Origin of the sequence: Burkholderia sp. AU32262, from assembly GCF_020419985.1 — a bacterium.
Taxonomy (GTDB): Bacteria; Pseudomonadota; Gammaproteobacteria; order Burkholderiales; family Burkholderiaceae; genus Burkholderia; species Burkholderia semiarida.
The window spans coordinates 57,672-113,203 of record NZ_JAIZRS010000024.1 but is presented as its reverse complement, the minus strand read 5'-3'; the positions used below and the strand labels follow the sequence as shown (position 1 = coordinate 113,203).

The 55,532-nt window shown below is 65.4% G+C and carries 41 protein-coding genes, 2 tRNA genes and 6 pseudogenes (1 of these 49 only partly in view); 23 read left to right on the top strand and 26 right to left on the bottom strand.

The window, feature by feature from the left end; all coding sequences use genetic code 11:
* A partial coding sequence (locus LGN10_RS25805) for a transposase (RefSeq protein WP_226225460.1) occupies positions 1–449 on the top strand: 449 nt, incomplete at its 5' end.
* Between the two features lie 224 nt (positions 450–673).
* On the opposite strand, the pseudogene LGN10_RS25800 reads toward LGN10_RS25805, so the two are convergent.
* From LGN10_RS25800 to LGN10_RS25750, 11 genes and pseudogenes are all read right to left on the bottom strand, one after another.
* A pseudogene (locus LGN10_RS25800) lies at positions 674–982 on the bottom strand (DDE-type integrase/transposase/recombinase); the annotation flags it as partial.
* Between the two features lie 244 nt (positions 983–1,226).
* On the bottom strand, positions 1,227–2,240 hold the full coding sequence (locus tag LGN10_RS25795) for an IS110 family transposase (protein WP_226225456.1): 1,014 nt from the start codon (positions 2,238–2,240) through the stop codon (positions 1,227–1,229).
* 39 nt (positions 2,241–2,279) lie between these two features.
* Positions 2,280–2,779, bottom strand: a pseudogene (locus tag LGN10_RS25790) (transposase); the annotation flags it as partial.
* Positions 2,780–3,019: 240 nt separating this feature from the next.
* On the bottom strand, positions 3,020–3,271 hold the full coding sequence (locus LGN10_RS25785; protein WP_124659564.1) for a PAAR domain-containing protein: 252 nt from the start codon (positions 3,269–3,271) through the stop codon (positions 3,020–3,022).
* A gap of 9 nt (positions 3,272–3,280) precedes the next feature.
* Complete coding sequence (locus tag LGN10_RS25780) at positions 3,281–3,637, bottom strand: lysozyme inhibitor LprI family protein (RefSeq protein WP_226225454.1); 357 nt, start codon at positions 3,635–3,637, stop codon at positions 3,281–3,283.
* 14 nt (positions 3,638–3,651) lie between these two features.
* Positions 3,652–6,519: a cell wall hydrolase gene (locus tag LGN10_RS25775; protein ID WP_226225452.1), complete on the bottom strand. Its 2,868-nt coding sequence runs from the start codon at positions 6,517–6,519 to the stop codon at positions 3,652–3,654.
* A gap of 58 nt (positions 6,520–6,577) precedes the next feature.
* Positions 6,578–9,085 (bottom strand): annotated as a pseudogene (locus LGN10_RS25770) (type VI secretion system Vgr family protein).
* A 499-nt stretch (positions 9,086–9,584) separates the two neighbouring features.
* Positions 9,585–9,950 carry a hypothetical protein gene (locus tag LGN10_RS25765; RefSeq protein ID WP_226225450.1) on the bottom strand — a complete coding sequence of 122 codons (366 nt, stop codon included), beginning with the start codon at positions 9,948–9,950 and terminating at the stop codon, positions 9,585–9,587.
* 47 nt (positions 9,951–9,997) lie between these two features.
* Positions 9,998–10,123 (bottom strand): annotated as a pseudogene (locus tag LGN10_RS33840) (integrase core domain-containing protein); the annotation flags it as partial.
* Between the two features lie 46 nt (positions 10,124–10,169).
* Positions 10,170–11,093 (bottom strand): annotated as a pseudogene (locus LGN10_RS25755) (IS256 family transposase); the annotation flags it as partial.
* 743 nt (positions 11,094–11,836) lie between these two features.
* A tRNA-Pro gene (locus tag LGN10_RS25750) sits at positions 11,837–11,913 on the bottom strand.
* Between the two features lie 161 nt (positions 11,914–12,074).
* Here LGN10_RS25750 and sixA point away from each other — a divergent pair.
* Both sixA and LGN10_RS25740 read left to right on the top strand, forming a co-directional pair.
* The gene (gene sixA / locus LGN10_RS25745; RefSeq protein WP_059644263.1) at positions 12,075–12,536 is read left to right on the top strand and encodes a phosphohistidine phosphatase SixA; all 462 of its coding nucleotides are present in this window, start codon (positions 12,075–12,077) and stop codon (positions 12,534–12,536) included.
* Between the two features lie 170 nt (positions 12,537–12,706).
* Positions 12,707–13,513 (top strand): GNAT family N-acetyltransferase, encoded by an 807-nt coding sequence (locus tag LGN10_RS25740; protein WP_059644266.1) that lies wholly within the window; start codon positions 12,707–12,709, stop codon positions 13,511–13,513.
* Positions 13,514–13,714: 201 nt separating this feature from the next.
* Here the strand turns inward: LGN10_RS25740 and LGN10_RS25735 are convergent, their stop codons facing one another.
* Entirely contained in the window at positions 13,715–13,885 is a 171-nt protein-coding gene (locus LGN10_RS25735) for a hypothetical protein (protein ID WP_167351607.1), read from the bottom strand.
* A gap of 136 nt (positions 13,886–14,021) precedes the next feature.
* Here LGN10_RS25735 and LGN10_RS25730 point away from each other — a divergent pair, with 136 nt between their 5' ends.
* Positions 14,022–14,198, top strand: a complete 177-nt coding sequence (locus LGN10_RS25730) for a hypothetical protein (RefSeq protein WP_181035414.1) — start codon at positions 14,022–14,024, stop codon at positions 14,196–14,198.
* 19 nt (positions 14,199–14,217) lie between these two features.
* Here LGN10_RS25730 and LGN10_RS25725 read toward each other — a convergent pair whose 3' ends face one another.
* From LGN10_RS25725 to LGN10_RS25705, 5 genes are all read right to left on the bottom strand, one after another.
* Positions 14,218–15,597 carry an MATE family efflux transporter gene (locus LGN10_RS25725; RefSeq protein ID WP_226225448.1) on the bottom strand — a complete coding sequence of 460 codons (1,380 nt, stop codon included), beginning with the start codon at positions 15,595–15,597 and terminating at the stop codon, positions 14,218–14,220.
* 10 nt (positions 15,598–15,607) lie between these two features.
* Complete coding sequence (locus LGN10_RS25720) at positions 15,608–15,931, bottom strand: DUF2288 domain-containing protein (protein ID WP_226225446.1); 324 nt, start codon at positions 15,929–15,931, stop codon at positions 15,608–15,610.
* 72 nt (positions 15,932–16,003) lie between these two features.
* Positions 16,004–17,623, bottom strand: a complete 1,620-nt coding sequence (locus tag LGN10_RS25715) for an acyl-CoA synthetase (RefSeq protein WP_124658928.1) — start codon at positions 17,621–17,623, stop codon at positions 16,004–16,006.
* A 368-nt stretch (positions 17,624–17,991) separates the two neighbouring features.
* A complete protein-coding gene (locus LGN10_RS25710) occupies positions 17,992–18,693 on the bottom strand; it encodes a peptidoglycan DD-metalloendopeptidase family protein (RefSeq protein ID WP_059573851.1) in 702 nt (233 codons plus the stop codon).
* A 133-nt stretch (positions 18,694–18,826) separates the two neighbouring features.
* Positions 18,827–19,738: an aldose epimerase gene (locus tag LGN10_RS25705; RefSeq protein WP_226225444.1), complete on the bottom strand. Its 912-nt coding sequence runs from the start codon at positions 19,736–19,738 to the stop codon at positions 18,827–18,829.
* Positions 19,739–20,217: 479 nt separating this feature from the next.
* Here LGN10_RS25705 and LGN10_RS25700 point away from each other — a divergent pair, with 479 nt between their 5' ends.
* The 18 genes from LGN10_RS25700 (at position 20,218) to LGN10_RS25615 (ending at position 41,851) form a co-directional block, all read left to right on the top strand.
* On the top strand, positions 20,218–21,048 hold the full coding sequence (locus LGN10_RS25700) for an undecaprenyl-diphosphate phosphatase (protein WP_059644280.1): 831 nt from the start codon (positions 20,218–20,220) through the stop codon (positions 21,046–21,048).
* Between the two features lie 191 nt (positions 21,049–21,239).
* Positions 21,240–21,316, top strand: a tRNA-Arg gene (locus LGN10_RS25695).
* A 629-nt stretch (positions 21,317–21,945) separates the two neighbouring features.
* On the top strand, positions 21,946–22,308 hold the full coding sequence (locus LGN10_RS25690; RefSeq protein ID WP_059574313.1) for an aegerolysin family protein: 363 nt from the start codon (positions 21,946–21,948) through the stop codon (positions 22,306–22,308).
* Positions 22,309–23,097: 789 nt separating this feature from the next.
* Positions 23,098–24,333, top strand: coding sequence for an ABC transporter substrate-binding protein (locus LGN10_RS25685; protein WP_226225442.1), 1,236 nt, complete (start codon positions 23,098–23,100; stop codon positions 24,331–24,333).
* Between the two features lie 43 nt (positions 24,334–24,376).
* A complete protein-coding gene (locus LGN10_RS25680) occupies positions 24,377–28,066 on the top strand; it encodes a response regulator (RefSeq protein WP_226225440.1) in 3,690 nt (1,229 codons plus the stop codon).
* Positions 28,067–28,122: 56 nt separating this feature from the next.
* A complete protein-coding gene (locus LGN10_RS25675) occupies positions 28,123–30,702 on the top strand; it encodes an EAL domain-containing protein (RefSeq protein ID WP_226225438.1) in 2,580 nt (859 codons plus the stop codon).
* Between the two features lie 617 nt (positions 30,703–31,319).
* Entirely contained in the window at positions 31,320–31,502 is a 183-nt protein-coding gene (locus LGN10_RS25670) for a Flp family type IVb pilin (RefSeq protein WP_050013708.1), read from the top strand.
* An 89-nt stretch (positions 31,503–31,591) separates the two neighbouring features.
* On the top strand, positions 31,592–32,074 hold the full coding sequence (locus LGN10_RS25665) for a prepilin peptidase (RefSeq protein ID WP_226225436.1): 483 nt from the start codon (positions 31,592–31,594) through the stop codon (positions 32,072–32,074).
* A gap of 17 nt (positions 32,075–32,091) precedes the next feature.
* The gene (cpaB, locus tag LGN10_RS25660; protein WP_226225434.1) at positions 32,092–33,120 is read left to right on the top strand and encodes a Flp pilus assembly protein CpaB; all 1,029 of its coding nucleotides are present in this window, start codon (positions 32,092–32,094) and stop codon (positions 33,118–33,120) included.
* Between the two features lie 63 nt (positions 33,121–33,183).
* Positions 33,184–34,566 (top strand): type II and III secretion system protein family protein, encoded by a 1,383-nt coding sequence (locus LGN10_RS25655; protein ID WP_059573842.1) that lies wholly within the window; start codon positions 33,184–33,186, stop codon positions 34,564–34,566.
* A 14-nt stretch (positions 34,567–34,580) separates the two neighbouring features.
* Positions 34,581–34,964, top strand: a complete 384-nt coding sequence (locus LGN10_RS25650; protein ID WP_124861099.1) for a CpaD family pilus assembly lipoprotein — start codon at positions 34,581–34,583, stop codon at positions 34,962–34,964.
* A gap of 21 nt (positions 34,965–34,985) precedes the next feature.
* Positions 34,986–36,209 carry an AAA family ATPase gene (locus LGN10_RS25645; protein WP_226225432.1) on the top strand — a complete coding sequence of 408 codons (1,224 nt, stop codon included), beginning with the start codon at positions 34,986–34,988 and terminating at the stop codon, positions 36,207–36,209.
* On the top strand, positions 36,206–37,624 hold the full coding sequence (locus LGN10_RS25640; protein WP_089464968.1) for a CpaF family protein: 1,419 nt from the start codon (positions 36,206–36,208) through the stop codon (positions 37,622–37,624). The genes LGN10_RS25645 and LGN10_RS25640 overlap by 4 nt, the downstream gene beginning before the upstream one ends.
* Positions 37,621–38,598 (top strand): type II secretion system F family protein, encoded by a 978-nt coding sequence (locus tag LGN10_RS25635; protein ID WP_099316280.1) that lies wholly within the window; start codon positions 37,621–37,623, stop codon positions 38,596–38,598. Before LGN10_RS25640 ends, LGN10_RS25635 begins: the two co-directional genes overlap by 4 nt.
* Entirely contained in the window at positions 38,595–39,539 is a 945-nt protein-coding gene (locus tag LGN10_RS25630) for a type II secretion system F family protein (RefSeq protein ID WP_226225430.1), read from the top strand. The genes LGN10_RS25635 and LGN10_RS25630 overlap by 4 nt, the downstream gene beginning before the upstream one ends.
* A complete protein-coding gene (locus LGN10_RS25625) occupies positions 39,536–40,393 on the top strand; it encodes a tetratricopeptide repeat protein (protein ID WP_060011650.1) in 858 nt (285 codons plus the stop codon). The genes LGN10_RS25630 and LGN10_RS25625 overlap by 4 nt, the downstream gene beginning before the upstream one ends.
* Complete coding sequence (locus LGN10_RS25620; RefSeq protein ID WP_059573836.1) at positions 40,390–40,818, top strand: TadE/TadG family type IV pilus assembly protein; 429 nt, start codon at positions 40,390–40,392, stop codon at positions 40,816–40,818. The genes LGN10_RS25625 and LGN10_RS25620 overlap by 4 nt, the downstream gene beginning before the upstream one ends.
* Positions 40,811–41,851, top strand: coding sequence for a TadG family pilus assembly protein (locus LGN10_RS25615; RefSeq protein ID WP_226225429.1), 1,041 nt, complete (start codon positions 40,811–40,813; stop codon positions 41,849–41,851). The genes LGN10_RS25620 and LGN10_RS25615 overlap by 8 nt, the downstream gene beginning before the upstream one ends.
* Here the strand turns inward: LGN10_RS25615 and LGN10_RS25610 are convergent.
* The 9 genes from LGN10_RS25610 to LGN10_RS25570 all read right to left on the bottom strand — a co-directional run bounded on the left by LGN10_RS25610 (position 41,815) and on the right by LGN10_RS25570 (position 54,336).
* Complete coding sequence (locus LGN10_RS25610) at positions 41,815–43,092, bottom strand: glycosyltransferase family 87 protein (protein WP_413227163.1); 1,278 nt, start codon at positions 43,090–43,092, stop codon at positions 41,815–41,817. The two genes, LGN10_RS25615 and LGN10_RS25610, sit on opposite strands and share 37 nt — an antisense overlap.
* A 16-nt stretch (positions 43,093–43,108) precedes the next feature.
* Positions 43,109–44,185, bottom strand: coding sequence for a glycosyltransferase family 2 protein (locus LGN10_RS25605; protein WP_226225427.1), 1,077 nt, complete (start codon positions 44,183–44,185; stop codon positions 43,109–43,111).
* A 256-nt stretch (positions 44,186–44,441) separates the two neighbouring features.
* Positions 44,442–46,259 carry a glutamine--fructose-6-phosphate transaminase (isomerizing) gene (gene glmS, locus LGN10_RS25600; protein WP_226225425.1) on the bottom strand — a complete coding sequence of 606 codons (1,818 nt, stop codon included), beginning with the start codon at positions 46,257–46,259 and terminating at the stop codon, positions 44,442–44,444.
* Positions 46,260–46,308: 49 nt separating this feature from the next.
* Positions 46,309–47,397, bottom strand: coding sequence for a hypothetical protein (locus tag LGN10_RS25595; protein ID WP_226225423.1), 1,089 nt, complete (start codon positions 47,395–47,397; stop codon positions 46,309–46,311).
* Between the two features lie 92 nt (positions 47,398–47,489).
* Entirely contained in the window at positions 47,490–49,637 is a 2,148-nt protein-coding gene (locus LGN10_RS25590) for a polysaccharide deacetylase family protein (protein WP_226225421.1), read from the bottom strand.
* 332 nt (positions 49,638–49,969) lie between these two features.
* Positions 49,970–50,740 (bottom strand): hypothetical protein, encoded by a 771-nt coding sequence (locus LGN10_RS25585; protein WP_060318106.1) that lies wholly within the window; start codon positions 50,738–50,740, stop codon positions 49,970–49,972.
* Positions 50,741–50,753: 13 nt separating this feature from the next.
* Complete coding sequence (locus LGN10_RS25580; RefSeq protein ID WP_226225419.1) at positions 50,754–51,758, bottom strand: YaiO family outer membrane beta-barrel protein; 1,005 nt, start codon at positions 51,756–51,758, stop codon at positions 50,754–50,756.
* On the bottom strand, positions 51,751–52,764 hold the full coding sequence (locus LGN10_RS25575) for a polymer-forming cytoskeletal protein (protein ID WP_226225417.1): 1,014 nt from the start codon (positions 52,762–52,764) through the stop codon (positions 51,751–51,753). The genes LGN10_RS25580 and LGN10_RS25575 overlap by 8 nt, the downstream gene beginning before the upstream one ends.
* 3 nt (positions 52,765–52,767) lie before the next feature.
* Entirely contained in the window at positions 52,768–54,336 is a 1,569-nt protein-coding gene (locus LGN10_RS25570; RefSeq protein ID WP_226225415.1) for a glycosyltransferase family 2 protein, read from the bottom strand.
* Between the two features lie 1,172 nt (positions 54,337–55,508).
* Between LGN10_RS25570 and wecB the strand changes: the two are divergent.
* Positions 55,509–55,532 (top strand): annotated as a pseudogene (gene wecB, locus LGN10_RS25565) (non-hydrolyzing UDP-N-acetylglucosamine 2-epimerase) (it continues 1,192 nt past the right edge of the window).

Genomic DNA, 55,532 nt, shown 5'->3' with positions numbered 1-55,532 from the left:
ATCTGAAGACGCTGCCTGGCATTGGCTCGGTGATCGCCATGACTATCCTCGCCGAGGCCGGCGACCTGCGCCGCTTCGGTCACCACCGTCAGTTCCTGAAGTACTGTGGATTCGACCTGGCGAAGATGCAGTCGGGTACCCAGCGGGGGCGCGAGCAACTCTCCAAGCGCGGCAATGCACGATTGCGGCTGGCCTTCTGGATGGCAGGCATGGCTGCCGTGCGCATGAAGGAGAACTCATTCCGCTCGAAATATGAACGTTACGTCCATGCAGATCCGGACGACGCTGACCTCAAGCGCAAGGCGCTTACCGCCGTGGCAGCGAAGATGGCTCGCGTGGCTTACAGCATGATCAAGAAGAACCAGCCTTACAGGCAGTTCTTCGAACTCGGTTTACCCAGTGGATCGATCCCTCTCTCGGCTGCCGTTGGGGCGCAGGCGACCCCGTAGATAATGCTCGGACCTTCCGCTGGGGCTTCTATGCTGTTTTAGGTACGGTGAAGATCACGCCGTGTGCGATGAATCTTGTGTCCACTATGGTCAGCAAGTCTCCCCGATGCCGCGGAAGACCACTGGTTGGTTGTCGTTCGCTCTTTGACAGCTCGCGCACTGCATCTCGCCGTGTGCGCGGCACCGTTTTACCTTGCGTTGCACATTCCGCTTGCATTTAGAACGTTGTCGACCGTGATGGATGCGGGTAAGCCTCGCATCTCCTTGAGCCGCTCGAGCACTTGCTGCACTCGTAAGCCCGGCAGCGATGTATCGACCTCGATGACCAAGCACTCGCGCGTGTAGTCGTCAACCACGTTCAGGCATCGAAACCGCCGACCATAGGCCAGCCCGTCAGAAACGAAGTCCATCGACCAGCTCTGATTCGGGCCTGTTGGTAACGGCAGCGGCGTGCGCTCGACAGCCGCAATACGCTTGCGTCGCCGCTTGCGCACGCTCAGTCCCGCCTTGCTGTACAGGCGCCAGATGCGCTTGTCGTCTAATTGCTGTCAATAGATCATCCTCCTGGAAAGGGTTCAGACCAGCCGTTTCCTTGTCGTCTTCGTGGTCGTGTTCACGCCACAACATGCCGTCAGAGAGTCGCTACAACGTTCCGATGTGATTGCCGCGGTTTTCCCGCAAAGCGCGTCAAGGAATCGTTGAGGCGACGTAATCAGCCTGGATGAACCGGTACCGCAGTTGTTGCAGGTAAAGCGACTTGCGACGGCGAGCGTGTGGCTATCCCGGGATGAACTCCTTGCCGCTTCTCCACATTGAGAGCAGCAGCGTCGAGAGTTTGCGAGCGGTTGCAACCAGTGCTTTGCGCAGGCCAATCCGGGGAATCAGTGCCTGCGCCCAGCGTCGGATTGCGCAGTCGCGCTTATGACGCAGGAGCAAAGCCGACGCCGCCTCGAACAGCATGTGTCTGGTCAGCCGGCAGCCGGTCTTGGATATTCCACCGTTATGGTCGACGTCCCCTGATTGGTACTTCCTTGGCGTTAGACCAAGATACGGACCAATATCGCCGACACGGCGAAATCGATCCGGATTGTCGACTGCAGCAGCGAATGCCACTGCTGTCTTCACGCCGACACCGGGGACCGTCATCAGACGACGACACACATCGCTGGCGCGCGCAATCCGTTCAAGCGCCTTATCGGTCTCACGGACTTGCCTGTCTATATGCCTCCAACTGTCGAGCAGGATGTCAACTACGCCACGGATTAGCGATGTCGATGGCGTATGTTGCTCGACGAGTTTCTCGAATGCGCTGCGCGTACCAGGAGGCAGCACAACACCAAAGGTTTTGAGCACCCCGCGGATCTGGTTGTACAGGCCGGTACGCATACTGACCAATTGACTGCGCGCTCCAAGAAGCAGCCGGACTTCGTGGCTCGCGATACTTTTGACTTCGACGGCACGATACCAGCCACTGCGCGTGAGTTGAGCGATGCCGCGCGCGTCATTGCTGTCAGTCTTGTTCAGTTGCGTCGCGAGCGCTGCGTGCACGTGGCGGGCATGAATGCAATCAACAGGAACACCTCGATTTCGCAGTGCGTGATAGAACCATACTGCGAGAGGGCCAGTTTCCATTCCGACGCGCCGGACCTCGGGGGCTTGCTGTCGGATGATGCTATCAATAGCCTGCGGATCCGATGCTACTATTCCGCGCCAGACGGGATTACCGTCCCCATCGATTACGCAAACCGCCGTTGACATCTGCGATACATCGAGACCCACATACGTTTCCATGGCAGCCTCCGTCGTTAGCCGGAGACGCAATTACAGCATGTGGTTGGCGAAGCAGCCATCACGCCGCAACAGCACGTGAATCCGGCGATAGCCGTAGCGGCGCTTCTGCGCGGCGATGGCCATCATCCGGCCAGTCAGCGCTTCGTCATCAACTCGGCGGCGTGATTCGTAGTGGAACAGCGAGCGCGAAATCCCTACCAGCCCGCAGGCCCGGGTAACACCCATGGCACGTTCGGTCATCAATATCCGGACCGCTTCGCGCTTGGCCTGCGGGCTTGCTACTTTCGAGCCAGCAGGTCCTTCAGCGCGGCGTTGTCGAGCATCGATTCGGCCAACAGACGCTTGAGCTTGCTGTTCTCCTGCTCCAGCTCCTTCAAACGCTGCGCTTCGGAGACCGTCATCCCGCCGAACTTCGCTTTCCAGTTGTAGTAGGTCGCTTCCGAGATGCCGTACTTGCGACACAGCTCCGCCGGCTTCAGGCCAGCCTCGGCTTCCTTCAAGATGCTGATGATTTGCTCTTCGGTGAATCGCTTCTTCATTGCCGTTCCTCTCTGGAACGGACTCTACACCGTCACCGTACTAAACGCGGGGAGCAGGTCAGACGATCATCACCGGTTGCCATAAAGACTGCACCCGTTACCAATAACAAACCACGTGCCAATCCACAATCCGGCCCGGCATAGGTGTCAGGCGCGGGGCGCTAAACATCTGCGAGCGCTGATTTCGATACACAACCAACGACATTTGTCGACACGTTGGCACCTTGTTTGATCTCAGGATCAAACGAGACTCGAGATTAGGTGACAGCCGCACGTGGCGCGATGGCCGTGCCGTGCGATCGGAATACCGTCGTCCGTCATTGACGGATCGCCTTCGACGATGATGTTGGACGACACTTCGGGATGCTGCGGGCACGACACGCGATCGCCCTTGCGAGCGACGTAGCGGCCGTCAAAGCGCATCGTCGTGGAACCCGTTTCGACCTTACCGCCGTGATCGGTGTCGTCTCCGATGCGAATTAAATTCATCATGTCAGCCTACTATTTCCCGAGAAGTGTTTTTAAATAATCAACTCGCTGTTTTGTTATAGTGACAAGGCAATCCTTCGTGATTAGACCGGAGCCGGCGCCTTGGGATTGCGACGCTTCGGCTGCGATATAGCCGTTGCACTGCTTGTCCCGGTAATTGAGCCAAGCCTTCTGAGATTGCTCAAACTCATTCTTGTACTGTGTGGCAGAGTACAGTTTTTGATAAATTGAATTGAGTTCTTTTTTTGATTTATCCAGGGATTGATTGGTGCAGGATAAGTCGTCGTATACGTTCCCGCTATTGATGCATGCATCGGCAAAAGAGGTTAGAGGTAAAATAAAAAATACAAGTGAGATGATTTTTTTCATGGCTTCATAAAAAATTATTGATTGTATGATTCTGGAATTACTATAGTAAAAGGCTCCGGTCTAAAAGGCATTAGGCCTTCCGTTGTTCCATGTACATGAACTGCGCGTCCCGCTCCGTACCTATATCCGGTAATGCTTGCTTGATGGACAACATCTTCAACCCATGCTTTTGTTGCATCCGTAGCCTCGTCTAAGGCATATGGATTTGCATAGCTGAGATTGTTGCCGACGAGAGAAGGGCCACCATTTGCTCTATCTTGCAAATGAGCAATAACCATGGCTCTTACCCTTGCAGGGACTCTACTCTCGGGAACGTTTTGCACTGATCCATATGCGCCCGCTCTCGGGGCGTTAATGTCTGAAAACTGCCACCTATCATTAATTACGCCTCTAAAAGTGCTCCAGTTTTTGACGCCGGACATCACTCTGTTTATGATGGTGTCAACGACTGCGCCGGCCTGATTGGCTAAATTTTCATCATTTAGACTGATGGCAACCTCTGTTGCTGTAACTTTAATCAGGTCTTCTACGTCTTGTTCGGACAGTCGGAGAATTCTTGTTGGATCGCCAATTCCGGAATTAATGAAATTGCCGATCAATCCAATCGGATGAAAATGCCATGGGTTCGGCTCACTTGGGAACCCGTCCACTTTTTTTTCGACGACCTGTTCCCACCACTGCAGTTTTCCGATTCGCTCAATCTCGGCCTTCCATAGCCACAGCAGTTTCTTCATTAGCGGCGACAGCGCTTCCCACTTTCCCAAGCCGCCGCCCCATTCGCTTTCGCAGCGTACTACAAGATGGGAGAGGGCTTCGGCCGTCCACTGTGTTTCCTGCGCGTGCTTCAGCTCTTGTGCTGTCACCTTCCCGTCGTGGTTCGCATCAATTGCCTTCTCAAGCTTCGAGATGAGAGGGCTCGCGTTCACGGTTGCCGCGCTCGTTTCGAATTCGGTTTTGTCTTCGTCGGCCAGAAACTGCTCGGCGACGTGGATGTAGCGTTTGAACATGTCGACAGGTTTGATGCTGCTGTTGTCGACCAGTTCAAAGCCGGGCCAGTCCCACGGCCCGCACATCCGAACCAGTGGGGGATTTTGCTCGCAGACCCATCCGGCTCGAGTGCTACCGTCCTTCGTGCCGATAGTCACGTAGTACCAGCGCCGCCCCTTGTCGTCCTTCGCGACGTTCGCGTCACCGTTCTTTTCGAGGTCGACTCGTCGAAATACATTGCGGAAATCTGCGCCCGGCCCCTTCGCGTTTGAGAGGCTTAGCGGGAAATCCTTCCAGCCTGGCACGATTGCCGTCGCGGTCGTATTGGCGAAGTCACTTTCGACCCATACAGGTGGGCCGACGTCGTTGAACACGGGTTTCGCATGACGACCGCCATGTACAGGCGCTGCCGTTTTCGGTTGCACCTTGACCCACTTTCCTTTCCCGGCGGGGGTAACAGCGACAAGTTTGGTCCCGGGTTGCAGTTTCTGGTCAGGCTCGGGCAGGTTGGTCACCAGTAGCGCGCCCGGCGAGATTTCCAGGAACGTTTTTTCCGGGGGCCGTTCTTTCGCACGGGCCTGACTCTTCTTGACGAATGCTTCGAATTCGGGCCCGGCGAAAACTTCGAGATGCAGCAATGGCCGCGTCGGCTTCGGAGGAAGTAGCTTTGCGTCGGGGTAGCGCAGATAGTGGCCGAGCTGACCAATCACGTTGCCGGCCTTGACCGGATATGGCTCTTTTAGGACGACGACCGTATCCAGAGGCTTAGGGTCAACAATTATGTCTAGTTCCTTTTCGTACACATATCCATACGGAGCGTGTTGCGATACCGGTTGACCTACGGCCGCGCTGGCCGGTGTGCCAGACTTGATTGTATTGATCTTCATCCAACCCGGATTTGCTTTTGTCTTGTCATCGGCCACGACCGTCAACTCAGACCCGCGCGGCAGGATGCCGATGATCTTTCCGTTAGGAAGATCACGGATGCGGAGGCCGGTAATAGGAGGCTGAGGTGGGGGCGAGTCTTTCGTATTTGCTACCGGCTCGGGCACCTTCTTGAAATCGCTTTCGATGAACTCCCCAAGTACATCGCGATTACTTGGCACGGGTACCTTCGGTCGCGGTACTTCTTGTGAGTCTTTGGCCTTGTCGCCGACCCGATAGTAGCGGTCGCCTTCCCAATACGGCATCGGATTCATGTTCAGCTTCGATGGATCAACCTGGGCGACTTTCGCCTGTTCCGCCGCTGATTGGTAGCTGTTGTGATCCATCGTGTGCATGTACAGGCTGAAGAACGTCAATACTTCGCCCGGTGCAGGCTTATTCGTGCCCGCTGCTGATGCTGGCGCTGGTGCCGATGTCGCTGTCGGTACTGATGCCGATGTAGCTGTCGACTTGGATGACGTTGCCGGTTGCGTGGCCGAATTCTTGGTTGTATCCGTTTTCGGGGGATCGGGCGGGGGCGGCGGGGGCAACTGCAGCCGATGGCGGACAAGTACGAAACCGGTCGAATACAGTGCGTGGCGGTCGTCTTGGTAGTCTTGTTCCGGATACTTACTATCGAGGCGGTACGCAACGACTTCGCCGTCGGCGATCACGCGGATACCATCACCTTGCTTTAATTGCGCCGCCGTATTTTGGTCGAAGTGGATGCCACCATGCCACATGCCGTTCGCGCCGAGCGGATAGAACCCGTCTTCAGCGGCCGCTAGCGCCTTCATGTAGGTCATCGGATTAGTTGGGTCATCCTGCCCTGCTGGCGTGAACGGAAATGCCCACCGCAACGGTCGATATGGAGGTGGCGCTGATGTAGCCGGCGTCGCAGCGGGGGTGCTCGGCGCGGAAGCCGTCTTGGCCGGAGCTGCATGCTTGGAGGAATGGTGGCTTTTGCTCATGTTTCTCGGAATCTCTCGTTTTTGCTTTCGTGTTGCGACGGCGTGTTACGTTTCCGTGTCAGCCGGAGAAGAGCGAACCGCGTCCGCCGTCAGTCGAAACTGGCGTCGCCTTCAGCGGATCAAGCTTCATTCCGCTGCCACCACTCGGTTTATCCCAGCTCCCGCATTTTTCCAGAATCTGTCCGGTTGTCACGTTCTCGATCAGACCGCCCTTGATGCTGATGTACGAGCCGCCCGCGCCGATCCACACTTCCTTCGCGGCCGTCAGAATCAGCCGTCCGTCCGCACTTTCGATCTTCACGTCCTGCAGCCCCACCAGCGAGGCCGAGCCGCTTTGCGCCTGAATGTCTACCGGTCCCTTTGCCGCGAAAATCTTGATGCCGAGGTTTTGCGCGAACAGGCTGATCTTGTCGAGCACACTGACCAGTAACGCTTTACCGGCGGCCAAGTTGACGTTCTTGCCTGCAACGACGTTCGCGTGCTGGTTCGCCGTGACGTGTACCGATTGCTGCGTCGACGCGGCGATGCCTTCAGGACTCGACAGCAACATCACCGGCTTCGCAAAACCGTTCGCATTGCCCGTGCCGCCACCGGCAGTACGGCCGCCGCTGGCAGAACCGGCGACCGTGCGCTGCGTTGCGTCGGTGTACGACTTCAGCGCGGCCTGACCGTCCTGGAGGCTTTCGGCGCGGTTCGTTTCACTAGCCTTCGACACGGTCTCGAGCACGGCCTCCGCGCCGGCAAGCGGATCGGTGGCGGCCGTTACGTTCAGCGGCTGGGCGGTGGCTGGCTGCGTCGATACATAGAGCCCCTGCTCGGCGCGTACCGCGCCGTACGCGCCGGACTTCAGGTCGAATCCGTTGCCGAGGAACGAGCCACGCGTGTTATCGGATTGTTCGATCAGGTAACCCAAATGCAGGTGAGAACTGTAGCTCGACGAGTAAAGGTGGACCCGGTTCTGCCCGGTAGCGTCGTCCATGACGAGCTGGTTGAAACCGTCACCGCCGTATTCGCGAGAACGGAAGCCGGACAGCAGGCCGTGCGTGTGCCACACCGGCATCGTTGCGCCACCGTGCAGTCGCGAGATGATTACCGGCCGGTCGCAGTCGCCATTGACGAACCCGAGGAGCACCTGATCATCTTTACGTAACGGGAAGTAGCCGCCGCGCTTCGAACCTGCGTCCGGCATCGCTGCGCGAATCCACGACGTGGACTTCGTATTGCGATCCTTTCGACTGTTCGACGTCCGGACCCGCACACGATTGCCGTCGTCTGTGACGATTTCCTCGTCACTGTCAGTTACGACAATCGCCGTCTGCAAATGCATTTCCGGCTTCTCATGCTCGAAGGGGCTGCGGAACGGTGTCTTGCGACGTTGTGCTTCGATCTCGACGTGAAAAAATCCGATACCGCCATCGCGGTGGCTCACGGTTGTACCGGCTCCGGCCGCCTTAACCTGTTCGATCTCGCCGCGCAGGCTGCGCGGGAATCGCGTAAGCGCGTCTATGCCGGGCAAGTTATTTTGGATCAACCAGTCGCTCGCGATGATCGACAACTCGCGCTCCTCCTCAGGCAATGTATCGAAGAGGGGATGTCCCGACACCTTGAACCAGTAGCCGGGCAATGCATAGCGGGGACTGCCGATCGCGAAATAGCGTTTTGCTCGCGAAGCCCATTCCTCGGTGCGGATGCGGGCCTGTTGTTGTCCAGCATCAGATTCGGCCCACGTCTGTGAACCGGTATAGAGATACTCTTCGCCCTGACCAGGTAACTCTTCCAAGTCGGCCGCTGGCGTGCTCGCCTGTTTATCGAGGTCAGGTCGCTTATAGTCGGCGGTGCCGAGCGTCAGCGTCGCACTTTGGGCGTCCTGCTGTTCGCTCAACTGGGTAAGCCCGTCGAAATCCTCGTCGGCACCCGCGTGACTGAACTTCATCTCCGAATTCGGCAGCGACGGCCCGAAATACAGATCGTCCATCATGACGACCTTGTGCGACTTGCCGTCCTTCGCGAAATCGAAGCGCGGAAACACGCCGACTTCCTCCAGACTCCGGTGCACGAAATTCCAGTCGGTTTCCCACTGCACGCGGTGCGAATACGAGCGCATTGCCGTACGCAGTTCCTGTCCATAGTTGCCGGAAGCCTGCGGATGCTTGTCGAATACGTCGGTGAGAATCTGTCAGCCGCTGGCTTCCTGCCAATCGCGCCGATCGCTGCTGAGCTTGAGGAAGCTTAGCCACGAAGAGAACTGGAGTTGAAAATACGAAACGGTTCCATCATTTCCAAGGCGGCGAGCCCGCTGCACATAGCCATGGATCGGCAGATAGCCGCCATCGGTCTGCTGAATCCACAGCGTGACGGGTTGCAGCATCAGGGCGTTGAGCTTGATCTTGTCGCCCATGACGGATGAGGCATCAACGGTTACCTCGAAATTGCGCCCAAGCCGCGCGTTGATCTTGACGTACAGCGGCGTGAGCCAATCGTCGCCGAGTGGAGTGTCAAGTTTAACGATGCGATCGAATTGCGCGTAGCCGCCGCGCAGCACCTTCAGCAAGCTTTCCCCGGCCATGCAGTCACCCCGTTTTGTGCAGAACGCGCCCGATCGTAGCTAGACATCTAAACGCCGGAACTCCGTATGCACCTCAATAAAAACTACAAATAAATAACGAAAATATTTAATTTTGCTTTCAGGCTAGTTCCGCACGGCGGTCGCGGAACGTAGTTCGACAGCGCAAAAGATCATACCAAAGTAGATTGAGCACAATAAAGGAGCGGTGACGATTTTTGACGGTTTCCTCGATGTTATCTATAGTGGCCCCTTCAAACACAATCGACCGAGAAGGCGAATGGCGTGATTCGGGGAGCTCGGGCGCTGCAACGTGGAACTCGGGACCTAAATGAATTCGGGCAACCCGTGGACGTTGTTGAGAAGTTGGTGCTTCAGGTGACTTGGGAGATTCGAAGCTGTTCGACGCTGGTGGCCGACAGCTTCTGGGGCGCGATCACATTTTCGTCAGTATCGGCCAGTGTTTCTACTACGACGTAGGGGCAGTGGTTTCGCCCCACGTTCAGCTCGCTCTGACTAGTTTGCCGTCTACGAACTCATAGAAGTCTGGATTTCGTTGTGCTGCCAACTGCAACAACTCGTTCAGTATATTTTCAAGAGGAATTTGCTGATCTTTCTTCCCAACCTCATAGGCCTGAATTTCGGCGCTAGAGGGCGATGCTTCAAGCAATAGGATATAAAATTTCTCGAATTGCTCTTCGCGGCCTGCTGGGTCCGATCGTCCGGTAAATAACTGGAGGCGTGCGTGAGCGTTGTCAAACGTCGAGCGACGTGTCTTCGTATTGTCAGTTGCAGCACCCTTGTCGAAAAAGAAGAGCGCACCAAGCACGGCATAGGGAAATCGACGATGAAGCGTCATCGCTTCCATCAACATGTCGCCGCGTCGGTTAACGAGGCTTTGACCTGCCCCCGGTTTTAGTCCGAACTGCAGTTAGAGTCCGAGGTTAAAAACTGCTGCTTTGCATCGTGCGCCCGCGCGAACTGCGCAGGCGTCAGATAGCCGAGCGAACTATGAGGCCGCTCGGTGTTGTACTCGATACGCCGGACGTGTCAGGAATTTCGTGTGCTGAGGTCGGTTAAAAAATCCTCAGCTGATGGCGGCGGTGAATCGCTCGCCGAACAGAATGGCGAACTGATTGACGGCTTGCCGCCAGGTGATAGGCGGCATCTTCCAATCCTTTTCGATGTTGCGCAAGGCCAGATACAACAGTTTGCTGGCGGCTTCGTCGCTCGGGAAGTGGCCGCGGTTCTTGACGATCTTACGCAACTGCATGTGCATGCTCTCGATAGCGTTTGTCGTATATACGATTCGACGCACCTCGGGCGGATAGGCAAAGAAGGGAATCACCTGTTCCCATTGGCGCTGCCACATGGCCGCGACGGTCGGGAATTTGCGACCCCATTCGCTCTGCGCAAAGGCGTCGAGCGCCGCTGCCGCCGCCTCGGCCGTGGCGGCCTGATAGATCGGCTTGATCGCGGCAGCCAGCGGCTTGCGGTCCTTCCAGCTCGCCAGATTCGACGAATTGCGGATCAGATGCACGATGCAGGTCTGGATTTGGGCGGCCGGATAGACCGCCTCGATCGCTTCGGGAAAGCCGCGCAAACCGTCGACCACCGCGATCAGGATGTCGTGCAAACCGCGGTTCTTCAGCTCGTTGAAGACCTTCAGCCAGAACTTGGCGCCTTCGGTTTGCTCGATCCACAAACCCAGCACTTCCTTGCGACCGTCGGCGCGGATGCCCAGCGCCAGATAGACCGCCTTGTTCTTGACCGTGCCCTCGTCGCGGATCTTCAGCCGCAGCGCATCAAAGTACACGATCGGATACATCGCTTCGAGCGGGCGTTGCTGCCATTGCTCGACGTCGGCCAGCACCTCGTCGGTAACCGTGGAAATCAGGTCGGGCGACACCTGCAACCCGTACAGCTCCAGCAGATGGCCCTGAATCTCGCGCACGCTCATGCCGCGCGCATACATGCTGATCACGTGTGACCTGCCCCCGGTAAGAACGCGAATCGGAAGGGGTCAGCGTATTTCTTCAACCCAACCGCGGGCAACACTGTCTGCACAAAAGGGGTTCGATCATGGCGTATATCCCGCCCTCTTGGGAGGCGTACGAACGTCTCCAACATAAGCTTTCTTCCACCAACTGCACAGCTCAGGCGGCAGCGCTTGAAGAAGCGCTCAGCGTAATTTTGCAACCCGACTTTGTGCCGGGGTCCGTCGACGAAGCCGAGTTTTTGCGCGTAGCTGCGTCCGCTGCACGCCAAGACCGGCACCGTGCGGCACTTCTTCGTCGTGCGCATGCGGTAGCAGCGGGGCCCTGTTTGCCCAATACCAGTGACGACAAACCGGAATCCGGTTCCGGAGCTTCATCATTGGACGATGCGGTTCATGCTCGCAAGGAGCTTGCGCGTCTTGCTGCGATGTTGCGCGAACCGGACTGGGAACTCCTCACTGGTGGGGCTGCAGGCGTTTCATATGGGGAGTTGGCGCGCGAGCATGCATCTTCCGCAGCCGCGCTGCGTTCTCGTGTGTGTCGGTTGCGCGACGCGCTCACAGGCAGATCCGTCGTCAAATAGAATGATCGCGAACGTCGGCGGAGCGCAGTCTAGAAGGCGCAAGCTTCGTTAGAGTTCGGACCAAACCGTTGATGTCCGGCCGTGTTCGGGGTGTTTTCCGGTAACACGGCGGTAACGGCGGGGCGAAAATAGAAAGGGGTTACAGACCAAAAGTCCATAACCCCTTGATTCCTTTGGTCGGAGCGAAAGGATTCGAACCTTCGACCCTCTGATCCCAAATCAGATGCGCTACCAGGCTGCGCTACGCTCCGACGAGCCAGAGATAATAACGTTGAACGACCGATTCGGTCAATCACGATATGCGGGTAAATGCCGCGGCGGCGAATCTGCCACGATTTGCGACAATTCCCTTGATGATCGGCCGCCCCGCAGGCATTCGCGTGCGGCCGCCTGCCGACGCAAGGAGAACATCATGATGAACCTGATCCTGTGGCGCCACGCCGAAGCCGAAGACTACGCGACGAGCGATCTCGCGCGCCAGTTGACCGTGCGCGGCCGCAAGGACGCGCAGGCGATGGCCAAATGGCTGCGCGGCCGCCTCGAGACGAATACCGTGATTCTCGCGAGCCCGGCGGCGCGCACCGTGCAGACCGTCGAGGCGCTGACTGACCAGTACCGGACCGTCGACGCGCTCGCGCCGGGCGGCAGCGTCGACGACGTGCTCACGGCGGCCGGCTGGCCGGAAGGCATCGCGCCGACGGTCGTGATCGTCGGCCACCAGCCGACGCTCGGCAGCGTCGCCGCGCAGCTCGTCGCCGGCGGCGACGACGGCTGGAGCGTCAGGAAGGGCGGAATCGTGTGGCTGGCGAGCCGCACGCGCGACGGCAGCCCGCAGGCCGTGCTGCGGGCGGTACTGACGCCCGAACTGGTGTAAAGCCCGACTGAGCAGGTTTGAAGGGATTGGTCATACGGTTTTGCAAGCTTTCTGCTAAAGTCAATTCGGCGACACGTCATTGAAAGGACACGGTCGTGCCACATAACGGTCACGGCCGGTTACTACATTGGCGGGCATGTCGTCCTATTCCTTACGATCAGGAAAGCCTAATGCGAGAACTGCCGACGCCTACGCTCCCTTTTGCCTCGCTGCCCCTCGACACGTCGCGGCGCCATCTGCCGCGCGCCAGTGAAACCGTCACATCGGAGTATCGCCTGCGCGCCGCATGGGCGCGTACGGAAGACGAATTGCGCGAAGCCCAGCGCCTTCGCTACAGCGTGTTCGCCGAAGAGATGGGCGCGCAGGTCAGCGGCCCGTCCGGTCTCGACGTCGATCCGTTCGACGCGTATTGCGATCATCTGCTGGTCCGCGATCTCGACACGCTGAAAGTCGTCGGCACGTACCGCGTGCTGCCGCCGCACCAGGCGGCGCGTGTCGGCCGTTTGTACGCGGAAGGCGAATTCGACCTGTCGCGCCTTACGCATCTGCGCGGCAAGATGGTCGAGGTCGGTCGCTCGTGCGTGCACACCGACTACCGGAGCGGCGCCGTCATCATGGCGCTGTGGGGCGGCCTAGGCGCATACATGATGCAGAACGGCTACGAAACGATGCTCGGCTGCGCGAGCGTGTCGATGGCCGATGGCGGCCACTATGCGGCGAACCTGTACCAGTCGCTGTCGGCAGGCGCGCTGACGGCACCCGAGTATCGCGCGTTCCCGCACACGGCGTTGCCGGTCGACGAACTGCAGACGGGCACCGTCGTCGCGCCGCCGCCGCTGATCAAGGGTTATCTGCGTCTCGGCGCGAAGATCTGCGGCGCCCCGGCCTGGGATCCCGACTTCAACTGCGCGGATTTCCTGACGCTGTTCCGTCTGTCGGACATCAACGCGCGCTACGCCCGCCACTTCCTGGGCTGAACGGTCCGAATCGCGTCGCGCCGGTCAGGTGCGGCGCACGCAAGCGAACGCCGTCGCACGCTAGCCGCGCGACGGCGTTCGTGTGTCCGGTCCATGCATGCATGTCCGGCCCCGATAATTTCGGCGGCACGCAGCGATCACCGTGCCGCAGAGCGGCACGTTCGCGACGACCCGAGGCGGGACCGGCCGGCAGCGGCGCGCTCAGTGCTTGCGCCGCCAGTCGAGCAGGTGGTGTTCCGTCATCCAGTGGTGGATCATCCCTTCGCCTCCGTGGCTGCGCTTGTATTCGCGCGATTCGAAGTACGACAGGGCGACCAGCACCATCAGACCGATGATCAGGCCGATCAGGCCCGCAATTTCCTCAGACGACATGGCAGCCTCCTTTCGACGGCACAGCGCCATGCGTACATAGTAGGACAAGCGTGGCGCAACCCCGAAACCGGATTTCCGCTAGACTCGGCGCGGTTCCGGCGCGCGATGGGCGCGCCGTTTTCCGGAGCCCTCCCTGATGACCCGTTTCCTGCTGGCCGTGCTGGCCGCATCCCTCCTTGCCGCGTGCAGCAGCGATCCGCGCCAGGCGCGCCGTGGCCACCCGCCGGAAGACCCGGCCGACTATCACGGCGTCCCGACCGACATGACGCCGCCGTCGATGCTCGACGCGCCGTCACCGAAGCCGGTGCAGTAACGCTCGACCGGGCCCGCCGTTACGCGCGTGCCGCGGGCGCGACCGGCGGGTCGGCGCCAATGCGCCGCACCAGCGCCGGCAGGTGGCGCGCGAGCGTCGCACCGCGCGCCGCCATGAACAACAGTAGCGCGAACCACAGGCCGTGATTGCCGAACGGTCCGACGGCGGCGAGCGTGGCCACGATGAAGATCGACAAGGACACGACCATCGCGCGCATCAGCGATTGCGTCTGCGTGGCGCCGATGAACACGCCGTCAAGCAGGAAGCCCCAGACCGACACGATCGGCGAGATCGCGGCCCACGGCAGGTAGCGCAGCGCGACGGCGCGGATCTCGGCCTGATCGGTCAGGCGCGCGACGATCCAGCCGCCCGCCGCCCAGTAAACGAGCGCGAACAGCAGCGCGCCGAGTGCCGACCAGAACAGTGTGACGCGTACGGCTTGCCGAAATGCGCGGCGGTCGCGCGCGCCGGCCGCCGCGCCGACGAGCGCCTCGGCCGCATGCGCGAAGCCGTCGAGGCCATACGCCATGAACGTCTGGAAATTCAGCAGCAACGCGTTCGCGGCGAGCGTCGCGTCGCCCTGTTTTGCGCCGAGATGCGCGAACCACCCGAAGGCGCCGAGCAGGCACAGCGTGCGCAGGAAGATGTCGCGGTTGAGCGCGATCAGCCGCTTGAGCGCGACGCGGTCGGCAAGCGCGCGCATCGCGAGCGGCGCAAGGCCGCTCGGCCGCAGCCGCCACAGCATCCACGCGCCGAGCGCGAAGCCGCATGCGTCCGCGGTGGCGGTCGCGGCGCCGATGCCGGCGATACCCCAGCCGAAGCCGTACACGTAGAGCAGCACGGCGCCGATGTTCACCGCGTTGATGAACACCTGCGCGACGAGCGCGAGCCGCACGCGCTGCACGCCGAGCAGGTAGCCGAGCACCACGTAGTTCGCGAGCGCGAACGGCGCGCTCCAGATCCGCGCGTGGCTGTATGCGAGCGCTGTCATGCGGACGGCATCGCTGCCGCCGAACGCGGACAGCGCGAACGACAGCAGCGGCATCTGCAGCGCCAGCACCGCGGCGCCGAGCGCGAACGCGACAATCAGCGCGCGCAGCAGGTTCAGGCGGATCCCGGCGGCGTCACCGGCGCCATGCGCCTGCGCGACGAGGCCGGTCGTCCCCATCCGCAGGAAGCCGAAGCCCCAGAACACGAAATTGAAGAAGAGCCCGCCGAGCGCGACGCCGCCGAGATACTGCGCGCCGTCGAGGTGGCCGGCGACGGCCGTGTCGACGGCGCCGAGGATCGGCTGGGTCAGGTTCGCGACGACGATCGGGAACGCGAGCGCGAGGACGCGCCGATGCGTGACGGCGGCCGACGCGCTGCCGGCCCCGTGCGGTACCGCGGATCCGGACATGGCGGACGCGTCAGGCGCGTTCCTGCACGCACACCCACGGCGAGACGACGACCGCCCACAGCTCCGGATTGCGCGCGGCGTAGTCGGCAGCCGTTTCGGCCGGCATGCGCGCGACGAGGCCGGACGACAGCCAGCGCGTGACCTGTTCGGCATCGTCGTTGGCGACTGCTTCGGCGACGCTCACGAGATCGAGGTCGCACGCGATCGACAGCAGCTTGCCCTGCGCGAAGAAGCGTTCGAGATCGCACCAGTCGATCTTGGCGGTTTCGCCGAGGAGTTTGGCGTAGAGCGGGCTGTGCGACGCGCCCGCGGCGGGGTGTTGATCAGAGGACATCGGTTTCTTGGAAAGACTGCGTGGCGCCACTATAAACCATCCGGTCGGGAGGGCCGAGCGCGGGCGGGCGGCTCATGCGTCGCGTAGCGCGCGGCGCACGATCTTGCCGGTCGCGGTCATCGGCAGGCTGTCGACGAACGCGATCGCGCGCGGATACTCGTGCGCGGCGAGCCGCGTGCGCACATGTGCCTGCAGCGCGCTCACGAGGGCGTCGTCGCCGACGTGGCCGGGGTTCAGCACGACGAACGCCTTGACGATCTCGGTACGCGTCGCGTCGGGCACGCCGACGACGGCCGCCATCCGCACCGCCGGATGCGTGAGCAGGCAGTCCTCGATCGGACCCGGGCCGATCCGGTAACCGGCGCTCGTGATCACGTCGTCGTCGCGGCCGACGAAGCGCACGAACCCGTCGGCGTCGATGGTGCCCGTATCGCCGGTGAGCAGGTAGTCGCCCGCGAACTTGTCGCGCGTCGCGGCGGGGTTGCGCCAGTATTCGAGAAACATCACCGGGTCGGGGCGGCGCACCGCGATGCGGCCCTCGACGCCCGGCGGCAGCGGCGTGCCGTCCGCATCGACGATCGCGACCGTGTGACCGGGCACCGCCTTGCCGATCGCGCCGGGCTGCGCATCGAACAGCGCCGCGCACGACGACAGCACCATGTTGCACTCGGTTTGCCCGTAGAACTCGTTGATCGTCACGCCGAGCGCGTCGCGGCCCCACGCCGTCAGTTCGGTGCCGAGCGATTCGCCGCCGCTTGCGACCGATTTCAGCGACAGCGCGTAGCGTTCGCGCGGCGCCGCGACGGCACGCATCAGCTTCAGCGCGGTGGGCGGCAGGAACGCATGGGTGACACCGTGCCGCGCCATCAGCGCGAACGCGGCTTCGCCGTCGAATTTCTCGAAGCGACGTGCGAGCACCGGCACGCCGTGATGCCATGACGGCAGCAGCACGTCGAGCAGCCCGCCGATCCATGCCCAGTCGGCGGGCGTCCAGAACAGGCGTGCGTCGCGCGGGAAGCACTGCTGCGACATCTCGACGCCCGGCAAGTGGCCGAGCAGCACGCGATGCGCGTGCAGCGCGCCTTTCGGTTTGCCGGTCGTGCCGGACGTGTAGATGATCACGGCCGGATCGTCGGCGGCCGTATCCGCCGGCACGAAATCCGGCGCTTCGGCGGCGAGCGCCGCGTCGTAGCGGAGCACGCCGGGCGTGTCGGGCGCGTCGTCGCCGATGCAGTAGACGGTATGCAGCGCCGGCAGCTGCGCGCGCAGCGGCGCGATCTTCGCGTAGCCGGCCGCGTCGGTGACGAGCGCGGCCGCCTCGCTGTTCGCGAGCCGGTACTCCAGTGCGTCGACGCCGAACAGCGTGAAGAGCGGTACCGCGATCGCGCCGAACTTGTACGCGGCGAGATGGGCGACGGCCGTTTCAGGGCCTTGCGCGAGGAAGATGCCGATCCGGTCGCCGCGCCGCAGGCCCGCGCGCGCAAAGCTGTTCGCGAGCCGATTAGAAGCATGCTTCAGTTCGTCGAACGTGAGGCGGGAAACGTCGCCTTGCGCCGTTTCGTGGATCAGCGCGATGCGTCCGCTGCCGTCGGCCCATTTGTCGCACACGTCCACGCCGATGTTGTAGCGCGCCGGAATGTCCCACCGGAAGCGGGAGAGGAGCAGGTCGTAGCGGTCGGCGGCGGGCAGCATCGCATGGTCTCCTGGGTGTCGAACGTGGCGCTGGGTGAACGGCTTACATCAGGATTTCACTCTGACGCATCAACAATGGTGTTTGCTGATAGGGAATGTTCGGACTCGTCCAATAGGCGGGGCTCAGTGCACGATTCCACAATGACGCATAAGATCAAGACAAAACAGTGGTGTGATCATGGATTTGCTTCTGATAGCTGCGGGGTTCAGCCTGATTGGAATCGGCGGGCTGGTGGCGTTTGCCCGCCACGTCGATCCGTTGTCCGGCCGTTTCACCGGACGTCTGCGCAAGCGCTGACTCGATTTTTTCCGTTTTATCCGTCACGACACGCGATGCGCGCCGGCATCGTGTGTCGTGTGTCGTGCGCTCAACGCGCCGGCAGGTAGCGTGACGGATCGATCGAGCGGCCGCCATAGCGCAGTTCGAAATGCAGCGCGACCCGATCGCTGTCGCTGTTGCCCATCTCCGCGATCGATTGCCCTTGCGTGACCGACTGGCCTTCCTTCACCAGCAGCGCGCGGTTGTGCGCGTAGGCCGTCAGGTAATCGGCGTTGTGCTTCAGGATGATCAGGTTGCCGTAGCCGCGCAGCCCGTTACCGGCGTAGACCACGACGCCCGGCGCGGCCGCCACCACCGGCGTGCCCGGCGAGTTCGCGATGTCGATGCCCTTCGATTTCGAGCCATCGAACGTGCGCACCACGTTGCCGGCCGCCGGCCAGATCAGCGCAATGCTCGTGGCCGGCTTCACCGCCGATTCGACCGGCGCGGACGGAGCCGGCCGCGCGCGACCCGCGCTGCCCGTGCCGGTGGTCGACGGCGTCGATGCGGTGGCCGAGCCGGGCGGCGGCGCGACGCGCAGCACCTGCCCGACTTCGATCGCATCGGGGTTCGTCATCTGGTTCCAGCGCACGATGTTCTGGACCGACGTGCGGTTCGCGCGCGCGATCTTGTACAGCGTGTCGCCACGCTCGACGCGATAGAACCCGGGGCCGACGGGTGCGGAGCCGCACGCGACGAGCAGGGCGGCGCAGGCGGCTGCGAAGAGTCGCTTCGTTGTTGTTCCGAACATTGAACCTCGCAAAACCCTGCCGCGCGTGACGCGGCAGGCAACACAAAACGTCCGATTTTAACGGGTTCGACCCGCACGCCGCAGTTTCGGCTGCGGGCGCGGCCGTAGCGGCCCCGGTCCGATGCGTGTCGAATCAGCCGGCGAACGGGATCACGCGGATCCGCAGCGTCGCCGTTTCCGTCGCGCCCGGCGCGAGCATGCGCAACCCGCGGCCGTTGTGGATCGCATCGGGCAGACCGAGCCACGGCTCGACGCAATAGAAGTCGGAATCCGGTTTTTCGGTCCACGTCGTGACCGCGTACCACGGGATCGAGCCCGGCAGGTCCAGCGCGATCTCGATCGTGCGGCGGCGGCCCGGCATCACGATGCGCACCGGCGTGGACGGTTCGCCGTCGAGGCAGTGGAAGCGGTCGAGGATGTCCGCATCGTCGAGACGGTAACGGGCGTCGCCCGGTTCGAGCGGGCTGATCGAGCCGTCGGCACGCTGGTGGCAACGGTGGGTGGGCGGCAATTCGAGGAGGGTATCGGCCCGCTCGCCGTGCGGCAGCGCAAAGTAGAAATGGTGGCCGGCGTAGTAAGGCAGCGGCGTGTCGCCGCGATTGGTCGTCGTCAGCGCGACGTCGAGCGTATGCGCGTCGGCCAGCCGGTAGGTCGTTTCGAAACGGAAATCGAACGGGTAGCTCGCGCGCAGCGCGTCGTTCGCGTCGAGCGTCATCGACAGCGCGGCGCCGTCGGCCGACGGGTGCGCATCGAACGGCAGGTCGCGCGCGAAACCGTGCATCGGCAGGTCGCGGACCACGCCGGCGGCATCGCGCCAGCGGCCGATTTCACCGTCGACGCGGTGGCGGCCGAGGAACGGGAACAGCAGCGGATTGCCGCCGCGCACGCGGGCGAGGTTGCTCCAGTCGGCGGTTTCCGGCCAGAAGATCACCGGTTCGCCATCGACGTGCCAGGACAGCAGGCGGCCGCCGAATTGTGGGGCGACCCGGACGAGCGACGGGCCGGCATGAAGTTCGTGAATGTCGTGTTGCTGGAAGATCGGCATGGCGAATCGGGTTGGGCGGGTGAGGGGAGCAACGTGCATTCCATTATCGGGCCGCGGGCGGTCCGGGAAAACCCTTCTCGGGAAATTGCGAGTTTTTAACGCTGTCAACCGTCGGGATAATGCCTCTAAACCGGTGATGTTGCCGGGTCATGACACTTCGTGGAGGGGGCCATGGATCTGGCAATGGCAATGGGAATCGCACTGTTCGGCATGTTTACCGGCAGCACCGTATTATTTTTCTATCAGCTCGGCCGCTGACGGCAATTTCTGCCGAAACCGACAGGCCCGCCATGCAAATGGCGGGCTTTTTGCTTTCTGAGTGCTTACAAATTGCAAGCGTTTGTGTGCATTGCCGCAATATCCTGCCAAATGCCTTGGCGCGGTAATCCTGGCTCGGCATAATCGGGGCGCGTTTTTCAGGACGCGCATCGCGTCGTCCGCCTTCCTTCCCGCTTAATCTTCACTGAAAGGACCGACGCGTGAGCCTCTGGTTTCTGGTATTCCTGAGCGTCCTGCAGGGCGTCACCGAACTCTTCCCCGTCAGCAGCCTCGGCCATACGCTGCTCGTGCCGGCGCTGTTCGGCATGCACATCGACAAGCATGCGCCGCAGCTGTTGCCATTCCTCGTCGCGCTCCACCTCGGTACCGCGTTGGCGCTGCTGTGGTACTTCCGCGCGCGGTGGATCGCGCTGATCGGCGGTTTCTTCGCGCAGCTCGGCGGTCGCAAGAACGACGACGGGCACCTGATGTGGGCGCTGATCATCGGCACGATCCCGACCGGCATCGTGGGGCTGCTGCTCGAGAAGCGCATCGAACGCGTGTTTCACGACCTGCGGATCGTTGCGATCGCGCTGATCGTCAACGGCGTGTTGCTGTGGCTCGGCGATCGCATCCAGCGTAGCCGCGCGCACCAGCCGCCCGAGAAGATGACGTTCAAGCAGGCGTTCTTCGTCGGGCTCGCGCAGATCGGCGCGCTGATTCCAGGCTTCTCGCGCAGCGGGCTGACGATGATCGCCGGCAACGCGGCCGGGCTGACGGCGGAGAAGGCGGCGGAATTCTCGTTCCTGCTCGGCACGCCGATCATCTTTGCCGCGGGCGTGCTCGAACTGCCGAAGCTGTTCCATGCGCGCGACCAGCTCGCCGATGCGCTGCTCGGCGGCGTGCTGACGGCGATCGCCGCGTACCTCAGCGTGCGGTTCCTGATGCGCTATTTCGAAGGGCGCGGCCGGCTCGCGTCGTTCGGCGTGTATTGCGTGATCGCCGGGGTGGTCTGCCTCGGCTGGTTCATGCTGCATCCGCAGCCGGTTTGACGCGGCGGGCGCCGGTATCGCGTGATCTGGTGCGATGATCGGGTATAATTTCGGGCTCGGCTTCGTGCCGGGCCCGTTTTGTTTCGGGGGTTTGAGTTGTCGTGGGGCAGTGGGCGGGGTTGCTGCTGCTTCGTTACTCAGAGCCCGATGCCGAATGCCGGTCCGTGTCCGGCCGTGTCTTTTCTCCCCGACCGCCCTTAGCTCAGTTGGATAGAGCAACGGCCTTCTAAGCCGTAGGTCACACGTTCGAATCGTGTAGGGCGGGCCAATGAAATCAGCGCGTTGGCTGATGGCTTTCAAATTTCCCATCGTCGTCTGTCGGTATCCTCTTGTAGGCAGCGTGTAGATGTTTGCAGTCAGTCCGGAACACAACAAATCCATGTGAGACCGGAAGTTTTCACTGACAAATGCTTATTTTGATGGCGCCGTACGCCGCAATGTCGAGCCGGTCGCACGACACCACCAAGACAGGGCCGCAGATTTCGTATCCACAGGGCGGGATTGTCACGAAAGTGGAGCTGGGCCAGCCACAAGCGCTTGCCAGTGCCCATTCACGGTTGGTCTCCCGCAGCGAACCGTTTGATACCTGAAGTGCCATGCTCTCAACGCGGCGCGGTGTCGTTGTCATGAAACCGTGGTGTTTCGTGCGATTTTTAAGGAAGCAATGCGGTTAATTTTGCGAATCAAATGCTGCTCGATTCTATTTTTGTGGTTTTTACGTTGTGATTTTTGATGTCACAATTGTTTGAATAATTTCTTAAACTATTCCATAAAATTCGACTGTCATAAGTATCAGCTTTCGGTGCCGATGTTCGCGTTCTATGTTTGAAATGCATTGCGGGGTATGCATTCAAAAACGGCTGCGATGCGTAATCACACTTTATTGTGGAGAACGAAATGTCCGCACGAAGCACTGTTGTGAAGCTGCAAAACAACTCGGGCAGCACGTTGTTTCTGGACTCGGCATCGATCAATCTGCTGCATGGCGAATGGGTCACGTACCCGCCGGAGAAGATCCCGAATGGACAAACGGGGGAATGGGAGAGCGATTCCGACGGCTTCATGACCGGAACCGAGGGGAAGCTTCAATATCAATTTGCCGACGGTGGCGGTATCGAAAACTTGCGGATCTACTGGGACAACCCGTATTACGGCGGAAACGGATACTCGATAACCGTGAGCGCTGCCGGTTACAAAGTCGGTTACGACGGAGGCTCAGGAGACAATGCGACGGTCACTTTCTACATCAAGCAGGCCTGACTTGGTGTGATCGGCTCGCGCCCATTCCGATGGGCGCGAATGACGGCCAGGAGTCTGTATCCCAGGAGTAGGCTGACGGAGTGCGGGGGAAGCCGATGATCAGTATTAAGCGGAGCGCGCGGCCTCTGAAACTTGACGCACGAGTTGAAGGATCACGGCTTGAGAGCGGGAGATTGCATCGGAAACCGATGTCATATCCAAGGTAGATGAACTCCATTGCTACCGTCGTGCCGGAAATCATCCCATCGGTCGATAGACACCGCACGGACGAATCGCATCAGCCTCGTCCATTTGTTTTGCATTCCTTTGCTTATTCCAACTGGACCGAATCGCGGCAGTCAACCCGAAACGCTGGCGCGTATTCATCCATCGTCACGGGCACGGCACAGCGCACTAGTTGTCGAGGACATCGACATCGAAGTGCGCGCCCCCGAAATCCGCTTGCCGCTCGGGCGGTCCGGACACGACAAGGCCACGACGTTCACGATGCTCGCAACGAGCGAGATGATCGCCGCGCCGTGCCCTGGCGCATCGATTTCCGCAACAAATCACCGCACTGACGACTGTATCGAAATGCTGGAAGGCGATCCCGCCCGACCGCGTCCACCCGCATTCCGTCGCCCCAGCGAAACGATTCTCGACAAACGGCGTCGATCCGCTCCTCCGGCTTGCAGTCGCAAGGGATGCCACCTATATATATGACTAATTGACTCGTACCACGGCAGCGGTGGGGCATGCGGCGGGGCGCACCATCGAATCAGAACAACCGGTGCCGAACGGGAGCCCAACATGGACGAGGGTGTGTCAGTCGCATGGATGTGTTCCGGCATCTGGTTCTCGAACGTACTGCACGCGCTCGCGCGTCCCGGCGGCCGGCGCGTGCTGGTGCTGTTCGCGTGCTGTACCGCACTGAGCGGCCAGGGCGCGGGCTTTGCATCGGAACCCGGCGTGACCGACGACACGATCCGCCTGGGCATGGTCAACGCGCAGTCGGGCAATTCCGCCGGCCTCGGGCGCGGGCTGTTGATCGGTGCGCAAGCCGTATTCGACGACGCGAACGCTCACGGCGGCGTGCACGGGCGGAAAATCGATCTCGTCGTCGCCGACGACCGCTACGAACCCGACCGGACGGTGGACAACACGCTGGAAATGATCGAGCGGGGCAACGTCCTCGCGCTGTTCGGCTATGTCGGCACGCCGACAACCACCGCGGTGCTGCCGATGATCCGGGATGCCGGCATCCCGCTCGTCGGTACGTTCAGCGGCGCGATGGCGCTGCGCAGGCCGGTGATTCCGGAGGTCTTCAACATCCGGGCGAGCTATGACGACGAAACGCGCGCGCTGGTCGATCATTTGATCGTGCACGACCGCGCAAAGCGTTTCGCGGTGTTCTATCAGGACGACGGCTTCGGGCTCGCGGTGCTGGCCGGCACGCAACTCGCACTGCGCCGCCATGGCCTCGACGTCGTCGCCACCGGCACGTTTCGCCGCGGCACGACGGCGGTCGACACGGGGCTCGCTGCCGTACTCGACGCGCGGCCCGACGTCGTCGTCATGGTCGGCCCGTATACGCCGGTCGCCGCATTCATTCGCGCGGCGCACCGCGAAGGCTTCGCGGCCCGTCTCGCGGCGGTGTCGTTCGTCGGCACCGACGACCTGTTGCGCCTGATCGGCGACGAAGCGAACGGCACGGTGATCTCGCAGGTCGTGCCGCTGCCGCAGAGCGAGCGCCCCGTGATCCGGGACTGTGCACGGCTGATCGCGCGGCGCTTTCCGGACGAGCACATCGGCGTGGTGCACATCGAGGGTTGTCTCGACGCGAAGGTCGCGCTGATCGGGCTGGAACGCGCGGGGCCGGCACCCACCCGGGCGACGCTGAAGCAGGCGCTCGAGTCGATCCGGCATCTCGATCTCGGCGGTCTGGTGGCCAATCTGAGCACCGACGATCACCAGGCGCTGAACGACGTGTTCCTCACCGAAATCGCGCACGGCCGCGTCGCGCCGCTCGTCGTGCCGGCGCAATGAGCGGACGGATGGCCGCCGAGCCATTCCGATCCTGGAGGGCTGCATGGACATCAAGGCGAAACTCGTCACCAGCACCAGCCTGATGCTGCTGGGGGCGGTGGCGATTTCGGTGACCAGCCTGATCGCGGTGCACGGCATCGCGTCCGGCGTGCGCACGCTGACGACGGAATCGCTGCCGCTGCAGATGCGCAGCAACGAACTCCAGCGCGCCTATGCGGAACTTGCGGTGGAGTTCGGCCGGCTCCAGCACGCGCAGGATGCGTCGGAGCGACAGCAGTCGTCGTCGGAGATCGAAACGCAATTGCAGCGGATTGCCGGCATCACGGCCGCCGTGCGCGCGATCGACGGGCATGGCATCGCCGAACCGTCCACCGACCTGCGGACGATGTTCCGTTCGATGAACGAAGGGATCGACAAGCGCCTGCGCGGCGATGCGCAGCTCGTCGCCGAGCGCCGGCTGATCGAACGCCTGCAGGCACGGGGCGCCACGCTGCTGACCGAGATCGGCAAGGAAATCGAGCGGCTGGACGACGATGCCGATGCGGCGGTGAGCGGCGCGCTCGCGGCCAACACCGCCTACAACCGGACGATTCATGCACTGGATCAGGTCCGCACGAACGTCAAGGACATCATGACGATCGCCGGCCGCGTCGACGTCGCGCCGAACCGGTACCGGCTCGCGCCGCTGCGCGAGCGCATGCAGGCGTCGCTCGACGGCGCACGCAATGCGCTCGCGGTCGCGGCGCCGAACCTCGATGCCGCCACCGCACAGGGGGTGACGAGCGCGCTGGGGCGCGTGGCGGCCGACATCCTCGACGGTCAGGACGGCCTCGTCGCGCTGCGCGGCGCCCTGTTCGCCGAATCCTCCGTCGCGCCCCGCTACCGCGCGGAGGAGGACAGGGTGCTGCAGTCGCTCGATGCGCTGGACGCGAAGCTCGCGGAGATCGCGGACCCGTTCGCGTTGCAGATCGTCAAGGCGCGACGGCGCCTCGACGACGCGATCGAATTCCGGCGGCGAGCCGCGCGGGTTGCATCGCTGTCGGCGGTCGTGAGCGGCGGCATCAACGCATTGGCGTTCGACCTGCGCATGATCGCGCAAAGCGACAGCGCCGACCGTCTGAAGCGCGCCGACGACGAACTGCGCAAGAGTATCGGCGCGCTGACCGCATCCGCCGGCGCGCTGCGCGATGCGCTCGCCGCGGACGGCCCGGGCAACGCGAAGCGCGCCGAGGATGTCGTCGGGCTGACCACGGCGCTCGGTGGATCCGCGCGCCGCATCCTCGCCGTGAAGTCCGACATGCTGTCCAACGACGTGGCCATGCAGCGCATCGTCGCGGACGTCGACACGACGGCCAATCGCCTCGCGGCCTACACGGAGCAGGAAGCCGTGCGCGTCGATCTTCAGCAGCGCGGCATCGTATCGGACGTCTACCGGGCCGTGGCGACCGCGATCCTGATGATCGTGGGGGTATCGTTCCTGCTCGCGATCGGCGGGCTGGTGATCAGCCATCGGCTCGGCACGTCGATCTCGCGGCCGCTGTCGAACCTGACGCGCACGATGGCCCGCATTCGCAGCGGCAGCGACTTGTCGTTGCGCATGACGCACAAAGGCAGCGACGAAGTCGCCGTGCTGATTGCCGGCTTCAACATGATGCTCGACGAAATCGAGCGCCGCGACGTCGCGTTGCAGGCGGCGATCGCCACGGCCGAAGCCGCGAATTCGGCGAAATCGGAGTTTCTCGCGCGGATGAGTCACGAGATCCGCACGCCGATGAACGGCGTGCTCGGCATGACCGAACTGCTGCAGCGCACGCGGCTGACGTCGAAGCAGCGCAAGTTCGTCGACACCGTGTATCGATCGGGCCAGACGCTGCTCGTCCTCATCGACGACATTCTGGATTTCTCGAAGATCGAGGCGGGCAAGCTGACGCTGGAGCGCATCGATTTCAATCTGCATCAATTGCTCGACGATGTCGTCGCGCTGCTGGAGCCCAACGCGCAGCGCAAGGCGCTTGCGCTCGAGTTCCGGCGCGGCGACACCGTTCCGGAGTGGATGCGCGGCGACCCGGTGCGGTTGCGCCAGGTGCTCACGAACCTGCTGGGCAACGCGATCAAGTTCACCGAGCACGGGCACGTCGCGCTCGGCGCATCGTATTCGGACGACGGCCGCATCGTGTTCACGATCGCCGACAGCGGCATCGGCATCGCGCCCGAGGTGGCCGCGCAGTTGTTCCGGCCGTTCCAGCAGGCCGACAACTCGATCGCGCGCAAATACGGCGGAACCGGGCTCGGTCTGGTGATTTCCCGCCAGCTGGCCGAGATGATGGGCGGCGAGCTCACGCTCGAATCGACGCCCGGCAAGGGTTCGGTATTTACCGTGACGACCCGGTTCGAGCCGGCATCCGGCGAGGTCGGCGTAGCAGCCGATGCACGACCGTCGCTCGCGGGCCTGAAGGTGCTGATCGTGGACGACAGCGAGACCGATCGCAGCGTGCTGCTCGAACACGCGATCGAATGGCAGCTGTGCGTCGCCACGGCGATCGGCGGCGACGACGCACTGTCGCAGTTGCGCGCGGCGGTCGCCGACGGCGCGCCGTTCGATCTGGCGATCGTCGACGTGCGGATGCCGGGCATGGATGGCATCTCGCTCGTGCAGCACATCCGCCGCGATCCGTCGTTGCGTGCGCTCAGGATCATCACGCTGACCGCGTTCGAGATGATGGACAGCGTCCTGGTCGCGCACGAACTCGACATCGCCGCCCGGCTGACGAAGCCGCTTCGTGGCGCCGCTCTCCATACGGCCATCGCGTCGGCGATGCACGTGATGCCGCCGCGGCTGAATTCGCCGGAACCGCTATCTGACGACGCCGGCGCCGGCCCGGGCCGGCCGCTCGATGCGATTTCGGCGCGCGTGCTGCTGGTGGAGGACAACGTCGTGAATCAGCAGATCGCGCTCGCGATGCTGGAGGACACCGCCTATCAGGTGGCGGTGGCCGACGACGGCGAGCAGGCGCTGAATCGCCTGGCCGACGACGTATTCGACGTCGTGCTGATGGACTGCCAGATGCCGCGGCTCGACGGCTTCGAGGCGACGCGGCAGTTGCGCCGTCGCGAAGCCGAAGCCGGCGCGCCGCGCATGCCGGTCATCGCGTTGACGGCCAATGCGCTCAGCGGCGACCGCGAGCGCTGTCTGGCCGCCGGCATGGACGACTATCTCGGCAAGCCGTTTCGCCGCGATGCGTTGCTGCAGATGCTCGCGCGCCATGTCGGCGGCGCGGCGTGCGCGCCGGCTACCGGAACCGATGCGGCAACGACGGGCGGCGGCGTCGAAGCGAAGCCGGAAGCGACGGGGGGCGCCGCCATCGATCCGGATGACGAAGCAAGCGTGATCGACCATAAGGCGCTCGATGCGTTGCGCGCGCTGCAGCGGCCGGGCCGCCCGGATGTCCTGACGCGGATCATCGATCAATTCACGGCGGATGCGCCGCGGCTGATCCGCGACATGCAGGCGGCGGTCGAAGCGGGCGACGCCGATGCGCTGAAGCTGGCCGCTCATACGCTGAAATCGAGCAGCGCGAACGTCGGCGCGCACTTGCTGTCGGCGCGTTGCCGCGAGATCGAGCGGCTCGCGCGCGCCGCCGACGTGGACGCGGCGGTGGAACTGGTCGCCGGCACGGAAGCGGAATTCGGGCACGCGCATGCGGCGTTGATCGCGGAGCGCGTGGACGGTTGAAGGGACGCCGGCCGATCGCCATGACGATCGCGCGGCAGTACAACAGGAGGACGGTCGTGAACGACGAGCATGCCGATGTACCGACGATTCTGATCATCGACGACGATGCAATGACGCGCCTGCTGGTCGTGGAAACGCTCGAACCGGAAGGCTTTCGCGTCGAGGAAGCGACGGGTCCGCAGGCGGGCATCGATGCGTTCCTGCGTCATCGTCCGGTCGTCGTGCTGCTCGACGTCGAAATGCCCGGCGGCGACGGATTCGACTGTTGCCGGGCGCTGCGCGCGTTGCCCGAGGGCCGCCGCGTGCCGATCGTCATGCTCACGGGCAACGACGACGACGCGTCGATCGCCAGCGCGTTCGACGCCGGCGCGACCGACTTCGTGTCCAAGCCGATGCGGTGGAAACTGCTCGGCTATCGGGTCCGTTATCTGTTGCGCGCGGCCGCGGCGGTCGAAAAGCTGGCGACGACCGAAGTCAGCCTCACGCATGCGCAGGCGCTCGCGCACCTCGGCAACTGGGAATACCAGGCGGGGCGGACCGACGGCTACTGGTCGCCGGAGCTGTACCGGATTCTCGGGCTCGACGCCGCCCACACGCCGCCGACGTTCGAACGCCTCGTGCAGGCCGTTCCGCCCGACGAGCAGCCGCTCCTCGTGCAGTCCTACGCGAGCCTGCGCACCGAAGGCGTCGCGTTCTCGATCGAGCATCGGCTGATCCATGCGGACGGCACCGAGCGCTACGTGCTGCATCAGGCGGAGTCCGGCCGTGATCCGAGCCACGCGATCATCCTGCGCGGCATCGTCCAGGACATCACCGAGCGCAAGATGCAGCAGGGCCGCATCGAATACCTCGCCAATCACGACGCGCTGACCGGCTTGCCGAACCGCAACCTGCTCGGCGACCGGATGGAGCAGGCGATGTCGCAGGCGCGGCGCACCGGGCAACTGATCGCGGTGATGGTGCTCGACCTGGACCGCTTCAAGCACATCAACGACAGCTTCGGCCACTCGGCGGGCGACGGGCTGCTGCGGGTCGTCGCCGCACGCCTGAAGAGTTCGGTGCGTGACGGCGACACCGTCGCGCGACTCGGCGGCGACGAGTTCGTCGTGATGCTGGTCAACCTGTCGACGGCGTCGGACGCGGACGCGATCGCCCGCAAGATCCTGGACACCTTCGTCGCGCCGTTCGTGCTCGACGGCCACGACCTGCACGTGACGACGAGCGTCGGCGTCAGCCTTTACCCGACCGACGGCACCGACGCGGAGACGCTGCTGAAGACGGCCGATGCCGCGCTGTATTGCGCGAAGGAACACGGACGCAACTGCTACAGCTTCTATACGCGCGAACTGGGCGCGCGCGTCGAGGAGCACGCCATCCTCGAAAACGCGCTGCACCAGGCCGTGTCGAATGGCGAACTCGAGCTGTACTATCAGCCGAAGGTCGATCTCAAGACCGGCCAGATCAGCGGCGTCGAAGCGCTGATTCGCTGGCGACGTCCGGGAATCGGCGTGATTCCGCCCGACCGCTTCATCCCGATCGCCGAAGAAACCGGGCTGATTCTGCCGATCGGAGAATGGGTGTTGCGCACCGCGTGCGCCCAGGCCGTCGCGTGGCGCCGGGAAGGGCATCCGCCGATCCGGATTGCCGTCAACCTGTCCGCGCGCCAGTTCCGGCAGCAGGACGTGGCCCACCTGGTGCGCACCGCGCTCGCGGAAACCGGTCTCGAGCCGGACTCGCTCGAACTCGAACTGACCGAAAGCGTGTTGATGGAGGACTCCAATGCGATCGCCCATACGCTGCGCGAACTGAAGGCGCTCGGCGTCGTGCTATCGCTGGACGATTTCGGCACCGGCTATTCGAGCCTGTCCTACCTGAAGGACTTGCCGATCGACGTCGTCAAGATCGATCGTTCGTTCCTCAGCGACGTCACCACCAGCGCGGAAGGCGCGTCGTTGACGCGCTCGATCATCGCGATGGCGGAGTCGCTGCACATGGAGACGGTGGCCGAGGGCGTGGAGACGGAAGCCCAGCTGTCGTTCCTGAACCGGCATCGCTGCCATGCGATGCAGGGCTACTATTTCAGCCATCCGGTCACCGGCGACGAGATCGCCGACATGCTGACCGCCGGCTCGGAGCTGCCCGAGCACTGCCGGCAGCGCGAACTGCTGCACCGCACGCTGCTGCTGGTGGACGACGACCGCGCGGTGCTGCGGATGCTCCGGCAGGCGCTCGGCCGCGACGGCTACGAGATTCTCGACACCACCGATCCCGACGAAGCACTCGACCTGCTGGCCCAGCATCGCGTCGGCGTGATCGTGTCGGACTTCCGGATGTCGAGCGTGTCCGGGCTCGACCTGCTGCAGCGGGTCAAGGCGCTGTACCCGGACATCGTGCGCATCCTGCTGTCCAGCTACGGCGACGGCGCGTCGATCGCCGACGCGTCCGGCAACGGGTCCGTTCAGAAGCTGCTGATCAAGCCATGGGACGTCGCGCTGCTGCGCAAGCACATTGCCGAGTCGTTCCAGCGGTTCGAGCACACGTCGCTGAGCGGCGGGGATCTCGGGGTGGCGCGTCTCGGCATTCGCCGGTCTCCGCCGCGGTCTCTCGACGTGGCGGAACCGCGCAATCGCCCTTGACCGGAAGGCGCCGCCGCGCGTTATTGTCCGCAGTCGTGACGGCACGTGAATGGACCTGGAAAGTGCAATCGTGGATCACGCCGTGCGACGCCGATCGAGCAGCACGTGGTGCCCGGATCGATCGCCAAGGATCGATACCCAGGTAATAAGGAGGATTGCGCGGCGGTCAAAAATTGAACAAATGCGTAAATTGTTCCCGGTTCCGGAAATCGCCCATCCGAAGCAGTAAGGATTCTTAATCGGGATCGCGATGACATCATGCGGGGCGCAGTAATTACCCCGCGCGTCGGGTTCCGGATTTACTTGTGCACGGGCATTTTCATAAATACATTTCGACGCCAAATTATTTGAAAACGCCGAGAAAATTGTCTATACCCTAGACGAATCAGGCTGATCCGCATCATGCCGATGCGGGCACGCAACAAGCGGGCGCTGGCAATGGCCGACGCCAGCAACCGCGCGTTGCAGCGATCGAATGGATTCCGGGGGATGCGAACGGCCCGTTGCCCGGGCTGCCGCATGAGTCGTGAATGGGCGAACGCAGTGCGCGCCACCGAAGCAGCACCGCGTCTTTACATTCAACGGTCGATCAACGACCCCGTCACACGGAGGTTGTCATGCTGCACTACGTCAAATCCCTGCTGCGTGATGAACGCGGCGTCAGCTCGCTCGAATACGCGGTTCTCGCCGGCATCGTGGTCGTCGCGCTGGCGGCGGTCGGGGTGATCCTGAGCAGCAACACCGGTGGCCTGCCGGCCGTGTTCACGTCGCTGATCAACAAGGTCACCGCGCTGATCTGACCTCCCTGAACCCGCGCGCCGCCGACGAATACACGGATCCGCAGCGGTACGACGTATCCAGCCGGGGCGCGCCGACGGACGGCTCTCCGATGCTCCATCTCGTACAGTCGGCGGCGACGCTCGTGCTGATGTCGCTCGTGCTGCAGGACGTGCGCACGCGGCGCCTGTCGAACCGCGCGGTGCTCGCGTTCGCGATGCTGTATTTCGTCGCGGCCGCGCTCGCGCGCGAAGGGCTCGCGCAGCTCGCCGCTCACGTGGGGACCGCGGCGGTGATGCTGCTGCTGTTCGCCGGACTGCGTCACGCCGGCTGGGTCGGCGGCGGCGACGTGAAGCTGGCGGCGGCCGTCTTCCTGTGGGCCGGGCCGGGCCTCGCGCTGCCGGTGCTGACGATCGTCGGCGCGAGCGGCGCGGCGTGCGGCCTCGCCGTGCTCGCGGCCGTCGCATGGCAGCGCTGGCGCATCGCACCGGCGCGCACGATCGACACGCGCGGCGTGCCGTACGGCGTCGCGCTTTCGCTCGGCGGCGCACTGGCCGTCTGGGCGCCGTTTCCTCACGCGGTTTCGCTCACCTAGCGGGGACGCACGCCGCCATGCCCAAACCTCTGAGAATGGCCGTGCTGATCATCGCTGCCGCCGTCGGTGCGTTCGTCCTGCGCCAGCTCTATGTCGCCGCGTCGACGCCGGCGGCGCCCGGCGCGACGAGCGACGTCAACGTGCGCGTCGCGGCGGCCGACCTGCCCGAAGGGCTGCTGCTGCGCGACAACGATCTCGCGTGGAAGCGCATCCCGAGCGCGCAGGTGCCGGCCGGCGCATTCGTCGAGTCCCAGCCGGGCGCGGAGCTCAAGGGTGCGCTGCTGCGCAACCGCGTCGACGCCGGTACGCCGATCCGCGCGGACAACGTGATTCCGGCCGGCGCGCCGGACTTTCTCGCGGCCGCGCTGCAACCGGGCATGCGCGCGATCTCGGTGCCGGTCGACGACGTGTCGGGCAACGCAGGGTTGATCCAGCCGGGCGACTTCGTCGACGTCGTGCTCACGCAGCAGATCGGTGGCACCGCGACGACACCCGGCACGTTCGAAGCGGAGACGGTCGTGCGCCGTGCTCGCGTGCTCGCCGTCGGCTCGGAATTCCAGCGCGCGAAGGCGCCCGCGAGCGCGCCCGATGCGCCGGTGCGCGCGCGCACGGTCACGCTCGAGGTCGCGCCGCGCACGGCGCAGGTCGTGCTGGTCGCGACGCGCCTCGGTTCGCTGTCGCTCGCGCTGCGCAGCTTCGCGACGAGCGACCGCCGCGATGCGGCGGGCGGCGCCGAACAGGAGCCCGATACGCCGCCGGTGTGGGCCGGTGACGTATCGCGCGCGTTCCGCGACGCGACGCGCTCGCCGTCCGCGAAAGCCGACACGGGCGCGCGGCCGGCACCGCAGGGCAATACGGTGGTGATCTATCGCGGTTCATCGGTGGATGACGGCTCGCGTGGCGGCGGCGGTGGTGTCGGTACGCCGGGCCTTCCGCCGTTGCCATCCGGCTGGCCGGGCACGCCGGTTGCGCCGGCTGCGCCCGCAGCGGGCACTGCCGCCGCCGACGCGACGGCGCAGGTGCCGCGGGCGGCGGTCGCGCAGTGACGCGATGACGAGGTGTCGATTCGGAACCGGCCGCCCGGCGGCCGGCATTTGACGGGAACACGAATGGTGCGCACGGTTCGTTGGATCGCTTTCTGGTGCGTGGCCTGCGTCGTCGCGCCGGGCGCCGCGCTCGCGCAGCGCGCGCAGGCGGCGGACGCCGTCGCGGCGCTGTCGATCGCGACCGGCAAGGGCGAGATGCTGTCGTTGCCGGAACCGGCGACCGCGATGTTCGTCGCGGACCCCAGCATCGCGGACATCCAGGTGCCGTCGCCGCGCACCGTGTTCGTGTTCGGCAAGAAGGCCGGCACGACCTCGCTGATCGCGCTCGGCGCGAATCATCGGCCGATCCTGCGCCGGACCGTGATCGTGCAGGTCGATACCGCATCGCTGCAGACGGTGCTCGACAGCCGCTTCCCGCAATTGAAGCTGTCGGTGTCCGGCGCGCCCGGCTCGCTGATGGTGTCGGGCAAGGTGCCGAGCGCGGCCGACGCGGACGCCGTGATGCAGTCGCTCGCGCCTTATGTGAGCGACAAGGAAAAGATCGTCAACCGGCTCACGCTGTCGCGCCCGATCCAGGTGAACCTGCGCGTGCGCGTGACGGAAGTGAGCCGCAACATCACGCAGCAGCTCGGCATCAACTGGAGTTCGCTCGGCGCGGCAGGCAACTTCGTCGGCGGGCTGTTCAACGGACGCACGCTGTTCGATCCGACGAACAAGCTGTTCAACCTGTCGCCGAGCGGCGCATATTCGGTGCTCGGCGGCTTCCATACGGGGCGCTGGTCGATCGACGTCGTGCTCGATGCGCTCGACCAGGAAGGGCTGATCACGATGCTCGCGGAGCCGAACCTTACCGCGATGTCCGGGCAGACCGCGAGCTTCCTCGCGGGCGGCGAGATTCCGATTCCGGTCGCGCAGGCCGGCAACACGACCGGCGCGATCACGGTCGAGTACAAGCCGTTCGGCGTGTCGCTGGACTTCACGCCGACCGTGCTCGCCGACAACCGGATCAGCCTGAAGGTGCGCCCGGAAGTGAGCGAGGTCGATACGAGCAACAGCGTGACGACTGGCAGCATCACGGTGCCGGGGCTCTCCGTGCGGCGCGTGGAGACGACGGTCGAGCTGTCGAGCGGGCAGAGCTTCGCGATCGGCGGCCTGCTGCAGAGCCAGACCGCGGATACCGTGTCGCAGGTCCCGGGGCTCGGCCGGCTGCCGATCATCGGCCGGCTGTTTTCATCGAAGAACTTCCAGGACCACAAGACCGAGGTCGTCGTGATCGTGACGCCGTACATCGTGCAGCCGACCGGGCCGGGCCAGCTCGAGCAGGCGCTCGATACCGTCGCGCGGCCGAGCAGCGACCTCGAGTTCGCGATCCAGCGCAATCTCGGGCTGGACCTGTTGTCGGGCGACACGCCGCGTCTCGTCGGCGCCGCGGGCTTCGTGTACTGAGCCAAGGAGCGCGCATGCGAGTTCGAACCCTGTTCACCGCACCGTTGCCGCTGGCGCTCGCGGCGTGCCTGTCGGCGCCGCCGCCGATCAACCTGCCCGATGCGCGCGCGATCGGCTTCGACGGCGTGCGCGCGGTGCCGCCCGACTGCGCGAAGCTGATGCAGCCGTCGCATCTCGTCGATGCAGGGTTCGGGCGGCCCGGCGTGCCGTTCGGCTGCGCGACCTACACGAATCTCGCGACGATGCTCGCGCGGCCGGAAGACCTCGTCGCGCCCGTGCCGTACGGCGGCGCCGATGCGCAAGTGGCGGCCGACGCGGTGCGCCGCTACGTCGAGGACCGCGTGAAGCAGCCCCCGCCGGGCAAGACGCTGACGACGACCGGCTCGTCCGGTCATTGACCCCCTGACGATGCGATCGCGATGCCGCCCATGAACGTCCTCGACCGCCAGAACGCCAAGCGCGCCGCCTCCGCCGGAGCGGCGGATCTCCTCGCCGTCGTGTCCGATGCGGGTAGCGAGGACGTGATCCGCCGCGTCGCGCAGGATCTGTCGATCGCGCGCGCCCACGTGCACCCGGGCGACTGCGACGACGCGATCCGGTTGCTGCAGCAGCAAGAGCGTTCGCCGCGCCAGTTGATCGTCGACGTGTCGGATTCGGTGCTGCCGGTGTCGGACCTGATGCGGCTCGCGGACGTGTGCGATCCGTCGGTGAGGGTCGTCGCGATCGGCACGCAGAACGACGTCGGGCTGTTCCGCAACCTGCTCGGCATCGGCGTGCAGGACTACATCGTCAAGCCGCTGACCGTCGAGCTGATGCGGCGCGCGCTGACCACGACGGAGTCGGTCGTGCAGGTGCGCACCGGCAAGATCGTGAGCTTCGTCGGCGCGCGCGGCGGCGTCGGCGCGACGACGATCGCGGTCAGCCTCGCGCGCTGCCTGGCGGGGGAGAAGCGTCGGCGCGTCGCGTACGTCGACCTGAACCTGCATGGCGGCGGCGCGAACTCGATGCTCGGGCTGTCGAGCAACAACGGGCTGATCGAATTGCTGAACATGGAGCTGCGCCCCGACGACGCGCTGTTCGACCGCATGTTCGTCACGAAGGGCGACCGCCTGCACGTGCTGTCGGCCGAACTCGCATACGGCGAAGACGCGCTGCTGCGCGACGATGCGATCGCGCAGCTCGTCGACATGCTGAAGGACCGCTTCCATTACGTGCTGTTCGACGTCGGCTACCGTGCCGGCAAGCTGTTCGAGGATGCGCTGACGGCGTCCGATCTCGTCTATATCGTCGCCGACCGGTCGGTGCACGCCGCGTACGAAGCCGCGCGGCTTGCGCGCTTCGTGAAGGAAATGCCGGGCGAGCGGCTGCTGTCGATGGTGCTGAACAATCCGCTCGAGCCGGTCAAGGGGCGCGTCACGCAGTCGGATTTCGAGGATGCGTTCGGCGGTGTGCAATTGCGCGAGCTGCCGCACGAGGCGCAGTCGCTCGCGATCGCGGAGAACCTGGGCGAGCCGATCGAACGCTCGAAACGCCGCGGCTTCCTGGACGAGATCCGGCTGCTCGCGAACGGCATCACCGGCGAATCGATGGCCGTCGCCGAGCCGTGGTACGCGCGCTTCGTCAAATGGAGGAAGGGATCGTGACGTTCGGTACCCGCAAGCAGCCGACACCGGACCCTGCGCCGGCGGGCTCTCGCCCCGCGCCGCACGACACCGCGCCCGCGCCGGCCGTAAGCCCGGTGCCGGCGTCCATGTCCACGTCGGCGCGTGCGGCCGCGACGGCCGATACCCAGGAGGCGCTCATCCGCTCCGGCAAGTTCGACGCGATCCGCAACGCGGTGTTCGCGTCGATGAACATGTCGGCCGCGCTGATGAAGACGCGCGACGAAGTGCGGGCCGGCATCGAACAGGTGGCCGCGCACACGGTCGAGCGCGAGCGCCTGAAGATCACCACGGGCGAGCAGGTGCTGATCGTCGACGCGATCCTGAACGACATGTTCGGCGTCGGGCCGATCGAGCCGCTGCTTGCCGACGACACCGTGTCCGACATCCTCGTGAACGGCCCCGACCAGGTGTACGTCGAACGCGCGGGGCGGCTCGAGCTCACGCCGCTGAAGTTTCGCGACAACGCGCACGTGACGAGCGTCGCGCAGCGGATCGCGGCGGCGGTCGGGCGCCGCGTCGACGAGAGCAGCCCGATGGTCGATGCGCGTCTTGCCGACGGCAGCCGCGTGAACGTGGTCCTGCCGCCGATCGCGATGCGCGGCGCGTCGATCTCGATCCGCAAGTTCGCGAAGCGCGACATCACGCTCGCGCGGATGGCGCATCAGGGCAACATCTCGCACGGGATGCTGCAGGTCCTGAAGATCGCGTGCGCGTGCCGGCTGAACATCGTGATCTCGGGCGGCACCGGGTCGGGCAAGACGACCCTGCTCAACGCGCTGTCGCAGCACATCGAGGAGCACGAGCGGATCGTGACGATCGAGGACGCCGCCGAGCTGCAACTGCTGCAGCCGCACGTGGTGAGCCTCGAGACGCGGCCGGAGAACACGGAAGGGCTCGGCGGCATCTCGCAGCGCGATCTCGTGCGCAACGCGCTGCGGATGCGGCCCGACCGCATCATCCTCGGCGAAATCCGCGGCGCGGAGGCATTCGACGTGCTGCAGGCGATGAACACGGGCCACGACGGCTCGATGACGACGATCCATGCGAACTCGCCGCGCGACGCGATCAGCCGGCTCGAAAGCATGGTCATGATGGCGAACGCGAACCTGCAGCTGCTGTCGATCCGGCGCCAGATCGCGAGCGCCGTGCATCTGTTCGTGCAGGTCGAGCGGATGCGCGACGGCGTGCGCCGCGTGACGCGGATCACCGAGATCGTCGGGATGGAAGGCGAAGTCGTGATCACGCAGGACCTGTTCGCGTTCCGCCAGGAAGGCGACACGACGCGCGACGCGGTGAAGGGCGTGTTCGAGGCGTCGTCGCTGCGGCCCGCCTTCGCGCCGCGCGCTGCGTACTACGGCGTCGAGGACGCGCTTACCGAGGCGTTCCGGCAATGAGGACGGCGGACCTGTTCGCGCTCGGCGCCTTCGTCGTGATCCTCGCGGTGGGGCTCGGCCTGTCGGCGTTGCTGGACCGTGCGCGCCAGACGCCGGAGCAGCGCATTCGCGCGCGGATGCAGCGCATTGCGCCATCGCTGACGGGCCGGGCCGCCGGTGCGGCAGCCGGGGCCGGTGTCGCGCTGTTCAACCTGCCGCGCCGGCAGACCCGCGTGCGGGCATGGGTGCAGCGCTACGTGACGCGCGTGCGCGCGGTCGGCGGCGAGCGCGGGCTGCGGATCGTCATCGCGAGCACGATCGCCGGCGCGGTCGCGGGGATCGTCGTGGTGAAGCTCGTGGCGCTGCCGCGCGTGGTGCATCCGGCGATTTATGTCGGACTGCCGCTGATCGCGATGCGCGCGAGCTATCGCGCGCTGGTCGAGCGCTTCCGGCTGCGCTTTCTGGAGGGGTTCCCCGACGCGATCGACCTGATCGTGCGGGCGGTGCGCGCGGGCATTCCGGTCACGCAGGCGATCAGCACGGTCGGCGATAGCGCCGCCGAGCCGGTGCGCTCGACCTTCCGCACGATGGGTGACAGCCTGCGCGTCGGCGCGGATCTGAAGGACGTGCTGACGCACGCGGCGGACCGGCTGATGATCGCGGATTTCTCGTTCTTCACCGTCTATCTGCTGCTGCAGCGCGAGACCGGCGGCAGCCTCGGCGAGACGCTCGACGAGTTGTCGAGCATCATCCGCACGCGCCGCGACATCCGCCTGAAGACGCGCGCGCTGACCGCCGAGGGGCGGATCACGACGAAGATCATCTCGGCGGTGCCGTTCGTGATGATCGGCGCGCTGTTCCTCGTGAACCGCGCATACGTGATGCTGCTGTTCGATACGCATGCCGGACGCGTGATGCTGACGATCGCCGCGACGCTGCTGACGATCGGACTGGTGACGATTCGCAAGATCTCGAAACTGGATACTGCACGATGACGATGTCGATGCTGGCCGCCCGCGGCCTCGAACTGTTGCTGCTGCTCGCGTGCGTCGCGGCGGCGCTCGCGACGCCGGGCGGCGGCACGCGCCGGCGCATCGCCGTGCGCGTGCAGCAGGCCGCCGGACAGCGGTCGCCCGCGCTGGGAGCGGGGCGCCTGCAGGCGGGCGACGTGCGTCGGGACCTGACGCGGCGGCTCGCGCAGCTCGGCGAGCGGCTGCCCGTGCTCGATCCGATGCAGCGCGCGAAGCTCGCGCTGCAACTGGCGCGCGCGGGCTTTCGCGAACGGCGCGCGGTGTCGTCGATGATCGGCATCAAGCTCAGTTGCGGCGTGCTGTTCGCCGGCGTCGCGATGGTGTTCAGCCCGTATATTCCGCGCTTCGGCGAATACTTCGTGATCCGCGCGGTGGCGATGGTCGCCGCGTTCGTGGTCGGCGTGATCGTGCCGGAATACGTGCTCGGCGCGATGATCCGGCGGCGCCGGCGGATCATCGCCGCATGCTTTCCGGATGCGCTCGACCTGCTCGTGATCTGCACGATGGCCGGCAACAGCCTCGTATCGGGCGTGCGGCGCGTCGCGCGCGAACTCAGGCGCATCTGCCCGCCGCTCGCCGACGAGCTGACGGTGTGCGCGGACGAGCTGACGCTGAGCGGCAACGTGTCCGAAGCGCTCACGCATTTCGCGATCCGCGTCGACTTCGCGTCGGCGCGCTCGCTGGCCACGACGCTCACGCAATCGCAGCGGTTCGGCACGCCGATCACGCAGGCGCTGCGAACGCTGTCGCGCAGCGAGCGCACCGAGCAGATCGTCGCGCTCGAGGAGCAGGCCGCGAAGCTCGCGCCGAAGATCACGCTGCCGATGATGCTGTTCATCCTGCCGACGGTCGGCCTGATCGCGGCAGGCCCGGCGGCCATCCGTTTGCTCGAGGTGTTCAAATGACAGGCCCCGCGCTCCGTGCGTTCGTCTTCGCGGCCGTGCTGCCGCTGCTCGCCGGCGGCTGCGCGCCGGGTATCCAGACGCGGCCGGCGCTGTCGCACAAGAGCGACGACCCGCAGGCCGAATTGCGCATCGCCGACAGCGCGCTGGCCGGCGGCAACGTCGATCTCGCGTCGACGCTGTACGCGAAGGTGCTGGCGCGGCATCCCGATTCGCTCGCCGCGCAACTGGGGCTTGCCGACGTCAACTATCGCGCCGGCGATCTGGAGCGCGCGCGTATTCTGTACGAGCAGGCGCGGCAGCTTGCGCCGGCCGAACTCGGGCCGCAGGTCGGACTCGCGCGCGTCGCGTTGCGACAGCGTCGACTCGACGAGGCCGCGCGCCGCTATCGCGACTTGCTCGCCGCGCAGCCAAACCTGCCGCTCGCGGCGCAGGGGCTCGGCACGGTGCTCGATCTTCAGGGCCGCCACGAGGACGCTCAGACCGTGTACCGGGACGCGCTGAGCGCGCATCCGGACGCGCAGGGGCTGCGGGTCGACCTCGGGCTGTCGCTCGTGCTGAGCAATCGTCCGCGCGAAGGCGTGAACGTGCTGCTCGACGTGGCCGGGCTGCCCGATGCGCCGTGGCAGGCGCGCCAGAACCTCGCGTTCGCGTACGGCGTGCTCGGCAACACCGATTCGGCGAAGAAGCTGCTGTCCGCGGACCTGCCCGCGTCGGCGGTGGCCGACAATCTGCGCGTGTACCAGGCGGTGCGTACGCAGCTCGCGGCGCGTCCGGTCGGCGACGCGTCGCGGCCGTCGAAGGGCGCCGCGCTCGAGCCGCGCGCCGTGCCGCCCGCCGCGGGGGCCGTAAAATGACACGCGGGGCGACGGGCGCCCGCCACGCGCGCGGCGTCGTATCCCTCGAATTCGTATTGATGCTGCCGTTCCTGCTGATGGTGCTGATCGGCATCATCGACACGAGCCTGCTGCTGTGCGACAAGGCCGTGATCACGAACGCGAGCCGCGAAGCCGCGCGGGCCGGCGTCGTGCTGCGCGTGCCGATGCTGACCCCGACGCAGATCGCCAACGTCGCGCTGAGCTATACGCAGAACAGCCTGATCACCGGCGGCACGCCGACGACGCCGACCGTGACCGTGACGCAGGCGAACGGCACGACGGCGGGCACCGCGCTGACGGTCACGGTGACCTACACGTATGCGGGGCTGGTGCTCGGTTCGGCGTTCAGCGCGCTGACCGGCCCCGTGACGATCTCGGCTACCTCGGTGATGCTCTATGAATGACGCGGCCGGCACGCGATGCATCGGCGCCGCGCGCGAACGCGGTTCCGTCGCGCTGTTCTTCCTGATGTTCCTGATCCCGCTGCTGTCGTTCGGCGCGCTGGCGATCGACATCGCGTGGATCGCCACGGTGCGCAACCAGTTGCAGAATGCGGCGGACGCGGCCGCGCTCGCGGCGGCCGACGCGATGATGTCGCCGACGGGCGGGCCGCTGAACTGGTCGCAGGCCGCGCCGGCGGCGAACGGCGTGATCGCGCTGAATTCGGCGGCGGGCGCGCGGCTCGGGAGCGGCACCGTGACGACCGGCTACTGGAACGTGACGCGCACGCCCGCGTCGATGCAGCCGACCACGATCACGCCCGGCCCGTACGACGTGCCGGCGGTGCAGGTGACCGTGTCGCGCGCGCCGGGCATCAACGGCGGCTCGATTCCGCTGCTGCTCGGCGGGTTGCTCGGCATCCCCGGCGCATCCGGCGGCGCGACCGCGATCGCGGTGCTCGCCGCGCCGGGCGGCGTCGCGGCGGGCGGGCTGTTTCCGATCGCGATCGACCAGTGCGTGTACAACCAGTACTGGAACGCGCAGACCAACCAGCCGCTGATCAATCCGCTCACGGGTCTGCCGTACCAGTTTTCGATCACGAACGGCCAGACGTATGGCTCGCTGTGCATGGGCGGTCAGTGGACGTCGTTCCAGTCGACCGCGACCGACACGACGACGATGGGTGGCCTGATGGTGACCGGCAACCCGACGACGCTCAATATCGGCGACAGCATCTATCTCGCGACCGGCGTGAAGGCGACGCTCTACACGTCGGTGCCGGTCGGCGCGACGGTCGTGCTGCCGGTCGTCACGCAGACGTCGAGCAGCACCTACGTGCCGATCGTCGCATTTGCCGCGTTCCACATCGACGTGTCGCTCGGCGGCGCATACAAGTACATCCAGGGGCACTTCGTCGCCGGTGTGAAGATGACCGGCGTCGCGACGGGCGTCGGGCCGTACTACGGCGTGTACGTGCCGCCGCGGCTTGCGTTGTGACTGTTGCGAGCGTCGTGGCGGGCGCGGCGCAGCAGCACCAGCAGCGCGAAGAGCGTCACGGCCGGGCCGATCTGCGGCAGTTGCAGCCACGGGTTCAGGTATTCGACGATCGGCAGCGCCCACATCAGCGCGATCGCGGCCTGTTCGCCGCGCAGCCAGCCGTCGCGCCAGCCGATCGACAGCATGCACGCGATCGCGATGGCAAGCCACGCGAGTTCGTAGTGCCACACGTACGGGTTCGCCACGAGCGTCGCGACCGTCAGTACGGCCGCGCGCACGCGGGTGTCGCGCGACTGCATCCATACGACGCAAGCGGCGTAGATCGCGATCGCGGCGATGCACGCATGCGCGGCGTACGCGGCGCCGAGCGGCACGTCCGCGAGACGAAACGCCGCGAACGGCGTGGGCGACGCGAGCCAGAACCCGACGCCATGCTCGATGACGATCGAGCGGGCGATGCCGGCGCTGGCGACGAACAGGCGCGGCGACTCGACACCGCAGACGAGCACGCTCGACGCGGCGAACGCGCCGGTCGCGAGCGCGGCCCACATGATCGTGCGCCATGCTCGCGCGGCGACCAGCACGAACGGGAACAGCAGCGCCAGCTGCGGCTTGACCGACAGCAGCGCGATGCAGAGGCCGGCATATATCGGCCGCCGATCGGCCCAGTAAACGGCCAGCGCCGCGCACGAGGCGGTCAGGAACGTGTTCTGCCCGAGCGTCGCGGTGACGAACACGCATGGCGCGGCAACCAGCGCGAATGCGCCGGCGTGCGATGCGCCGGGTATCGTACGGAGGCCGGATACGCGCCACGCGGCGAGGCCGAGCACGAGCACGCCGAACGCGACGAACAGCGGATAAGCAAGCGCGAACGGCAGCAGCGCCAGCGGCGTCACGAGCAGCAGATACGTGGGCGGGTACAGCCACGGTGCGAAGACGTCGCGGGGAAGGTTCGGAAACAGCCCGGTCGTCAGCCGCGAGAATGCGGAAAAATCGTATGCGTGCGAGGGCGTGCCGTGCAGCATCACGTACGACGCGGACCAGAACACCGAGAAGTCCGCCCCCGGGCGGGGTATGACGCCGCCGCTGCCGGACGCGTGACGAACGACCGCGATCCAGATCGCAATGAACAGCGCGTACGACACCAGCATCAGCGCGCTGTACAGGACGACGCGTCGCGACGTGAGCCACGCGGCGACGGGCCGCGCCGTCGGCCGTGTCGATTGCCGGAGGATATCCAATTCACGTGGCCCGGGCTTACTTGAACGACGCCTTGCGAGCGGCGATGCCCGCGGCCGCCGGCGTCGCGCCCCGGCGACGTGCCGGGTGCGTGCGCTTGAGCGGGAACTGCAGCAGCTTCGATGCCGGTCGCGCGGCCGCATCGCGCTCGGCGCGGTAGCGCCGCCGCACGAGATAGACGGGGCGTTGCTTGGACTCGTGATAGATGCGGCCGAGATATTCGCCGATCACGCCGATGCCGATCAGCTGGATGCCGCCGACGAACAGCACGACGGAAATCAGCGACGGGTAGCCGTGCACCGGATTGCCGTACAGCAGCGTGCGCATCACGATGTACGCGCCGTAGACGAACGACAGCGCGGCGAACGCGAGGCCGACGTAGGTCCACACGCGCAGCGGCACCGTGCTGAAGCTCGTGATGCCCTCGAGCGCGAAATTCCAGCGCCGCCAGCCGGAGAATTTCGAGCGGCCGCCGCTGCGCGGCGCACGCGTGTATTCGACGATTTCGGTACGAAAGCCGACCCACGCGAAGAGCCCCTTCATGAAGCGCCGCCGCTCGGGCAGCGCGCGCAGCGCGTCGACGACTTCGCGGTCCATCAGCCGGAAATCGCCGACGTTCTCGGGCATCTCGACTTCGGAGAGCCGGTTGTGCACGCGGTAGTAGAGCGAGGCCGCCACGCGTTGCATCAGCGGATCGCACATCCGGTCGGTGCGCTTCGCGGCGACGACCTCGGCGCCCGCGCGCCAGCGTTCGAGCATCGCGGGAATCAGCGCGGGCGGGTCCTGCAGGTCGGCATCGATCAGGATCACGGCCGCGCCGGCCGCCTCGTCGATGCCGGCGGTGAGCGCCGCCTCCTTGCCGAAGCGGCGGGTGAGATCCACGACGTGCACGCGCGCGTCGCCGGCGGCGACCGAGAGCAGCCGGTCCAGCGTGCGATCGCGGCTGCCGTCGTTGACGCAGACGATCTCGAAGCGCACCGAGCCGACCGACTCCAGAACCGGCAGCGTTTCGGCAAAGAATGCGTCGATCGTTTCTTCTTCGTCGTGAAAAGGCACGATGAGCGATATCAGTGGCTTCCTGGCATGCGTCGACACGTTGCGGCCCCCGGAGAGATTCGGCCTGCGTTGCGCGGTAGGTTTCCGTTGTCGTTCGCCGGGCGGGCGTTACCCGATTCGGGGCGAAGGCGGTCCTGGCCAGCCTCCCCACCGTGGACGGGACGACATAGGGTTTAAGTATTGTACGAAGTATTCGGGATTCGACAAGGCGCGAATCGACGGCGAATCGTGCAGGGCGGGCCGGCTCGATCGGTTGACGATCTTCACCGGCCCGCGCGCGTCGAGCAACCGTACGTCACTCCACCGTCACCGATTTCGCCAGATTCCTCGGCTTGTCGATATCCGCGCCCCGCAAGCACGCCGCGTGATACGCGAGCAACTGCAACGGCACGACGTGCAGAATCGGCGACAACAGCCCGTAGTAGTCCGGCATCCGAAGTACCGACACGCCTTCGCCGTTGTCGATCCGCGTATCGGCATCCGCGAATACGTAGAGCTGCCCGCCGCGCGCCCGCACTTCCTGCATGTTCGACTTGAGCTTCTCGAGCAGCGCATCGTTCGGCGCGATCGTCGCGACGGGCATCGTATGCGTGACGAGCGCGAGCGGCCCGTGTTTCAGTTCGCCGGCCGGATACGCTTCCGCGTGGATATACGAGATCTCCTTCAGCTTCAACGCGCCTTCGAGCGCGATCGGGTAGTGCAGCCCGCGCCCGAGAAACAGCGCGTTTTCATGCTGCGAGAATTCCGCCGCCCAGCGCGCGATCTGCGGCTCCAGCCCGAGCACGTCCTCGAGCGCGCCGGGCAGGCGCCGCAACTGCATCGTATAGCGCGCGAGCTGCGCGTCGTCTACGTAGCCGCGCAGCCGCCCGAGCGTCACGGCGAGGATGAACAGCGCGACGAGCTGCGTCGTGAACGCCTTGGTCGACGCGACGCCGATCTCCGGGCCCGCTCGTGTCAGGAAGCGCAGGCTGGTCTGGCGCATCATCGCGCTGGTCGGCACGTTGCAGATCGCCAGCGTGTCGATGTGGCCGAGCGCCTGCGCGTACTTCAGCGCGGCGAGCGTGTCGGCGGTCTCGCCGGATTGCGACACGCTGACCACCAGCGTGTTCGGCGTCGCGAGCGCGTCGCTGTAGCGGTATTCGCTCGCGATCTCGACCTGCGCGGGGAGGCGCGCGATCGTCTCGAGCCAGCGGCGTGCGGTCAGGCCCGAGTAGTGGCTCGTGCCGCACGCGAGAATCAGCACGTTGTCGATCTGTTCGAACGCGCGCGCGGCGTCCGGGCCGAATACGGCGGGGTCGAACAGCCCGGCGTCGGGGATGGTCGCGGCCACGGCCTGCGGCTGCTCGAAGATTTCCTTCTGCATGAAGTGCCGGTACGGCCCGAGCTCGACCACGCCCTGCGTGGACGAAACGGTCTGGATCGCGCGTTCGATCGGCGCGCCGTTGCGATCGAGCACCCGTACGCCGCCCGGCGTCAGCTCGACGATGTCGCCTTCCTCGAGGAAGATGAAGCGGTCGGTGATGCCGGCGAGCGCGAGCGCGTCGGACGCGAGAAAGCATTCGCCGTCCTTCACGCCGACGACGAGCGGCGAGCCGGCCCGCGCGCCGATCAGCCGTTGCGGCTCGTGCTTGCTGAACACCGCGATCGCATACGCGCCGTGCAGTTGCGAGGTCGCGTCGCGCACGGCGGCGAGCAGGTCGCCGCGATACTTGCTGTGGATCAGGTGCGCGACCACCTCGGTGTCGGTCTGTCCGTCGAACTCGTAGTGTTCGTCGGCCAGTTGCCTGCGCAACGTTTCGTGGTTCTCGATGATGCCGTTGTGTACCAGCGCGATCTCGTCGCGCGAGAAGATCGGATGCGCGTTGCAGGTGGCCGGCGCGCCGTGCGTCGCCCAGCGCGTGTGCGCGATGCCGGTGCTGCCGGCCAGGCCGGCGCTGCGCACGTGGGCGTCGAGGTCGGCGACGCGCGACACGCTGCGCTCGCGGCGTGCCTGGCCGTTGACGACGGTCGCCACCCCGCATGAATCGTAGCCGCGATATTCAAGGCGGCGCAAACCTTCGATCAGAATCGGGACGATGTCCCGTTGCGCGACCGCGCCGACGATGCCACACATGACACGTCTCCTTCCCTGTAGATTCCCCCGGACCGTGCGCACGCGTGGATCAGCGTGACGCGGTCTCCGTTGTCGCCGCCGTCGTGAAGCCGCATTGAGCGGGCGCGACCGGGTCGGCCATCCGGCTTTCGAATGCCAGGTAAAGTGCTTCCTCCAGTACGTTCCAGTGTGCGCCGTGCCGGTACGGGCCCGATCGTGCATGCCAGCACGCGACCGTGTTCCTGTCGTTCATCTTGAGTGCGACCAGTGCGATCAAGCCCCATGGATAATCGGAGCCGGCGAGTTGCAGCCAGGTCTTGCCGTACTTCTGCATCCACTGCGCGTAGATCGTGTCGTTCGATTGTTCGGGAACCTGAATTCCGGATAGCAGCGGAAAAATCTGCGCGACTTTCGCGGGGTAGAACGTCGTGTCGCTGATGCGCTGCGTGCTCGCGCGAAAGCCGGACTGCGTGCCGCGCCAGAACACCTTCAGGATCGCGGACGCGAGCCGGTCGGCGCGCTGGCTCCACGGGCCGGCGTGCGTGGAGTCGGCATGCCGGACGTAGTACGCCGCGAGCGCCTGGAACGCGCTGTGTACCTCGACGTTGTCCATCAGCAGCGCGACGCGCAGCGTCGACGAGATCTGATAGACGCCCGTGGGCTTGGCGAGCAGCGTGTCCAGGTGCGCACTGGCGCGATTCAGGCTGAGCTCCCATGCGGCGGGCAGGCCGTCGGGCGGCGCGAAGCGGGCGAGCAGTTCGATCCAGGTCGCCATCATCGCGTCGTCGGCATCGGCTTCGGCGCATGCGCTGTACTGGCCGCTTTTCATGCAGTAGCGATCGAAGCCGCCGTCCGGACGCTGGCGCGGCAACAGCCACGCGATCCACGCGAGCGCGGCCTGATGGGCGTCGAGCCCGGCGTCGGCGGCGGCGAGCAGCGCCTTCGACGCGAAGTAAGGATCGATGCCGGCGCCGTTCAGGCGCACGGTGATCGCGCCGTCCGGGCGTTGGTAGAGTCCGTTGAGCTGGAGTTCGGCGGCGCTCGCGTGCAGCGCGACGCCGCACGCGGCGACACCGCAAGCGACGCACCACAGGCGGCATAGCCGGGCGATGGCCGTCACGCGTGCGCGTGCGGCCGGGAACAGCGCGGGCCGGTTCATGATGGGGGGCTCCTGCGCGGTGGTCCTGCGCAAATCCCGCCGGGCGCGGCGTTGGCCGCGTCGCGCGCCGGCGGGTATGTCGATGTCGCGGCTCAGTGCACCTTGGCGCTGGTGAACTTGAGACTGGTGCCGCTGTTCGCGGTCACGAGCCAGTACGTCGAGTCGGTGATGACGACGCTGCCGAAGCCTTGCGTGATGACCGGCAGTGCGAAGCCCTTCTTCGGCAGCAGCCACGTCATGTTCGCGAGACTGGTCGGGTGGCTGGCGGCGAACGCCCAGCCGCTGCCCGTGTCGGTGGCCGACCACGTGACGTTCAGGCGTGCACGATCGAAGGTCGTGATGTCACTCATCGTGTACCACTTGAACTGACCGAGCAGCTTCAGCGTATTGGCTTGCGAGAAGATCGCGGACAGCGTCGACGTATAGGACGACGCGCCGAGCGGGTGCGCATAGATCAGCCGGCTAGTGCGGTTCGCGACGACGAAGTTCATCAGCGATGCATACCAGTTGTTCACGTCGGCCGTCGGCACCGCGAACTGCTGGAACTCCTCGAAGGTCGCGTACTTGCCGAACGGCATCACCGGGTAAGCCCACAGGCCCGGGTTCAGCAGCGCGCCGTTGCGGTATGCGCGGGTCGGCGCCGAGCCGGTGTGCCCGGTGAAGTAGTAGCCGTTGAAGCCGTTGCTTTCGAGCCAGTTGACCGACCAGGTCGGCGTATTGCCTTCCGGCGCCGCGTACTCGACGTCCGGCTGGGCCGTCACGGCCTGAACGGCCTGGTGATTCATCACCAGGTACTGCGTGAACGTGCTCGCGTTCGTTTCGCTCGCATTCGCGCCCCAGTAGTCGTGAATCCAGCCGCCGTGGCTGCCGACGCGATGGCCCTTGCTCACGAAATACTTGAGGAGATTCTGCGCGGGCGGGTTGTTGGCGAGATTGAGGCCGCCACCGTCGCCGAACGCCGCTTCATCGGGGCCGGCCGTGACCACGAGCGAGAACGGCCCGTTGTTCCACACGCCGAGGCTCTTCAGGTAGAGCGCCGGCTGGAGCTGATCGCCCGCGCAGAAGTGCCAGTTGAATACGAGGCCGGCCATCGCTTTCGGCAGCGGCGACAGCGACGGCAGGTTCAGCATTTGCGTGCCGAAATAATGCAGGTAGCCGTGGATCAGCATGCCGTCGGTCTGGCCGTCGAGGTACGCGAGCGGCAGGTTGACGAACAGCACGCCGCCGTTGCCGTACGTGTTGTAGCCGGATACCAGCCCGAAGGTCGGCGAGGTCAGGATGGTCGTGCCGGTATACGTGCCCTGCGTGACGAAGCTCGGATAGGTGAGGAAGCCGTACACGTAGCCGGAGATGCCTTCGAGCGTGTCGGTGGTGGTGGCCAGTGTCGATGCGAGCGTGTTGGCCGTGTTGCCGGTCGACGTGCTCAGCAGCGAATTGGCGGTATACGTCGTGGTCTTCTTCAGCTTGCCGGTCACGGTGCCGGTCAGCTTGGGGGCCGTCTGGTTCAGCATGCCGCTGCCCTTGGATGGCGTCGTGTACTGGAACCATGCGCCATGGTTGTAGTTGGCGAGCCCACCGGGGTTCGACCGGCTGGCGGTCAGGAACTGTGCCGTGCCCGACGTCGAATTCGTCGACGTACCCGACGTACCCGACGTGCTCGTCGATGCGAGCGCACTCGCGGTCGTGGTGCTCGACGAAGCCGTGGTCCACGGCATCGACTTGCCGGGAGGCACCTGAAGCGTGCGCAGCCAGCTGCTCATGCCGGTCACGTTGCCGAGGCCGATCATGTTGCCGCCGTATTGGTCATACAGCACGTAGTCCACGCCCACCATGCTGCTGAAGCGCGATTTCGGGCTGACGTAGAAGCCGGCCGAATTCAGCACGCCGAAATCGTAGACGAGCATCACCTTGCCGCCGTTCAGCGCATAGTTCTGGATCGCCGTTACCAGCGAGTCGGCCGCGGTCGTATGTACCTGATCGGGCAGGATCAGGCCTGGATACTGCGACAGCGACGCGCCGGCCGCCATGAACTGGCTGTCGGTCATCACCTTGATCTGCAGCCCTTCCTCCTGCGCACTGTCGAGCCATGCGGATACGCGCGGATCGGGCAGCGTCAGCGTGTCGGGCACCAACAGCAGAAGCTGGTTGGTGGCCGCCTGAGCGCCGCCCGGACTGAATGCGAACGCGAGCGCGAACAGCGCGAACAGGATCCGCAAGAACTTGCCTGACTTTGCCAACATGGTGTGCTCCTCGCTCAAGGAATGGGGGCGTGCGGCAGCGTGATCCGCGTGCCGCCAGGTCGACCAATCCAGCCCCGTAGGTGTGTGCGGCTGTCCGGTTCGTCGGGTATCGAGCTGTGCGTGTCGACGGCAGCCGGTCGCGCACATGCGTCGGTGCGCGGCGCTGCCTTCGCCGACGAGAGGACTCGATGCGACGCATTGAAAGAAGCGAACAACGTGCCATTGGCGCAGGAGGCCCGGTCCTGCTGGCTTCCTGCGACGCACGTCGCGCGGCGCGGTCGCAAACGCGGCGGATTCGTTTCATCGCTGATACGGCGCGTTTGACGGCGCTATCAGCAGACGGAATCGCGATCGCGCGTCAGTGCGCCGGGCCAGCTCGCGCAGTAGGTATAGAGCGTGACGAGCAGCCCGATCAGCAGCGGCCCGCCGAGCAGGAAATAGCAGAACGGCAGAAACAGCAGCGAGCCGTGATGGATGATCGTCGCATGCAGCAGCATCACGAACGGCAGCGCGACCACGAAGTAGCCGAGCACCAGCAGCGATGCGGCGGCCTTTTGCAGCAGCGAGAAATCGAGCGGGTAGTACAGCGCGGCCATCACCAGCGGGATCAGCGCGATCGCCGCGCCGTGCAGCACGAACATGTCGCGCAGATGCAGTTGCGGGACATACGGGAACGTGCCCGGCGCGAGCCAGAAGTACGCGCAAATCAGCAACTGGGTGAAGCTCGCGATACGTAACAGATATGCAACAGGCAGCCAGTTCGCGCGCCGGATGAACGATGCGGCGAAACCGATCGCACAGAGCGCGGCGGTGGCGGCCAGCAGCATGCCACCCGGCAGGCGGGCCGCGACGTCGATCGACAGCAGCGGCACGCGGGGCGCGTCGGGCGGATAACCGATCACGATCACGTGAAGCGCCGGATCGATCTCGCGCGCGCCCCACGCCATGACCGCGCGCCAGTAGCGCCACGCCAGCGGCAATCCGAACCACAGCGACGCGTACAGCGCGGGCGTCAGCAACGCGATCGACCACAGCCAGCGCTGCGGATGCGCGTGGATGCGCAGCGAACGATCGACGGGAGGACGGACGGGATGCGTGTGCACGGCGTCCGCCCGCCTACCAGCGATAGAACACGCTGAGCTCGCCGCCGATCCGCGAGTAGTACGGGTTGTGGTAATAGGCGAATTCGAGCTGCGTTCCCCACTTGCGCGTGAACCAGTAGCGCCATTTCGCGGTGATCTCGTGGCTGCGGAAATCCGCGATCTGCGTGCCCGAGCCGGTGACCTGATACGCCTCGCGGCCGACCCCGCCGCGCAGCACGATCACGCTCTTGCCGGCTTCGCCGTAGGTGACGGCGCCGTAGTAGCCGGGCGCCTTCACCGATCCGGGCGAATCGACCGTATAGTTCGCGCCCGCCTCGAAAATCCACTTCGGCAATGCGTACCAGATCACGCCGGCGTGATAGAGCTGATCGCGGTGTCCGCTGCGGTTCCATGCGTAGCCGGCGCCGAGCGATACGACCAGCGAACGATCGGGCAACAGCTTGCGGTTGATCGACGCGTCGATGCGCGCACTCGGCAGGATCGTGCCCGACGTGGTGCCCGAAAAGCCGATCCCGCCGAACCAGTCCGGCCCGAGATCCTGCACGTAGGTGAGCGCGCCGAGCTGCGTGTTCTCGCCGAAGCGGTGCAGTTGCGCCAGTTCGCCGAGGATGGTGCGGCCGCCATCCTGATAGACGCCGCGCAGGTGGACGCCGTACCAGTCGCCGTAGCCGTGTGTCAGGTGCGCGCTCGAATAGCCGAGCGTCAGTTCGGTATGCGTTTCCCGCGGCGCCTGCACATGCGCGACGACGGCATCGGGCAGCGGCGGCCGGTTCGTATCCTCGGGCGTGAATTCGGCGAGCGGCACGCCGTCCGGCAGGCCTTCCGCGTCCACACGCACGAACATCGACTCGTCGCGCATGCGTGGGGTGATGACGGTCGCGGGGGCCGGAGGCTGCACGGCGGCGGCATCGTCCGGCTGCTCCGCCAGCGCCGCGGGCGCGCCGAAGGCGACGCCGCACAGCATCGCGAGGGTGGCAACCGGTACGCGCGGGCCGCGATGGCTGGGGCGATCAGACATGAGGCGCTCCTTGACGGAATGTATGGAACCAGCCGCTGCGCCACGCGACGAGGTCACCATGCACGCAGGCATGATTGACGATCGACACGTCGCGCGCGCACGCGCTGACCGGATGACCGGCGACACCGATGCGCGCGCCCGTGAGCCGCAGCAGGCCGCCGGCCGACACGACGCCGTCGATGCAGCTCGCGCTGGCGAGCAACACGTCGTCGCGCGCGAATACCGCGCCGTGCAGCAACGCGTGACGTTCGAGCTCGACGCGATGCGCCTTGACGCTGCCGCGCAGCACGCAGCCTTCGCCGAGGACGAGCGTCCCGTCGACGATCAGGTTGCCTTGCACGACCGTATGCGCGGGCAGGCGAACGTCGCACGGCAGCAGGTAACGACCGTGCAGGAAGCGATGCGGCAGCGACGCGAAGTGGCGGGTGAGCGAGATCGCGCGGCGCGGAGCGGCCGCCGTGTCCGCGGGCCGCGCGCCCGGCGCCGCGCCGAAGACGATCGGCTCGCCATACAGGCACGCGAAGCCGCCGGCGCCGCGCAGGCGCACCGTGCCGCCGACCACGACGCCGCGCAGCACCGCGCCGTCGACGTCCACCAGCGGCGCATGCGCGAGCGTGCCGATCGTCGCGCCGGCGTGGATGTCGATGCGCTCGTCGGCGAATGCGTACGCGGCCCGCGCGCCGTCGTCGAGCGTGATCGTGCGATCGGCGTGGAGCACGTCGTCGCGATGCGCGTCGCGTGCGACGTGGATCGCGTCCGCGTGCTGCACGGCCAGCCCGAGCGCTTGCCACGGTGGGGCGAAGGACGCATCCGCCGGCGGCGCGCCGGCCGCGTGCGCGCGCAGCGCGTCGTGCCAGCGCGCGGCGAGCAGCGCCTGATCGACGAACGGCCCGTCGCCGATCGGCAGCGCCGCGACGTCGCTGCGCCGGATCAGTTCATGCAGCAGCGGCAGGAACGGCAGGGTGAGCACGCCGGCCACCGGCACCATCACGTTGAAGGTCGTCATCGCTCATCGCTCCGGTTTCAGTTGCCGGCGAAAACGCTCGGTCTTGTCCCATTTCAGTTCGCGGCGCAACGCGGCGTCGAGCAGGAGCCCCCAGAGCGCGGAGACGACCGCCGCAATCGTCACGCAAAAGCCGACGACGTTGACCGGCACGAGCCGCAGGCGCGTCGCGCGGCCGTCGAGCCGCGCGGCGACGACGATCTCGAAGAACACGCCGAAGTTGCCGAAGGTGCTGAACGAGAACAGCGCGAACAGCGACAGCAGCAAACCGAGCGCGGTCGAGTTGACGCCGTTGAACAGGTAGAGCGCGAGCGCGGCGCTCCAGGCGATCGCGAGCAGCGCGGGCATCGCGAATACGCCGAGCAGCAGCGCGCCGTCGAGCCGGCAGCGCCGCGAAATCAGCGGATTGCGCAGCACCGGCAGCAGATAGCGCAGCATCGTCTGGTTGTGGCCCTTCGCCCAGCGCGTCAGTTGCCGGGCGCGGACGGCCCAGCGCTCCGGCACTTCCTCGTAGCATTCGGCGTGGTTCAGATAGACCGTTCGCCAGTCGCTGAGCAGCAGGCGGTAGGTCATGTCGGTGTCTTCGGCGAGCGTGTCGTCGCACCAGCCGCCCACGGCGTCGAGCGCGCTCTTGCGGATGCCGCCGACCGTGCCGCCATACTGCGGCACCAGGTCGAGATTGTTGCGGGCTTGCTGGTTGACCTGGTAGCCGCCCGCGCGCTCGAGATCGAGCAGCCGCGCGAGCAGGTTGCTGTCGGCGTTCTGCGGCACGACGCGACCCATCACCGCGCCGACTTCCGGGTCGAAGAACGGCGCGACGAGCTCCTTCAGCAGCCCGGGGCGCGGCAGGTAGTCGGCGTCGAATACCACCATGATGTCGCCGCGGATGAAGCGCAGCGCATCCTTCAGCGCGGCCGCCTTGCCCGGCTTGCCGGTCTCGCGGTGAAACGGCTGGATCAGCTCGGGCGCGAGCGCCCGGACTTCCTCGATCAGCGCGCGCGTGTTGTCGGTCGAGCGGTCGTTGACCGGAATGATCGTCAGCCGGTCGCGCGGGTAGGTCGTGGCCAGCAGCGCCATCAGGCAATCGACGATGACGGTTTCCTCGTTGTGGGCGGCGACGAAGACCGTGAGCCTCGGCCAGTCGCCGTGGGTCATCGTCCGGTAGGGCGCATGCTGCGGCTTGAACAGGCGATCGATGCTGAATACGTAGTGCCGTGCGGCATACGCGCACGTCAGCAGCGTGAACAGCCACAGGTAGGCCACGCACGGCATCAGCAGCAACTCGGGATCGAACGTGAGGTCCGGCGGGGTGGCGGGCGGCGGCGCGAGCGACGCATCCGGATCGGGCGACGCCTGCGCGGAGCGGGACAGCGTCACGCTGTCGAGCGCGGCGCGCTCCACCGCGATCGCGATGTGTGCGGCGTTCGCGGCGTTCACAGCCGGCGCGCCGAACCGGGCGGGTTCGGCAATTGCCTGCGATACGGTGTCGGTATCGCGCACGATCAGCGAGCAGGCAAGCACGATCAGCAGCAGGATGCCTTGCTCGCAGAGTGACGCCGTGCGCGTTTTCTTCATGTCCTGGTCCCCGGTCCCGCAACGACGACCGCGAGCGCCGAAGCGCTGCGTGGATCGCGCGGATGTCAATGGAAAGCGGTGGCGCGTCCGTCGCGCAGGGGCCGTGGTCGGGTGCCCCGGACGGACGCGTTGCGTCGCCTCCCGGCTTCGTTGCCTTGGCGTCCCCGTCCGTCTGCTGCCGTGCGAGTGCTTCGGGACACCTGTCCGACATCAAGCAAGGCGTGAGCCATCTGCCCGGATGCCCCGTGCGGCAAGGCGCCGTGCCCGGGAAGCGAATCCGGGACGCGCGTGGGCGGCGCGTTTTGATTCACTGACGAATCAGCGTGCGCGGATCGCATTCAGCCCGCGCGGCGCCGGCGGCAAGCGTTTCCCACTTCGCGTGGCGGCCGGTTCGTCCCGTCCGTTGGGGCGCTGGCGGGGAGCGGCTGCGCAGACGGACTGTCGTCTCTGATCCGTCGCGCGGGCGGCGGTATGGCGGTCGAAACGCGCGCCGGTTTCGCATGAGGAAAATGGAACGCACTCCGATCTATTTGCCGGATTCGGCGTCGCGTTACACATTCGCAACATTTCCCGCGCACCGATTCGTGTGACGCAAGCACCATCTTGCGCCGGAGAAATTCCGTACGCGCGACGGCGACCGACGGCCGCGCGCGCGCCACGCGCTGCACCGACGAAAGGGGCGAATCGAGACGACGCAACGCGCGTCGAAAGATGCGCGCGCTTCGATGCGTCACGCGTGACGACAGGCATGCGCGATTCGTCGGACGACGTCGTGTGACGGATCGCGCGCGCGTCCCGGTGTTTGTCGTTGTCGCGGGGGGGCGGCGATGCGGGCGCCCGTAGCAGTTGTGAAACATTCCGCAACGCGCCGCGTGCACACGATCGCCGTGAAACGAAGCGGGCCGGGATGCGGGCCGGCTGGTTTGAATATTGCTGTAGCAGGAGGACCTGACGCTCGACACGGCGAGGAGCTGCTCATGACGTGATGGATCCACCGCAACCGGCCGGTAGTACGACGATTCGCGCGGCCCGGACCGCGCGGACGAGGTGGCCGCTCGCCCCGCAGCACCACGGCATGTCGATCGCGCGCGAGTACGGGGTGCGCCGCCCGAATACATGCTTCGCGCCACGTGCAGGATCGCCACGCGCGAAGCGGCTAAACGAGGACAACGATGAAGAAGATCTTGCTTGTGTTC

Bases quoted from the DNA above. Each gene is read 5' to 3' on its own strand.
- LGN10_RS25785 (WP_124659564.1), bottom strand. From the start codon at position 3,271: ATGATGAATTTAATTCGCATCGGAGACGACACCGATCACGGCGGTAAG.
- LGN10_RS25765 (WP_226225450.1), bottom strand. From the start codon at position 9,950: ATGGAAGCGATGACGCTTCATCGTCGATTTCCCTATGCCGTGCTTGGT.
- sixA (WP_059644263.1), top strand. From the start codon at position 12,075: ATGATGAACCTGATCCTGTGGCGCCACGCCGAAGCCGAAGACTACGCG.
- LGN10_RS25570 (WP_226225415.1), bottom strand. From the start codon at position 54,336: ATGAAGAAAACGCGCACGGCGTCACTCTGCGAGCAAGGCATCCTGCTG.
- LGN10_RS25665 (WP_226225436.1), top strand. From the start codon at position 31,592: ATGCTCCATCTCGTACAGTCGGCGGCGACGCTCGTGCTGATGTCGCTC.
- LGN10_RS25730 (WP_181035414.1), top strand. From the start codon at position 14,022: ATGACCCGTTTCCTGCTGGCCGTGCTGGCCGCATCCCTCCTTGCCGCG.
- LGN10_RS25715 (WP_124658928.1), bottom strand. From the start codon at position 17,623: ATGCTGCCCGCCGCCGACCGCTACGACCTGCTCCTCTCCCGCTTCCGG.
- LGN10_RS25630 (WP_226225430.1), top strand. From the start codon at position 38,595: ATGACGATGTCGATGCTGGCCGCCCGCGGCCTCGAACTGTTGCTGCTG.
- LGN10_RS25775 (WP_226225452.1), bottom strand. From the start codon at position 6,519: ATGAGCAAAAGCCACCATTCCTCCAAGCATGCAGCTCCGGCCAAGACG.
- LGN10_RS25650 (WP_124861099.1), top strand. From the start codon at position 34,581: ATGCGAGTTCGAACCCTGTTCACCGCACCGTTGCCGCTGGCGCTCGCG.
- LGN10_RS25575 (WP_226225417.1), bottom strand. From the start codon at position 52,764: ATGACGACCTTCAACGTGATGGTGCCGGTGGCCGGCGTGCTCACCCTG.
- LGN10_RS25625 (WP_060011650.1), top strand. From the start codon at position 39,536: ATGACAGGCCCCGCGCTCCGTGCGTTCGTCTTCGCGGCCGTGCTGCCG.
- LGN10_RS25590 (WP_226225421.1), bottom strand. From the start codon at position 49,637: ATGTTGGCAAAGTCAGGCAAGTTCTTGCGGATCCTGTTCGCGCTGTTC.
- LGN10_RS25670 (WP_050013708.1), top strand. From the start codon at position 31,320: ATGCTGCACTACGTCAAATCCCTGCTGCGTGATGAACGCGGCGTCAGC.
- LGN10_RS25795 (WP_226225456.1), bottom strand. From the start codon at position 2,240: ATGGAAACGTATGTGGGTCTCGATGTATCGCAGATGTCAACGGCGGTT.
- LGN10_RS25580 (WP_226225419.1), bottom strand. From the start codon at position 51,758: ATGTCTGATCGCCCCAGCCATCGCGGCCCGCGCGTACCGGTTGCCACC.
- LGN10_RS25680 (WP_226225440.1), top strand. From the start codon at position 24,377: ATGGACATCAAGGCGAAACTCGTCACCAGCACCAGCCTGATGCTGCTG.
- LGN10_RS25690 (WP_059574313.1), top strand. From the start codon at position 21,946: ATGTCCGCACGAAGCACTGTTGTGAAGCTGCAAAACAACTCGGGCAGC.
- LGN10_RS25740 (WP_059644266.1), top strand. From the start codon at position 12,707: ATGCGAGAACTGCCGACGCCTACGCTCCCTTTTGCCTCGCTGCCCCTC.
- LGN10_RS25615 (WP_226225429.1), top strand. From the start codon at position 40,811: ATGAATGACGCGGCCGGCACGCGATGCATCGGCGCCGCGCGCGAACGC.
- glmS (WP_226225425.1), bottom strand. From the start codon at position 46,259: ATGTGTGGCATCGTCGGCGCGGTCGCGCAACGGGACATCGTCCCGATT.
- LGN10_RS25710 (WP_059573851.1), bottom strand. From the start codon at position 18,693: ATGTTCGGAACAACAACGAAGCGACTCTTCGCAGCCGCCTGCGCCGCC.
- LGN10_RS25735 (WP_167351607.1), bottom strand. From the start codon at position 13,885: ATGTCGTCTGAGGAAATTGCGGGCCTGATCGGCCTGATCATCGGTCTG.
- LGN10_RS25720 (WP_226225446.1), bottom strand. From the start codon at position 15,931: ATGTCCTCTGATCAACACCCCGCCGCGGGCGCGTCGCACAGCCCGCTC.
- LGN10_RS25725 (WP_226225448.1), bottom strand. From the start codon at position 15,597: ATGTCCGGATCCGCGGTACCGCACGGGGCCGGCAGCGCGTCGGCCGCC.
- LGN10_RS25705 (WP_226225444.1), bottom strand. From the start codon at position 19,738: ATGCCGATCTTCCAGCAACACGACATTCACGAACTTCATGCCGGCCCG.
- LGN10_RS25635 (WP_099316280.1), top strand. From the start codon at position 37,621: ATGAGGACGGCGGACCTGTTCGCGCTCGGCGCCTTCGTCGTGATCCTC.
- LGN10_RS25685 (WP_226225442.1), top strand. From the start codon at position 23,098: ATGGACGAGGGTGTGTCAGTCGCATGGATGTGTTCCGGCATCTGGTTC.
- LGN10_RS25620 (WP_059573836.1), top strand. From the start codon at position 40,390: ATGACACGCGGGGCGACGGGCGCCCGCCACGCGCGCGGCGTCGTATCC.
- LGN10_RS25655 (WP_059573842.1), top strand. From the start codon at position 33,184: ATGGTGCGCACGGTTCGTTGGATCGCTTTCTGGTGCGTGGCCTGCGTC.
- LGN10_RS25595 (WP_226225423.1), bottom strand. From the start codon at position 47,397: ATGAACCGGCCCGCGCTGTTCCCGGCCGCACGCGCACGCGTGACGGCC.
- LGN10_RS25645 (WP_226225432.1), top strand. From the start codon at position 34,986: ATGCCGCCCATGAACGTCCTCGACCGCCAGAACGCCAAGCGCGCCGCC.
- cpaB (WP_226225434.1), top strand. From the start codon at position 32,092: ATGCCCAAACCTCTGAGAATGGCCGTGCTGATCATCGCTGCCGCCGTC.
- LGN10_RS25780 (WP_226225454.1), bottom strand. From the start codon at position 3,637: ATGAAAAAAATCATCTCACTTGTATTTTTTATTTTACCTCTAACCTCT.